Here is a 57671-nt window from a genome sequence, read left to right on the forward strand (position 1 = left end):
TAATATCGGGATTTGGTGTGCGGCCGGCTTTGTATTCTGCCAGAAAATACTCGAATACATTGTCCCAATACTCAGCCGCAAAATTGATGGTATGCAATTCAATGCCGAGTTTGTCAGCTACCTGCTGGGCATCTTGCAAATCTTCAGCGGCAGCACAGTATTCGTCATTGTCGTCTTCTTCCCAGTTTTTCATAAACAAGCCTTCCACCTGGAAGCCTTGCTCTTTCAACAGATAGGCGGAAACGGAAGAATCCACACCACCCGACATACCAACGATGACTTTGGTCTGCTCCGGTATGATTTCTTCGCCGTACTGTGTAATTGCCGTGGGATCAAAAACTGACATAGAAATTACTCATAGAAATTGCTGTCGTACCTTGTTTGTTTCGGGCTGCTTAAAATGGGGCGCGATTTTAACAAATTAAAGTGGGATATTCATTCCAATTCCATCTAAAACAGAAGAAAAGTTAGTGCTTTTTGGCAACTTTAAGGCAGACACTGAAGAACCGTACCGAATGCATTGCAGTGATTTTGCTGCTGGCCAGATGCAGATATTTCGGAATTGCGCCGACTCAGCATAGCTTTGTGCGGTTACAACAAGGGATCAATTTCTTTGATGATTCTCGCTGGATTCCCTGCAACAACAACGTTATCGGGGAAACTTTTAGTAACAACTGCACCGGATGCAATCACAACATTATCACCGATTTTAACTCCTGGGTTGACAACAGCCATCCCGCCAACCCAACAATTATCGCCAAAGGAAATGGGACTCGCGAACTCTTTGCCGCTATTGCGGGCATTTGGGGTCAAGGGATGAGAAGCCGTATAAATACCAACCTGAGGCGCGAGCATACAATTGTCACCAAAGGTTATCGGAGCGACATCCAGCAAGACACAGCCAAAATTGGCATAAAAGTTTTCGCCCACATGAATGTTCATCCCGTAATCACATTTGAAGTCTGATTCTATATATATTTGCTGTCCGGTACGACCAAACAACGATTTGATAATTTCTGCTCTTTCATCGGGTAAGGTTTGGCTGGTGCTATTCAATTTTTCCAGCTTCAGTCTGCACTGCCGACGAAGTTCAACCAGTTCGGGATCGCCCGGGGAGTACATTTCTCCTGAAATCATTTTTTGCTTTTCATTCATAGTTTCACCTTATTATTGCCAGAGAGGCTTCGACAACGATCTGCAAACAATGTTCAGCTAAATTTCCGCTATGCTGACCCTGGACGCTGAGAAACTTCCTGATATTCACCATTGGCAATGCCATCAATGGTCCAGTTGCCGACGCGATACCGGATCAGGCGCAGGGTGGGGTGACCTATGTGGGCTGTCATGCGACGCACCTGGCGGTTGCGGCCTTCCGTGATGGTGATACTAAGCCAGGTGGTGGGAATGGACTTGCGCTCGCGAATCGGGGGATTGCGAGGCCAAATTTGCGGCTCCTGGATTATTTTTACTTTTGCCGGTGCGGTTAAACCATCTTTTAGCTCTACACCGTCACACAAGGCCTGAATAGAGGTTTCTTCGGGAATGCCTTCAACCTGCGCCCAATAGGTTTTTGAGGTTTTGTGTTTTGGCGAAGCGAGCTTGTTTTGTAATTTCCCGTCGTTGGTAAGAACCAGTAGCCCTTCACTGTCACGGTCTAACCGGCCTGCCGCATATACATCGGGAATATCGATAAAGTCCTTTAGGGTTTGACGTTTTTCGGCGTCAGTAAATTGCGATAACACATCAAACGGTTTGTTGAACAGAATAACCCTGGTGTGGAGCGGCTTTTCCTTCCGGGGGGTAAACTTTGGGTTGCCATACGCTTTTTTCTTAAAAGGCATAAAATTCAATTTTTTTGTGGTTTTCTGCATAATTATACGGCTTACGCGGTTGTAATTACATAATTTAGCCGTATATCATCTTTCGCGAACTTTAAGTGTGTTGATCTTGAGTGTTTCAATGAGCGAAGATCAACGTATTTAATGGCAGAGCATAAAACCTGAGGTGAAGTTGGTCTTGTTTTAATTTTCATCTATTGTTTATGTTCTGGATTTTCCCTTTTCGTACCATTGTCAATTCGGCTACATAAGCGTTAGCTGAATTGCGTTCGACTAATTATCGGTTGGATTACCAACAGTATCGAGGTTTAACATGGCATCTAAGTCAAAGATTATCTATACCAAAACAGACGAGGCTCCGGCACTCGCGACATATTCTTTGCTTCCGATTATCAAATCATTTGCAAGTGCTGCAGATATTGATGTGGAGTTGAGTGACATTTCATTAGCGGGTCGAATTCTGGCTAACTTTCCTGATTTCCTGACCGACGAGCAAAGAGTTCCGGATGCGCTGGCTGAACTGGGTGATCTGACTCAGGAGCCAGATACCAATATTATTAAATTACCCAATATCAGTGCTTCTATCCCGCAATTACGCGCAGCTATCAAAGAATTGAATGCCAAGGGATATGCTGTACCAGAGTTTCCGGAAGATCCAAAAGATGACAAAGAAGCGGATATCAAAGCGCGTTACTCTAAAGTATTGGGCTCAGCAGTAAACCCGGTATTGCGTGAAGGTAATTCAGACCGCCGTGCTCCGAAAGCCGTTAAAAATTATGCCCGCAAGCATCCGCATTCCATGGGCGCATGGAGTCAGGCGTCGCGTTCACACGTAGCCCATATGCGTGGCGGCGATTTCTATTCCAGCGAAAAATCCACCACCATCGATAAAGAAGGTCATGTGCGTATTGAGTTCACCGATACTAAAGGTGAAGTAACTTTGCTTAAGCCTCGCATTGATTTGGAAGCGGGTGAAGTGATCGACGGCATGTTCATGAGCAAAAACGCGTTATGTGCCTTTTTCGAAGAGCAAATCGAAGACGCTCGTGCCACTGGCGTATTGTTCTCGCTGCACGTAAAAGCCACAATGATGAAGGTATCTCACCCCATCGTATTTGGTCACTGCGTTAAAGTGTTCTACAAAGACCTGTTTGAGAAACACGGTAAATTGTTTGAAGAATTGGGTGTTAACCCGAACAACGGTTTAGGCAGTGTATACGATAAGATTTCTACTTTACCTGAGTCGCAACGTTCCGAAATTCAGGCTGATATCAATGCCTGCTATCGCACCCGTCCACCGATGGCGATGGTTAACTCTGATAAAGGTATTTCTAACCTGCACGTACCCAGCGACGTTATCGTAGATGCCTCTATGCCAGCGATGATCCGTAACTCTGGTCAAATGTGGGGACCGGATGGACAGGCTGCTGATACCAAGGCGGTTATCCCGGAAAGTACTTACGCTACTATTTACCAGGAAGTCATTAACTTCTGTAAAACTCACGGCGCCTTTGACCCAACGACAATGGGGAGTGTACCCAACGTGGGCTTGATGGCTAAAAAAGCCGAAGAATACGGTTCCCACGATAAAACCTTCGAAATGTTTGCCGATGGTACCATGCGTATTATCGACCAGGACGATAATGTTCTGATTGAACATCAGGTGGAAGAAGGTGACATCTGGCGTATGTGTCAGACTAAAGATGGCCCTATCCGTGACTGGGTTAAACTGGCGGTAAACCGTGCCCGACAGTCTGAAACACCGGCTATTTTCTGGTTAGATGACGAGCGTGCACATGACTCGCAACTGATCACCAAAGTGACTGAATATTTAAAAGAGCACGATACCGACGGTTTGGATATTACCATTCGCTCCCCAGTTCGTGCGATTCGTTACAGCATGGAGCGGGCTATTCGCGGTCTGGATACCATTTCTGTAACAGGTAACGTGTTACGTGATTACCTGACTGACCTGTTCCCCATTCTGGAGCTGGGCACCAGCGCCAAGATGTTGTCAATTGTACCGCTAATGGCGGGCGGTGGTTTGTTCGAAACCGGCGCAGGTGGTTCAGCACCGAAGCATATTCAACAGTTCATTGAAGAAGGCCACTTGCGTTGGGATTCTTTAGGTGAATTCCTGGCTCTCGCGGTTTCTTTGGAAGATCTGGCGATTAAAAACGACAACAAGAAAGCTCAAATCCTGGCAAATGCCCTGGATTCGGCTACCGAGACCTTACTGAATAACGGTAAGTCACCTCTGCGTCGTGCCGGTGAACTGGACAACCGTGGCAGTCACTTCTATCTGGCAATGTACTGGGCTGATGCAGTGGCAGCACAAACTGAAGATGCCGAATTGGCAGGTAAGTTTGCTCCACTGGCTAAATTGCTGGCTGAGAATGAAGCGCAAATCGTTGCCGAAATCGATGCCACTCAGTCGAAAGAGACTGACATTGGTGGTTATTACATGATGGACGATGCAAAAACTGCAAAAGCAATGTGCCCCAGCGAAACGCTGAACAAAGCACTGGCCGCTTATCAATAAGCGTACGCCAGTAATAGCAAAAACCCGGCTACAGATGCCGGGTTTTTTTGTGAAAAAATATAAAGCTGAAACACGTTAAAAGCGCCGCTTGCTTTGAACAGAGGAAAGTGACCAGAACTTGTGATTTAAACAGTTTGTGTTTTCATCTGGCACAAAGCAAAAAAGCGAATGTCGGGATTCGCTTCTTTAAATCATGTTTTTGAAGCGATTTATCTTTCGGCTTCTAGCTCGAAAGTAATATTCTCAGCATGCAGGCCTTTAGGGCCATTCTCAACTTCGAAATTAACTTCCTGGCCGGCTTTCAGGGTGCGATAACCGTCCATTTGAATAGTGGAGTAGTGTGCAAAAATATCTTCGCCGCCACCATCTGGTACGATGAAACCGAAGCCTTTTGCATTATTGAACCATTTAACTTTACCAACAGCCATACTTCTGATCCTAAGTTTTCCTTGAACTGAACTTTTAATGCCCCCACTATCTCTTATGTGATGTGGGATTTCTTATTATTTGTAACAAACTGTAGATTTTTTGACCTAAGTGTGTCAAGCCCAAATTCACAATTTATTAATTTAATTTACCAAAGTTTAAACCTATTTGATTGTTAGAGTCTATTCTATAGTTATGAGTAAGTTCGACATTATAAATTCCGGTCAGGAAAAGCAGTTAGAAGCGGTCAAACAAAAAGTGCAACCGCCTTCCATGTTTAAGGTACTGCTCAACAATGATGATTACACGCCGATGGACTTCGTGGTGGAAGTTCTGATGCAGTTTTTTAACTTAGACGCTGAAAAAGCCAACCAAATTATGTTAACCGTCCATTATCGCGGAAAAGCGGTATGCGGTATCTATACCGCTGATGTTGCCGAGACGAAAGTTATGCAGGTGAATCAATATGCCCGCAAGCATCAGCATCCACTGCTGTGTTCTATGGAACAGGCATAGTCTGTAAAGGGGAAAGCATGTTAAACAAAGATTTAGAAAGAACCCTGAATGAAGCGTTTATTTTCGCCAGAGAGCATAAACATGAATTTATGACAGTGGAACACCTGTTACTGGCGCTATTAGATAACCCATCGGCAAAAGAGGCGCTAAAAGCCTGTGGTGCCGATATTGATGCCATTCGCGCAGAGTTAACCCAGTTTGTAAAAGAAACCACTCCGCTCATCCTTGATGAAGAAGGAGCCGATCGCGAAACTCAACCTACGCTGGGATTCCAGCGGGTATTGCAACGTGCGGTATTTCACGTGCAGTCTTCCGGCAAAGAAGAAGTCACCGGTGCCAATGTCCTGGTGGCTATCTTTAGTGAGCAGGAGTCACAGGCGGTTTATATACTGAAAAAAGCTGATGTGACCCGTCTGGATGTGGTCAACTTTATCTCGCACGGCATCAGTCGCAATGAAGACGACAGTTCAGGGGCGGATGCCGAAGAGGTGGAAGAGGGCAGTGAAGGCGAAGAAAATCAGTCTTTATTGTCAAAATATTCCAGCAATCTTAACGCGCTGGCGAAAGAGGGTAAAATCGACCCACTCATTGGACGTGATGATGAAGTGGAACGCACCATTCAGGTGTTGTGCCGTCGCAGAAAAAACAACCCCTTATTGGTGGGCGAAGCTGGCGTGGGTAAAACCGCCATTGCCGAAGGTCTGGCATTTCGTATTGTCGAGGAAAATGTGCCTGATGTGATTGCCTCAGCCACTATCTATTCACTGGATTTGGGCGGCCTGCTGGCAGGGACAAAATACCGTGGTGACTTTGAGAAACGTCTCAAGGGTATTCTGAAAGAGCTTCAGCAGGACCCTGACGCGATTTTGTTTATTGATGAGATACATACCATAATTGGCGCCGGAGCCGCCTCAGGCGGCGTTATGGACGCTTCAAACCTGTTAAAGCCTAAGCTATCCAGTGGTGAATTGCGCTGTGTTGGGTCCACAACGTATCAGGAATATCAGGGAATTTTTGAAAAGGACCGCGCTCTGGCACGTCGATTCCAGAAAATTGATATCACCGAACCGAGCGTATCCGACACCACTAAAATTTTAATGGGACTGAAATCCCGCTATGAAAAACACCATAGCATTCGCTATACCAACAAAGCTCTGCAGGCAGCTGCTGAGTTGTCGGCCAAATACATTAATGAGCGTCACTTGCCAGATAAAGCGATAGACGTGATTGATGAAGCGGGTGCAGGGCAAAGGTTGTTGCCTGCTTCGCGTCGTAAGAAAACCATTGGTGTGCCTGATATCGAACATATCATCGCTAAAATGGCGAGAATCCCGGAAAAGTCGGTGTCCGCATCGGATAAAGACGTACTGAAAAACCTGGGGCGCAACCTTAAAATGGTGGTGTTTGGCCAGGATGAAGCCATTGATACCCTGACCGACGCTATCCGCTTATCTCGCAGTGGCCTGGGTAATGAGAAAAAGCCCATAGGTTGTTTCTTATTTGCCGGACCTACCGGTGTCGGGAAAACTGAGGTAACGCAACAGCTGAGTAATGTCATGGGGGTTGAGTTGGTGCGCTTTGATATGTCTGAATATATGGAGCGTCATGCGGTCAGCCGTTTGATTGGTGCACCGCCCGGCTATGTGGGATTTGATCAAGGCGGCCTGTTAACCGATGCAGTAATTAAAAACCCTTATTCCGTGGTGTTGCTGGATGAAATCGAAAAGGCCCACAGCGATATCTATAACATCCTGTTGCAGGTCATGGATCACGGAACACTGACTGATAACAATGGTCGCAAAGTGGATTTCCGTAATGTGGTCTTAGTCATGACCACCAACGCCGGTGTTCAGGAAACTACCCGCAAATCCATCGGATTTAAACAGCAAGATCACAGCCACGATGCCATGTCTGAGATCAATCGCACTTTCTCTCCTGAATTTCGCAATCGACTGGATGCTACCGTGTGGTTTAACCATCTCAGCGAAGACGTTATTTTGCAGGTGGTGGACAAGTTCATCGTGGAATTACAGGCGCAACTGGATGGCAAAGGCGTGTCTATGGAAGTTACCGATGCTGCGCGTAAATGGTTAGCCGAAAAAGGCTACGACAAAGCAATGGGCGCCAGACCGATGGCCCGTGTCATGCAGGAAGAAGTGAAAAAACAACTGGCCAATGAACTGCTGTTTGGTGAACTGGTGGATGGCGGTGTCGCGAAAATTGGTGTGAAAGCCGATAAACTGTCCTTCACTTATGAAAACGTGAAGAAAAACAGTAAGGCAGAACATTAAGCCACGTGGCAAACAAACATTAAAAAAGGTGCATTAGCACCTTTTTTATTACCCGTGAGGGGTGTCACCAAATGGTTTTTCTTGCGCGTGGTCGTTCTGGCGCGGAAATGTTCTTGCGAACGGAAATTATCTGGCGCGGTAAATGATGCGGCCTTTGCTTAGATCATAAGGCGTCATCTCTACGGTGACTTTGTCACCTGTCAAAATACGGATATAGTTCTTACGCATTTTTCCAGAAATATGCGCAGTCACAACGTGACCATTTTCGAGTTCTACTCGGAACATAGTGTTTGGAAGGGTTTCCAGGATGGTACCTTCCATTTCAATACAATCTTCTTTCGCCATCTATAAAAATCTAACCTCAGATATCAATACTATAATGCAAATGCGGCGGGGATTTTGCCCAAATAGTGTTCGACTGTAAAGGGCTGAGTGCAAATTATTTCGTTATTAGTTGCCATCCGTCCTTGAAATGACGCTCATGGGGCAAGAATTTGGATTTATAGTTCATTTTTTGACACGCGTCGATTTGATAACCCAGGTAAACATAGCGTTTTTGCCATTCATAGGCTTTTTGGATTTGAGTCAGTATCGCCAGAGTACCCAGTGAACGATGCGCCAGGTCAGGGTCGAAATAGGTATAAAGTGCTGATAATGCATCATCCAGCTCATCAGTGACCGCCACCATTACTAATTTGCCTTCTTCCCGGAATTCGAAAAAAATAGGCTGTGACCAACTGCTGAACAGAAACTGATAATATTGCTCAGGATTTGCCGGATACATCGAACCATCGGTATGCCGGGTGTTGATATAGCGCTCATAGAGTGCGTAGTACTCTTCTTTGTGTTGCCGGCTAACCTGCGACTTGACCTGTCGGTTCCTGGCAAGCACGCGTTTTTGACTGCGGCTGGCTTGGAACTTTATGACCGGGATGCGTATCGACTGACAGGCTTCGCAGGCAGGGCAGTTAGGGCGGTAGATCTGTTCGCCACTGCGTCGAAAACCGTGCGCCAGCATCACTTCGTACTGTGATTTCAGGTCAGGGTCCTGATAGCTGGCAAACACCAACAACCGTTCCTTTTCTTCGGGCAAATAACTGCAATCAAAGGTGCCTGTTATGCCAAATTTCATCAGGTGACCGTGACTGTTTCTGAGGGTGAGAGTTCCAGCGCATTGCGCCATAATCCTTTGGGATAATCTCTGCCCAACTCTTGCTTAAGTTGTTTTAAAAAATCAATCCTGGAAATCGATACTGCACCCAGTGAACTCAGGTGTTCGGTTTGCATTTGGCAGTCAATAAAGCGGCAGCCAAAATGCTTCATGTATTGCACCAGGTGATACAGCGCCAGTTTTGAGGCGTTGCTGCGACGATGAAACATGGATTCTCCACAAAACACGTTGCCAATACCGATGCCGTACAAGCCACCAACGAGATCATCACCTTCCCATACTTCAATGGAGTGGGCGAATCCGGCGTTGTGCAGTCTGACGTAGGCTTGCTGCATGTCTTCTGTTATCCAGGTGCCTTTGTCGTCTCTTGGCGTTGCAGCACAGGCGGCAATCACGTCAGCAAAGGCCCTATCTTTTGTAACTTTATAGGGATGTTTTTTTAAAAATTTGCGAAAACTGCGGGATACCTGAAAATCCTCCAGATACAGAATACCTCTGGGATCTGGCGACCACCATAGCAATGGTTCGCCTTCACTAAACCAGGGGAAAATGCCATTTTCATAGGCTTGTAACAGTCTTTCAACAGACAAATCTCCACCGAAAGCCAATAGTCCATTGGGCTCTTCCAGGGCGAGCTCTGGGGGAGGAAATGTGACGGCATCATCCAATCGAAATAGCTGAATACTCATTCTCAGTTTGTACTCTGGTTACTACAGCGGAGCCGAATTACAGTGATCAATAATTAGATTTTATGCCACAAACGTTGTGGCCTCAAGAATTGTAGACCCAGTTATTCGATGAAATTTTATGAGTTTACAGCGCTGCCACGATCGTGCTGAATTTTTCTCCACACATTCGCTGTAGCTCTTTGTCATGCTGCAGGTTTGCTTTGTTATTTTGCAATATCAGGGTGTTTTCACTCACCAGCTTTTTAATGTGATCTGTATCACTGCGCAGGCAGGCAACTTTTAAGGCGTTCAGTACCGTGTTGTACCTGTAAGGATCTATTTTGTATGCCTGGGCAAGTGTTGCCTGGCTTTCTTCAAGTTGGCCTAATCTCAGTAATGCATAGCCCTTAAATTCCAGTGCTTCTACATTCTGAGGAGCGAGGCCCAATGCCTTGTCGTAACTTTCGATGGCCTTAGCGAAATTCTTTTCATATCGGTACAACACACCTTGTTGTATGTGTTGATTGATTTCATGTTTTATTTCATCCTTGGCGATAGATTGCAAAAAGAGTTGGCTGGTGGGGGACTCAACCATACCTTCCTGATTAAACATCAACCTGGCTTTATCTAAATCTCCGGCAACGTATTCTAAAATTGCTTTATTGTATTGCAGCTTACCTTTGGTGGGATACTCAAGGGGCACATTCTCAACCTGTTCGGCCTCAGCGTAGCGTATCCTGGATTGTTCGTAATCGCCTTTGGAGAATGCTATCCAACCGGCCGCATTTAAGGCGTCAATTCTTTGCGTTGGTGAAGCGCTTACCTGAATCGACTGCTCTATCAAACCGGTAGCGACATCAAAGTTATCATTGCTATAGGCCTGTTTAGCATTCTGGAAATAATAATTAAATGATTTCGTTGAGTTTGACGCTTCATCAGATGATTGCGCTGTCGCCAGACAACTCAGGGTTAGCAGTATAAGAGCCATTTTCATGATCAAAATGCCCCAAATTGTGAGTTAAATTTAGCCTTTTCAAGCACCAGGTCTTTTTTCAGACTACTGATCTCAAAGTTTTTCTGCTGAATGATACTTTGTTGCCTGACGACGGTTTTATTTTCAAATTGGACCAACGCGTTATTTTTTAAAAATACGAAGCCCCGCCCATCGTCGTCGAGATCGGCTTTGACATTGCTAACAAATACCGGTGTGTCATCGGCGTGATAAGGCCTGACAGAAATCGCTATTTTACTGGCCGGACTCATGTAAACGTACAACACACTGGGAATAAACAATAGCGTCGATATGACGATAAATGCGCCAGCCAAAAACAGTTGGGTTTTGACATAACTGGCTTTTTTGTCTGCTGCTAAGACCCTGGCCTCGTGAATTTTGTTTTGAGTTCGGGTGATAATTGAATAACACAGGAACAACCAGATGGCGGCAATGCCGGGGACGCCATACTGGAAAAATGCACTCAGAGAGTCCAGTGTCTCGGGGTTTAAGGTGATCATAGCAATGCCTCATCCAATGAAACTTTTATTCCATTAAGAATAGACTATTTAGGTAAGAAAATTCCAGAAAAAGTGAGATTTAATCGAAGGGGGACGAACAGAAAAGCGCGCCTGTTTGCACAGGCGCTGCGGAGGATAAAGATTAATCGTTTAGGGCGTCCAGATATTTTTCAGCATCAAGTGCCGCCATACATCCGGTACCCGCAGAGGTAATCGCCTGACGGTAAACATGGTCACACACATCACCTGCGGCAAAAACACCTGCGATGCTGGTTTGGGTGGCGTTTCCATTCAAACCACTGTTGATTTTCAGGTAGCCATTTTCCATGTTTAACTGACCCTCAAACAGGCTGGTATTAGGCTGATGCCCAATAGCAACGAATAGCCCCATAACATCCAGATCTTCGGTAGTGTCAGACTGAGTATCTTTGATACGCACACCTGTTACACCCATGTCATTACCTAACACTTCATCCAGTGTTTTGTTCAGGTGTAGGGTAACATTGCCATTTTCTGCCTTGTCCAGTAAGCGTTGTGTCAGGATCTTTTCTGCGCGGAACGTATCTCTGCGATGGATTACGTGCACTTCGGAGCAGATGTTAGACAAATATAGCGCTTCTTCCACGGCGGTATTGCCGCCACCGATCACTGCCACCTTTTGGTTTTTGTAGAAGAAACCGTCACAGGTAGCACAGGCCGAAACCCCTTTACCCATGAAGGCTTGCTCGCTTTCCATGCCCAGGTATTTTGCTGATGCGCCGGTGGCAATAATTAATGCGTCACAGGTGTATTCACCCACATCGCCTTTTAAGCGAAAGGGGCGTTGCTTCAGATCTGCTTCATTGATGTGATCGAAAATGATTTCGGTATCAAATTTTTCTGCATGTTGTTGCATTCTCACCATCAGATCCGGACCTTGCAGGCCTTCTGGATCGCCGGGCCAGTTTTCAACTTCTGTGGTGGTGGTTAATTGTCCGCCTTGCTGAATACCGGTAATTAATACCGGGTTTAAGTTGGCTCGGGCCGCATAAACCGCGGCGGTATAACCTGCTGGGCCTGAACCCAAAATCAATAATTTAACATGTCTGGCTTCTGACATCGTTATCTCCAAAGTGACTGTAATCTGTGCCGGCAGAGTAAGCTTGAAATGGCCGGCGAGGTGCTGGCGGCCTGAGTTCATCTCACTGCCCGGTCGGTTCTAATTCCGGCCTGTGTATTGTCCGGGTGCTTCTTAAAACATCAGAAGCACAAAATGTGTTGCCTGTCAGGACCTGACTTTCGCTTGTTTGGTTCCCAACTAATTTGTGACGATGTTGGGTTGAAACTTGTTAAATCAAGAGTGAGTTTTCATTTCAAAACTTTATCTGTACCCACGGAGTTTAAATCTTCCCTGATATTCCGCAATTGATAAAAATCGTTACAAGCAATCAATTATTGTGATTAATAATTTTTGGCAGCTTTTCCGATATAAAGGTAATATTAGAGAAGCCTGTTGAACTTTTTCGCACGAAATTCGTTCTATTATTTATATGCATTAAAGAAAAACAGGCTCTGGTTAAGGCGCCTGAACGATTTAATGTCGCAGGCGCGTAGTATCATCAACCGGCAAGAGGTAGTGTTCATGGCACATAGTTTCGGTACCATTTTGCGAGATGGTCAGGAATACATGAAAGTCTGGCCAAGACAGAAGCAACTATTTTCATTGTTTCCCGACGGCAAAGTCGTGCTTGCCACTGAGTTTGCCATTAAGGTTATGCCGCCAGCCGCCGTGATAGCGGCCGCTTCGCTGATCAATATTCATGGTGCTGAGTACGCTCCTCAGGCCATTGCAATTGCCGCTTTTTTCATGAGCTTGCCGTTGCAAGGTTTGATGTGGCTGGGTCATCGTTCAAAACAATCGTTGCCGCCTGCTATCAAAGGCTGGTATCAGGAAATACACACCAAAATGCGTCAACAAGGTTGCGAATTGCAATCCGCTAAGGCTCGTCCCCGCTACAAAGAGTTAGCACAACTACTCAAAACCGCCTTCGAGGAACTGGATAAAGTGTTCACCAGGCAGTTGTTTTGATGGGCGTAAGAACCGACCTGGGGCGCACTGCTCCAATTTTGTGCAAAATTAACTCGCTTGTCTGCCATTAACTCGACACTCCGTGTGTTAGGCATTACTCTTACCCTACTAATTTTGAATATATTCAATCATATCGATATTTGGATCGCATAATGAATAAGCATTTTATTACTGCCCAATCGTTGCTGGAAGACTCCTTCCGTCTGGCGGCAGAGGTGTATAAAGACGGTTTCAGGCCGCAATTTATCATAGGTATCTGGCGCGGTGGCACACCGGTTGGTATTGCTGTACAGGAGTTTTTTGACTACAAAAAAGTACACACGGATCACATTGCTGTAAGAACTTCATCTTACTATGGCATTAACCAGCAATCGAAAACCATTAAAGTGCATGGTCTGCAATATCTGGTAGAAAATGCCAATGCTGATGATGGTTTACTGATAGTTGATGATGTGTTTGATTCGGGGCGCAGTATTGCCGCGCTGATTGAGCAAACTAAAAAGTTGATGCGACTCAATACACCTAAAGATATCAGAATAGCAACCCCCTGGTACAAGCCAAGCAATAACAAAACCAATATCACTCCTGATTATTATGTGCATGAAACTGCTGAGTGGTTGGTATTTCCTCACGAGTTATCGGGTTTAACGAAAGATGAAATTCGCGAGGGTAAATCCGATATTGCCAATGTCCTGGATGTGATCCTGTAACACAAAGAGCACCCTGTAGTTCAAAGATTGCATTGTTCCCACAAAGCCGCTCAAAGAAGCGGCTTTGTTGTTTTTCAGGCAGAGTTTTGTAGATTTTTGATGAAAATGTGAAGCAAAGTGCAGTCAAAAGCTGCTAATTGTAGTTTGCCAGCCTGGTACATTGGCAGCACTGCTAAAAGGCCGTTATCATAACAAGGTTATTGTTCAGAGAATCCACATGGCTGTTCGACTTTTTCACTGGTTAGACGAATCCATCACCCGCAAAATAGGCGGGCTTTCTGCGGTATTACTGACCTTTATCCTGGCGTTGGTGTTGTATTCGATTGTGCAATTACGGGTAATTAGTCAGGAAATCCGGGAATTGGCTCACATTGATGTACCTATCTCTGAGATTGCTGCTGAAATCGAGGTGTTGCAGCTGGAACAGCACATTTTTATGGAACGCCTGCACTATGAGTTGAAGTTGGCGGGGAACAGCAGCGTCACCCTGCAACAGGCCATGCAACAAAAGTTCAAAGCCTTTTCGACGGCGTTAGAGCAACAAATTCAGCAACTTACCCAGGTGATCAAATCAGGGCTGGAGCAGGGCAAAATCGTCAAAAAGAAATCTGCACATCTGGCCATACTGGCAGCGTTTGATCAGTTCGAAGCTGCCCGGGAAGCTTTTCAGACTCATGCCAGTCAGGTGCTGTTCAATCAAACAGGAACACTGTCAGATCAGCAATGGGCACTACTGGAACAACAGGCACAATCACTGGATGACAAAGCCATTCAGGTCTTGCGGGAAGTGGAGGCGATTTCCCTTGATATTAGTGCTCAGGCTGAAGAGCATGAAACCCGGTTTTTTTACGTAAATAGTGGCCTGGGTATTAGTGCCTTTTTAATTGGCATCAATGTGACTCTGTTAATTATTGTCTCTTTCCGCCAGAGAATGCGCCATATTAATCATCAGATAGACCGATTGCACCAGTCTATTTCTGGTCAGAAAGGAACTATTGCCACATCAGAATTGAGTCCCAAGGGCAGGGATGAGCTGGCCAAACTGGCTAAAGATATTAATCGCCTGATGAGTCGTTATTCTGAAGCCGTCGTACATCGTGAGGGCATCGAGGAAGCGTTGATCCGCCAGGCTACAACAGACAAGTTAACCGGGGCCTACAATCGCCACAAATGGGAGCAGGCGGCGACCGCATTGTTGGCTAAAATGAACCCGGAGCAGGAATCCAGTATTATCCTGTTAGACATCGATAACTTTAAACACATTAACGACGAATTAGGGCACAATGTTGGTGACAAGGTGTTACAGCAGCTGGTCTGCGAAATTCATAGCCTGATCCGCCAGAGCGATATGGTTTTTCGACTTGGCGGAGAAGAATTCGTGTTGTTATTGCAAGCCTGTGACCTGCAAAAAAGTGTCGCAATCGCTGAAAAGATCCGCAGCATGCTGGATTCAGCCAAAGCCAGTGATATTCCTCATTTCACCGCCAGTTTTGGGGTGACTGAAATGCAGCCAGGTGATGACCTGGAAAGCCTGTTAGAAAGAGCGGATAAGGCTCTCTATCAGGCGAAATCGCAGGGTAAAAATCAGGTGTGTACGGTATAACTACTTGCCATCAATATAAAACTTATCATGGAAGGTATAGACCCAATGAGGTTTATAGATGATCAGCAGAGTCATGGTCATGCCGTTGAGTAAACCTTCCGGAAATAACAGTAGGGGGATCAGAATAAGGTAGTTGTCCTGAACGATATCCCAACTGTGAACGCCGGCCAAACTGTAATAGCCACCCAGTAAGCCCATTTTCAGCACCAGACTGGCAAGCCCGGCGAAAAAGCCACAGACGAAGACATAGATAAAAAAGTGCTTTGGCAAGCGATGGAAGGCCAGTGAGTAAATCGCGTAACTCAAGGTGAGCGGTGCGACCACAGACAATAATCCGTTCACACCGAGCATCGACCATTTTTCCAGGCCAACCAGCGTCAAACCCAACAGGGCCAGCGAGGAGCTGATAAGCGCCCAACGCAACCCCAGCAGCAATACGCAGGCGGTCAGCCATAAAAAATGAACGTTTAATCCGTCGTATATGCCAGTACGGAACCACCAAAGGGTAAACAGGCAGGCAGCACTGCCAAAAACAAAATGCTGCACTTTGCGTTCACTTATCAATCTGCTGATATTGACATTTTTAAGGGTAAATACCAGCAGTGCCAGCCAGGCGACCAGGGCAATGACTTGAATCAGGGTCATTATCACTAATGCCTTTGTTATTTATAGGTAGTCCAGATGGGAGCGTGATCAGAGGGTTTTTCGATGCCTCTGAGTTCATAATCAATTCCGGACTCAACCAGGTTGGGCTGCATGGATTTGGTGCCCAGTATGACATCAATACGCAGACCCCGGTTATCGTCAAATCCACGTGAGCGGTAGTCAAACCAGCTGAACTGGTCGTCTGTTTCCGGATTCAGCTCTCGGTAGCTGTCATGGAAGCCCCAGTCCATCAGGCGGCCCAACCACTCTCTTTCTTCCGGCAAAAAGCTGCATTTACCGGTTTTTAGCCAGCGTTTACGGTTTGGTTCGCCGATGCCGATATCCAGATCGGTAGGGGAGATATTAATGTCACCCATTACGATGATATTTTCTTCAGGAGTGTGGTGACTGCCCAAATAGTTCATCAGGTCGGCGTAGAACTTGCGTTTCGCCGGGTATTTGATTTCGTGGTCCTGACTTTCCCCCTGGGGAAAATAACCATTGAGCACCCGGACTTTTTCGCCGCGTTCATCTTCAATCGTTACCATAATCATGCGACGCTGTGCGTCTTCGTCGTCAGTTGGGAATCCGTATTGCACTTCCAGCGGTTGCTGTTTGCACATCATGGCGACACCATAATGACTTTTCTGGCCGTGATAGAAAACGTGATAACCCAGGGCTTCCACTTCCTCTTTCGGAAACATATCATTGTGTACTTTAATTTCCTGTAAACCGATAATGTCCGGTTGATGCTTTTCTACCAAAGCGGCAAGTTGATGGGGTCTGGCTCTGAGGCCATTGATATTAAAAGAAATGTACTTCATCAGATAATTTAGCAAAGATTCGATGAACCTATGCTAACAAACAAGGCCGAAGGTTGACAGGGAAAAGCCTGTTGATTCATCGGCAAATTGTGTAAGGATATAAATAAAATTTCGCAAATCATGAACCGCATCGAACAGGTCAACATGAAGCCACACTATTCATGTCCATTGTGTGGATCTGTCAGTACGGAGTTTTACTGGCAGGATAAACGCCGTCATTACTGGCACTGTCAGCACTGCCACCTGGTATTTGTTCTGCCTGAATTCTTTCTCAGTCCGGCATTGGAAAAGGCCGAATACGACAAACACGACAATACGCAACTGGATGAGGGCTATCGGCGTTTTTTAAACCGAACACTGGCACCGCTTGTAGATTATTACCAGAGCAAAAGCCGGCCATTAGCGGAATTGTCCGGCCTGGATTTTGGTTGTGGTGAAGGCGCTTTTTTAAGCCTGATGGCGCTAGAGCAAGGCTTAACCGTGGCGAACTACGACCTGTTCTATCATCATAATCCCGGCCTTTTACATCGCCAGTATGACTTTATTGTTATGACTGAGGTGCTGGAGCATATCGCCAGTCCCGCTGATTTGTTTGTGCAGTTACAACAAAGTCTCAAACCGCAGGGGGTGATAGCCATCATGACCAAACGTGTTTTGGACAAATCGGCGTTTGCCACCTGGCACTACAAAAACGATCCCACTCATATTTGTTTTTATTCCGAAGCAACATTTCAATGGCTGGCGCAACAGTTTGGTCTGGCTATGCAGTTGGTGGATAAGGATGTGGTGTTTCTTATTGCCAACAGCTGAGATATTCAGAATTGGCCTGTTCAGAATAGATACCTGGTTCGTCAAAAAGCTGTGTTAAGCTTTAGGCCTATAATAATTCAGAAAAACGACGCGATGCTACACCTGATCCAGTCAAATAAAATGGAATTACTGCTGGCCAGCCTATTGCAGAAATTGGCGCTGCAAACCTTTGAAGAACAAGGTTCGGATTCAGACCTGGTGGCCTTACTGCAACCTGATACCATCCTTGTGCAAAGCCCGGGGATGTCTCAATGGTTAAAGATAAATATCGCCAACACCCTCAATATTGCAGCCAATATTGAGTTTCCTTTGCCGTCCAGTTTTATCTGGCAATTATACCAGGCCAGTATCGAGGATTTACCGGATGAGTCGGCGTTTAACAAACAATTTTTAACCTGGAAAATCCTGCAACTGTTACCGCAATTACTGGCGCAACCCGAATTTGAAGATGTCAAAAATTACATCGGCGACAGCGCAGAAGCGGACTTAGCTGAACTGCCTAAGGCCTACCAATTAAGTGCGAAAATTGCCGATGTCTACGATCAATATTTGATGTATCGGCCCGAGTGGATTCAGGCCTGGGAGAGGGGAGAAAACCAACTTCCTGATGTCGATATTGGCGCTCAGGCATGGCAACCTGTGTTATGGCGGGCAATTAGTCAGTTTACACAGCAGGCGGGTGAGTCTCCCTGGCACAGAGCCAATATGCACGATGCCCTGCTGGAACAACTTAACAAAGCTACCGGGCAGGTTGATAAAGCGCTGTATGTATTCGGAATTTCATCGATGCCGGTACAGCAGTTGCAAATTTTACAGGCATTGAGTCAGAGCCGCGAAGTTTATATTTTTTGGTTTAATCCGTCAGAGCACTATTGGGCGGATGTGGTCGACAGCAAACAGTATCAGAAGCAGCAATTATCGTTGTTCGACGAGCCGGACGAGAAACAGCAAATACGACAACAGCAGGCGTTTGCGCTTTCTGATGTCGGGAATCCATTGCTGGCGTCCTGGGGTAAACCCGGACGAGATTTTCTTTCCCTGTTAACGGATTTAGAGCCGCTGCAGGAGGATCTTTTCCAGGCACCCGAACAATCGCATTTACTGGGTTGGGTGCAAAAAGAGGTCTTTCAGTTGAGTTTTCGGGGAAGCCGACAGCCGCTGTCAGTGGCGGATTTATTGAAGAATAACGGAAAACACGCCAAGCAAATTTTGCGGGTGGATGATCACTCCATTGAGATCCATGCTACCCATTCCCGGTTACGGGAATTAGAGGTGCTGAGGGATCAGATTTGTCACTGGTTTGATAACGGTGATGTGAGTGATTTAAGTGACATTATCGTTATGATGCCGGATGTGGCCGTGTATGCGCCGCTTATCGAGGCGGTGTTTTCCAGGCCACTGATCAGCAAGGAACTGGCACAACAAGGCGGTTTGCCCTTTGCAATTTCTGACCGTAGCCAGGCACAGGAAGATAGTCTGGTGGAGAGCTTTTTGCGGCTGATGTCTCTGGAAAACGCCAGAATGACACTCAGTGAAGTGTTTGAATTGTTCAAAGTACCGGAAATTGCTGCGCGTTATGGGATTGAACAGGACGACATACAGGCACTTCATCGCTGGTGCTATCAGGCTGGAGTCAGATGGGGTTGGTCCGGGTTGGAAAAGCAACACTGGGACTTGCCGGAAGAGCAACAAAATACCTGGGTTTTTGGTTTGCAACGCCTGTTGGCGGGTTATGCCCATCCGGGCGAAGAATCGCTGATGGGGGGCACGTTACCCTTCAATGAAGTGGAAGGGCAACTGACAGAATCACTGGGACTGCTACTGGCTTTTGTGGAAGACTTGCGTGCGTTGACAGCGTTTTGTCGATGTTCCCATGGGCTGGAGCGAAAAGTATCTGAGTCGCTGGCAGTACTGGATTGTTTTTACCAGGTTGAAGCCGACGATGAATATCGTTTGCAAAAACTCAAAGAGACGGTGGCAAAACTCAAAGGGCAGGGGCAGCATTATCAAGGCTTAGTCAGTCAACAGGTATTTGTGGAAATGCTGAAAGACGCACTGAATGAGTCCGGTGTGGGACAGCGCTTTTTAGCCGGTAAACTAAACTTCTGCACTCTGATGCCGATGCGCAGTATTCCTTTCCGGCACGTTTGCATCCTCGGCATGAATGAACCCGAGTACCCCAGACAAACCACACCGATCAGTTTTGATTTGGTCAGTCGTTCACAACCTCGCAAAGGCGACCGTTCCCGCCGTCTGGATGATCGCTACCTGTTTTTGGAAGCCATGTTATCAGCCCGAAATAAGTTTTACCTCAGTTATCAGGGGCGGGATGACAAGAGCAATGAAGTCAAAGAGCCGTCTATTTTAGTGTCGGAGTTATTGGCTTATTGCCAGCAAACAGCCTGTTTGGAAGCCGATATGGTGCGCAGTGTGGATGACGCTGAGAAGGCCATCAGGGCACATATTTTCAAAACACATCCATTGCAACCCTGGGATAAAAGCTATTTTTCAGCGAAGCAGCCGCAATCCTACGACAAGATCATGTTTGAGGTCGCCGATACGCTGCAACAACAGCCTGTGCCGGTAAGCTTCTGTCGCGCATCGCAACTGGACATCGCTGCGCTGACAAAGTGGCTTGAGGATTACCCTGAAATTCAGGCCCTGTTAGCGGCAAATCAACAGTCAGACTTGTCCGGTTTGATACAGTTTTATCGCAATCCGGTGCGGGCCTGGTTCAAAAGTTACTGGAAAACGCAGTTTCCGAGCTTGCAGGAAGGGCTACATGATGATGAGCCATTGTATCTGGATAATCTGGCCCGGTATCAGGCAACACAGCAATTGCTGCAAGGATCTTCTGAGTCTTCTGTGTTGCTGGCTCTTGAGCAGCAAGGGCAATTGCCCATCGGTAACCTGAAGTTATTGGAGCAAAGCGAACTCAGTGATCGGGCGCAATTACTCAAATCCAAATTAGAAGCTATCACGGGCAAGGCTGATACCCAACTGAACAGCCAATGGATTTTTACTCAGGTTGCGGTACTGGGGGTAAATGTTGAACTGCAGGGCGCGATACCGTTGGCGCCTAACAACGATATGATATTGTACCGGCCCGGCAAACTCAGCGCCACAGACCGGTTAAGCTGTTGGATGACCTGGTGTTTGTACTGTGCTGCCGCACAGCGCCAGAGTAAAGGTTGGTTTTTAGCTCTGGACAAATCCATATTTTTCGACCCTTTAACCATGGAAGAAGCAAGTCAGGAATTGCAAAAACTCATTACCATTATGCTCGTCGGGCAGGTGCGTTGTTTGCCTTTCTTTCCAAAAACCGCGCTGCAATGGGCTGACACGCACGATGAGGCGAAAACCCATTCCGCCTATATCGGCAGCCAGTTTTTACCCGGAGAAGCGGACGAACCTCACAATGCTCGTGTTTATCCGGCGTTGCAGGAATGTTGGCCGGAGTTTGCGCAACTGGCAGACGAACTGTTTCAACCCATTCTTGCCAGGGAGCAATGGCAATGAAAAAACTGGATATCACGACATTTCCATTAGATCAGAATGCACTGATTGAAGCCAGTGCCGGTACCGGTAAAACCTATACCATCAGCAATCTGTATTTGCGACTGATCCTGGGGCACCAATGTCAGCCACTGAACGTGGCTCAAATTCTCATTCTGACTTTTACCAATGCTGCGACAGCGGAACTCAAAGATCGTATTTTGGCCCGAATTCGTCAGGCCTGGCGAGATTTTGTTCTGGGACAAAGCCGTGATGAGTTTATCCAGACTTTAATTGATGTTTTACCGGACAGGGCGCTGGCACAGCAGCGGTTACTCATCGCGTCTCAGGAAATGGACCTGGCCAGCGTGTTTACTATTCATGGATTTTGCCAGCGAGTATTAAGTGAACATGCCTTTGAAAGTGGTGCAGCCTGGCAGGAAACACTGTCTCTGGATGACAGCGCCTTGCTGAAAAAGGCCAGTAGCGACTATTGGCGTATCCGCGTGGCCGGATTATCGGAAGCGACATTGCGCTGGTATCTAAAACAATGTCCGAAACCTGAAAATCTGATTCAACAGATGCGCCCGGTATTATTTCGGGATATCGGCGACGCAAACCCGGAAGCGCTCCACCAACAGTGGCACAAAGTACAACAGGGGTATGATGAGGCTTTACGGGAAACGAAAAGCTGGTGGCAGGAAAAACAAATTTCGCGGATGTTAGCAGAGGCAGACCTTAACGCGAGGTCGAAAATCAGTAAGGCTGCATTTTTAGAAGGGATGGCACTGTTCGCCGCCGGCGAAGCGGCTGTACCGGATTTAGGGAATGATGGTTGGTTAACTTTGTCACCTGACAAGGTTGAAAAAGCCCGCAAAAAGTCGTCTGCGGAAATTGATACAAGCGCCTTTTCGCGTTTTGAAAATTTGGCTGAACAGGAAGCCAGGGTCAGCAGTGCCCGGCAACAGTATTTCTTTTGGGATGCGCTGTTGTTTTTTCGCAATCATTTGCAAAAACAAAAGCAACAAAATGCCGAACTGAGTCCGGATGACCTGTTAACGCGGTTGCATTTAGCCCTGTCGTCGGAGTCCAGGCAAGCACAACAGCACCTGAAAACGCTCCTTCAGGATAAATATCCGGTGGCGTTAGTGGATGAGTTTCAGGATACCGATGAAACTCAGTTTGCTATTTTTAAGGCCTTGTATGCACCCGATGCAGCATCGCAGCATCGCGCGCTGATCATGATAGGTGATCCTAAACAGGCTATTTACAGTTTTCGTGGCGGCGATATTCATACTTACCTGTCGGCGAGACATTTTGTCCCTGAAATGTCCCGTTATACCTTGTCCACCAACTGGCGCTCTCAACCGCAACTGGTGGCCTCGGTGAATCAATTATTTGCCCAAAGTCAAAGCGGATTTATGCACGAAGATATGCCGTTTCATGCTGTTGAAGCCGGTAAACCGGCAAAACCAGTCGTGCTGGATGGTGCAATGGTACCGGCAATGCAACTGGCGGTTTTACCCGATAGTGTGGATAAAAAAGGCATACCTGTGGCCGTAAAATGGGGCCAGAGTTCTCACGATATGGCTCAGGTCTGCGCCAATCAGATAAGTACTTATCTGGCGAAAATGCAGATTGACGGTCAGGCAATTGCCGCCTCTGATATTTGTGTGCTGGTTAGGGACAGGTTTGAAGCGCAACTGATTCAACAGGCACTGCGCCAGCGGCAGATAGACAGCGTGTTTTTGCGCAAGGATACGGTGTTAAAAAGTCCGGTGGCCTACAGTTTGTTACTGCTGTTAAAAGCCATTGTAGGTTACAAGTCTGAAACCGCCATTAAAGCAGCATTGTTGGACGGTCTGTTTGCCTACGAACAGGATGAACTGATGGCATTGAATCAGAATGTCATGCAATGGCAATCGGTTCTGCAAACATTTAATCGCGCTTTTGAAATCTGGTCATGGCAAGGCGTAATGGCCGCGCTGGAATATGTATTTCAGGCGTTCGAACTATACAAGCGCATTATGGCACATAACCCGGAGCATCATCGCTGTGTAACGGATTTGCGACACCTTAATGAAATCCTGCAATTTCAAAGTGGTCGGGTAGAAGGTAAAACTCCGCTGATATTGTGGTTTGAAGAACGCATTGCCAATCCCGACTTGCTTGCAGCGGATGGTATTGAGGGCACGCAATGGCGCCTGGACACCGATCAAAACCTGGTGCAGGTGTGTACCATTCACGCTTCCAAAGGACTGCAATATCCGATAGTTATGTTGCCCTTTACCAGTCGTTTCAAAGACAGTGGTGGCGGCTTCTACCACGATGAAGAGCAAGGGCTTCAATACAATATTGAAAATGACGAAACATTGAAAACCCGACAACAACAGGAGCGTTTAGCTGAAGATATCCGATTGTTTTATGTTGCGGTAACCCGGGCTGAATTTCACTGCTGGTTAGGGGTATGGAACAATACTTTGTCAGCAAGAAGCGGTGCCTCCGGTTTTGCCTCTACGGCTATCGGACGTCTTTTGGATTTTGAGATTGACCAGGCGTCACTGGCCGCGCAAATTATTATACGTATTGAGCAGCGGTTGCAAGGTCAACCGGTAAACATTGACCTTGTGAGTAAGGCTCAACTGGAAGAGGTACATGCTTTTACACCCGTTGCGCCAGATACACAATCGTTATCTTGTAAACAGCTGCAAAAAGGCATTCAGCAAAACTGGTTGTTGACCAGCTACAGTGCGATATCCCGTACGAGACAACTGGAAGTGGCGTCCCTCGTTGTTGAGGAGGAGTTAAAGGCCGCCGATGAAGCAGTGATACAATCAGATGAGGTAGGTAGTCTTGGCGAACAGCAGGAGTCTGAACACCCGGTGTTGGCCCCGGAGCTGGCTATGCGCTTTCGCTTCACCAGAGGGGCGGCTGCCGGGTCGTTCTTGCATGAAGTGCTGGAGCACTGTGAATTTGATAAACCGGAGACTATCACCGCACAGTGTCATGCATATGCTGAAAAATACAGTGTGGCGGAATCGGATATCCCGGCCATTACAGACTGGTTGGTAGAGGCCCTACAAAGTCCTTTGTCGGGTGCCGAAGAGGCATTGCGCTTATGGGATCTGCCGCGGCGGCAACAGTTAGCTGAAATGGAGTTCTTTTTGCCTTTGAATCAGGTAAACGTTAAACAATTCAATACGTTAATTCAGTCATGGCAACCAGACCTGGCTGGTCATTATCATTTGAGTCAGCTGAATGGGATGCTAAAAGGTTATCTGGATCTGATTTATCTTCACCGGGGCCAGTTTTTTGTGGCTGACTACAAATCTAATTTTCTCGGCGAAACCCCTGAAGATTACCAACCTGAGCAACTGCATCAGGTAATGTTGCACCACGACTACTATTTGCAGGCCGTACTCTATTCAGTGGCGTTGCATCGTTATCTGAAAAATCGACTGAAGGATTATACTTATCAACGCCATATTGGCGGGGCGCAGTATTTGTTTCTCAGAGGGATGAGCCCGCATTATCCGGAATGTGGTGTCTTTACTGTTACACCTCCTGAATCTCTTATTTTGGCGTTGGATAGTTTATTTGAAGGAGTATCCGAACATGAATAATGTGGTGAAGCCTGGGCGTTACAGTCTCCGTCAGCATGACAATTCATCCCGGCAGGTATCCGCCCTTACGACGCCGTTAAATCGCTTGCTGGAACGGCAAAAAATCCGTGAAATTGATCGCAGCTTTGCAATTTATGTGGTGCAACAGATCTATGGCTCTGGGGAGTTACACACACCCAGTGACAACGCGATGTTGCTGGCGATGACCGCAGCTCTGCTCAGCGAACAATTAGGTCAGCAGCATGTGTGCCTGGATTTAACGTTGATTCAGCAACCTTTTTTACCGGATTTCATTTTCCCTGAAGCGCAAAAAATAAAGCAACTATTTACAGAGAGTGCTGTGCAGCAGTCAGGGCTATTTAAATTAGCGCAGAACCGCTTGTATTTCAGTCGATATTGGCAATACGAGCATCTGATAGCTGAGAAGTTGACGACACTCGCTGCAACACCCTACAGCGAACAGGCTGTCGCCGACTGCCTGCAGCAACTTTATTCATCAGTTACCGAAGATGAGGAGATTAACTGGCAGAAAACCGCGGTAGCGCTGGCTTGCTTGCGCGGCGTTGCGGTAATCGCGGGTGGTCCCGGCACCGGCAAAACCACGACAGTGGTACGCATACTGTGGTCTTTGTGTGAGCTAAGTCGACAGCAGGGCGGCAAGCAACCCATTATTAAAATGGTGGCACCAACAGGAAAAGCAGCTGCCCGCCTGACGGAATCCGTTTCCGGTGCAATCGCAAAACTGCCCAGTAATTCCACTAACATTCCATCAGAATGTAGCACCATTCATCGCTTACTGGGACCAATGCCTGGTTCAGTGTTTTTTCGACACAATAGTCAGCATCCCCTCAACGTGGATGTGTTAGTGGTGGATGAGGCATCAATGATTGATATGCCGTTACTGGCGAAAATGCTGGCCGCATTACCGCAACACTGCCGGTTGATTTTGCTGGGTGATAGTCATCAGTTGGCATCCGTGGAAGTGGGTTCGGTATTTTCTGATTTATGTAGCCTCAAAGCGGGGCGCAATTTTTATTCCCCTGACACGCTGCAGCAATTGAGTGCCGTGACCCGTCAGCCAGCTTTGCTTACTGCACAACAACAGGCTTCGGAAACCGTACATAGCCCCTTTATTAATAACATCGTATATCTACAAAAGAGTTGGCGATTTGGCGCGGATAGCGGTATCGGTGCATTGGCTAAAGCCATTAACAGCGGCGATACATCGCAAACAGTAAATGTACTTAGATCATCGCGTGATGATGTTGTCTGGCAATTTGCTGCCAATCACCAGGATTTTATTAGGGCTATTTTGCCTCACTTTGAAAGATTGCATGATGCCGTTGACGAAGGGGCTGTTGGTAAGGCTTTTGAGGTGCTCTCGCAATGGCAGGTGTTGGCAGTTCAGCGCAAAGGAAAATGGGGAGTGCAGACGCTGAATTCTCTGGTTTACAAGGCGTTGATGAAGGCCGAAAGAATTACTGCAGACGATGAATTTTATGCCGGCAGGCCAATTATGATCACCAGTAATGATTATCAGAATCGATTGTTTAACGGTGATATCGGTATCGTGATGCGGGGTGATAAACAACATGAGGATAACCTGTTGCGGGTATGGTTTGTGGATTCTGAACAGGGGTTTCGCAGCTTGTTACCCGCTCAGTTGCCCTCACATGAAACCTTATATGCGATGACGACCCACAAAAGCCAGGGATCGGAATTTGCGCATGTATTGATGTGTTTACCCGAGTCTGTGGCCGGTGAAAAAGGTCGGGTCAATCGGGAATTACTGTACACGGGGGTTACCCGTGCCCGGAGTAGCTTTATGCTGTTTTGCGATGAAACAGCGGTTGTACAGGCGGTGCAACAACGATGTCTGCGGGCATCCGGGCTGGCCTTTGTATTGGCAAATAAAGGTTAGTCGAAGGTGATCAGAAAACGCTTAGCAAGAGTTCGGTGCCTGGTTGTGCTGCTTTGTAGTGTAGTAGCGCCGTTTAACCCGGTTTTAGCAACAGTAAAACAAAGCCAGGAAATCCGACATTATGCAGTGAACCCGTTACCCGGACAAACACTGCAGGAAGCCATGCGAGCCAGTACTCCTATCCAGAAGCACAACCGCCACTGGTACGGTAAAACACAGTGGAACATTAATCCTCTGTATCGTTTTCGACATTTATCAGGCGGCTGTTATGTCAATGATCGCAGTGTCGAACTGGCCATTGTGATCACGCTGCCGCAACTTGAAGGACAGGCAGATGACACCGAATTGAGCGCAAAGTTTTCGCGGTTTTACGATGCTTTGCTGCAACATGAATTAGGGCATCAGGCTTTGGGAATTGACGCGGCCAATGCCATTGATGATTTCCTGTCACAGCCTAACATTTTTGCCGATTGCCAGGCATTGCAGGTGGCTGTCAATGAGCGAGTAAATGCCATTATCAACCAGTATCAGCAACTAAATAAACAATATGATGCAGAAACCCAACACGGCAAAACTCAGGGCGCAGTGATAACCGGTCGCCGGGAGCCGTGATCAATTGCTTAAAATAGCCGTTGACTTCAACGAGTCTCTTACCAGGGGTAACAGTCTTCGGCTAACGGGCACCTGCTGATTTGAGCTTAAAACTAAAAAGTGCTGCGGGCTTTCGCTGTGTTTTTCAGAAAACAATGATGTCACTTCATTCAGGTTCACCAGATAGGACCGGTGTACTCTTAAAAAGGTATCAGGTAGCAAGTTTTCCAGTTGTTTTAGCGAACCTGAAAACAGTTTTTCATGGTGATTTTTCAAATGCAGCTCCACATAGTCACCAGATGCTTTGCAGTAGGCGATATCTGGCGTATCAATGAGTTCAAGTTTGCCTGCCGAGGATAATTGCAATTTGGTGGGGGTGTTATATTGTGATTGCTGAGCCAATCGAAACTCCAGTTTGGCTACTTGCGCACTTTCCTTGTTTAATTGACTTTGTTGTTTTTTATAGTCACTGGCTTGCTGAATAAAAATTACCAGCAGCACCACAGCGATAATCACAAAATGAGTAAACTCGTGAAAACTACTGGCACTAAAGAAAATGACAATCGCAATACTCAGGTGGATGAACAGACTTTGCCTTAACTCCGGGGAATTTTGTGTACGCAGGTAACAGGCAATTTGTACCAGGTTAAACAGTACCGGAAGCAATATTCCCAAGGTGACTTTAGCATCGAAGCTCGGCACTAAAATGATTGCCAGCAAGCTGAGACAACTGCCGGGATAAATCCAGTGTATTGCTCTTTTTCGGGCAGTTCTCATGGAGTTATAAGACAGTAACATGACGCCAAACCAATATGAGCATACAGTAATGGTGATAAGCCGAATATCTTGCCAGGGATACGGGTATTCAATCAATCCACGTGACAATTCTGCACTTAACTGCAACATCGCAAGCGAACACATAATGACGAACATTGGGTATTGAAAGCGGATCTTTGTCGGCGCTGTGTTGCGCCCAAAACACAACACTAAAAAATAGACTAAACCCACCGAAAAAGCCCCCAGTAACACCAGGCCAGCAATTAAATAAGGTTGGATCTGATCAATTGATTTACCCCATGTGCCAATCCCGATTATATGCACGGGATAATCCAGTGAGATAATGCTATGTTGCCCGGAAAGCAGCATAACCAGGCTGTTTTCTGACCTGGTTAACAGTGACGCCGGGATAGGAAAAGCGGTATCCATTGCGCCCGGAGTTTCAGCTTTGGTGTCTGCCGGTTGACCGTTGTGCCCCAGCAATGTTCCATTCAAATAAACTGAACTGGCTGCTTTAGCAGACACAAACAATCCCAGCGGCTGAGTAAATTGGGCAGCAGACTGGCCCAGATCAAACTTAATCTGGACCCAGAATATCGTCTTTTGTGGATCGATATGACGCAGTTGCGTCGTCTGGCAATGCGTTGCATTGAAATCCGGCGGGCTATCCGGTTGACCAGACCGGGGGCAAACGGTAACCGGACTGTTATAAGGCAGCGTAAAAAACGCACTTGCGTGAACATGGTTGCTGTTTAACCCACTCAGCGTGAAAACAAATAACCAAATCATTAACTGTCTGTCGTTCATTTAAATCGAGTCCGAATACCGTTCGTAGAATTATTCCTACCGTTGGCTTAGCCAGCCCTGTTTTATGCGGGGTATCAGCGAATTCTGCTGGCCAATAACTGGCTTAAAGGAGCTAATACAGAAAATTTAAAGGAGTCATGATATGCGAAAAAATAACCTTATTATAGTCGTCTTGATGTTAATTTTGTTTTCTGTCCAGGCTCATTCAGGACCGATAAAAAATGAAACGGCGATTGAATTTAAATCCAATTCTGGCCAGAGCAGTCCCGCTTATGAAGGTTTTTTTAGGGTGCCTGAAAATCGAAATAATCCTGACAGTCGTCAGATTAGCGTTAACTATGTGCGTTTTCCTGCAACCGGTAAGACCAAAGGGCATCCCATTGTATATCTGGCCGGAGGACCCGGTGGCTCGGGCATTGCCACTGCAAAATGGCGGAGGTATCCGCTGTTTATGGCATTGCGAGAATTCGGGGATGTCATCGCATTGGATCAGCGCGGCACGGGCCAGTCAGAGCAAGCAGAAACCTGTTCTTCTGGGCAACAAATCGCCTTAACTGAGCGAGTGTCTGATGAGGAAATTCAGCACCGTTATCAAAAAGCCGCTTTGGAATGCCTGTCTTACTGGAAGCAACAGGGTATAGATGTCTATGGCTACACTACAGAGCAAAATGCATGGGATATTGATCAATTGCGAGTACATTTAGGCGCTGAAAAAGTAGTCTTATGGGGGATTTCCTATGGTAGCCACCTCGCATTCAGTGCGATGAAACTATTCCCTGAGACGATAGAAAAAGTCATGATTGCCAGTGCTGAGGGTCTGAATCAAACAGTTAAATCGCCGGCCCTGACAGACGATTATTTTTCCAGAATTCAGACGGTGATAAATCAGCAACCCCTTGGGACTGATATCTCCGATTTGCCTGCTTTGATGCGAAGAGTGCATCAAAAACTGGAACGGCAACCATTACCCCTGACCATTCCACAACCCGATGGTTCCGTGATACCCATGCTATTGCAACGTTATCATATGCAGATGCTTGCCAGCAGAATGATTGCTGATCCGGGCCGTTACCTGACTTTTTTGATTCATATTTATCATCACCTGGACAAAGGCAACGCCGATTTGTTGTTACAGGTCTTGCAGCGGGGCATATTCGACGCAGAGCCCATTAGTTTCACCCTAATGCCACTGGCGATGGACATTGCCTCAGGCGTCAGTGCAGAAAAACTGCAGGAAATAAACGCTCAGGGCAAAAGCGCATTATTAGGGCAATTCCTAAATTTCCCGATGCCAGCATTAAATAAACTGGACTCACAACTGGATTTGGGGGAGGAATTTCGCCGCAAGCCTGTTGCCGATATTCCCACCTTATTGTTTACCGGAACCCTGGATGGCCGAACTTACCCTGACGGGCAGAGCGACGCAGTGAGTGGTCTTCGCAACGTCACTCAGATAAAGGTGATCAATGCCGGACATAATCTGTTTACCAGTTCACCAGATGTCCTGAATCGTATGAAGGAATTTTTGCTGGGCAAACCTGTATCCCGGCAAGCCATTCAGTTACCTTTGCCTGTCTTTGCCTTGGAAAGGTAAATAAATTCTTACAAATCAATGAGAAGGAGGTCTGTATTGAGGCCAGGTACAGACTACTCTTTCTTTTCCGGGGAGGGTATTCTCGACCTGTAATCACACATAAATCAACGGAATCAGGTTGAAAAAATAAAATCCGGTTTCTAAAGGGAGTTGTCATGAGGTTTAATTTTTACACAGTTTTGATTTTTTTAACGCTGGCCTGTAATAGCTTCTTTGTCGTTGCGAATGACGCTGATGACTTCCTCGCGGCACTAAAGAACCATTACCATTCCACTACGTCTATGGAGGCATTTTCATTGACGCATAGCTATATGGGACGCATTGATCCCTATCAGTCCTGGGACTTTGCTGCACCAGGTCGCTATCAGGCGTTCAAAATCACTGAAATCGACTTTAAAAATCAACACTACTATCAAAATGTTGTACATCACAATACGGGAGGGCTGTATTTTGATGAAGTTCACTTTCAAAACGACAGTGAGAGCCTGCGTTATGAGCGAAATGGCATCCCATTAGGGAAACGGGCTGTTGAACAGAGTATGGATAGCTTTGCCAGATACAAGAACCTGACCTTAATGAACCTTGATTTTTTTGCGGTTCGACCTTTGTTGGCGCTGAGTAATGCTGACCATATTGAATATCAATCAGATGAAATTAGCGGGCATACCACTGTAGTCCAACGCAATTCAAACAATGTCGTTATGGAGTACGTTTTTAACAGCAACCCGTTACGCCTGCTTTCTGTCACCAACAAAACCAGGAATCGCGTTTATTTATACGATGATTACCGAACCAATCAAGGCCATTATTTTGCGCATTCTGTGGTCAAGCATTACAACGGAGATCAGGCGCCGAGCTTTATCAGCAGAATAGAAAGTTTTCAGGTAATGAAAAAGATTGATGCTGAAAAGTTGCGTTTACCTGCTGGATATACCCGGTTTTTAAAAGAACCGGACCGGGCGTTACACTTAACCCAACTGGCACAAGACTTATACCTGATAGCCGACGGTACGGCGAGAGAAAATACGCTAGTTAACGTCACCGGCGACAGTATCATGGCGTTTGGCGTACCAATGCGCGGTGAGCAGGCGCGACAAACCATTGCGTTAATCAAGGAGCACTTTCCCCACCATGACATCGCTGGTGTTTATGTTACTCACCCGTATAACGAACATATTTCAGGCCTGTTGCCCTATGCTGAAATGGGCATCAAAATCTTTGCTGACAACTATACCATTGCGGCAATCAAAGCCTACCCGTGCTTTGCCAGAGAGATTGATACCTTTAAATTTGAATCCGTGATACACGGTCAGGTAATGGATAATGTCAGGTTTTATGTTCTGGAGAATGCGCGCTCCAGGCGCCAGGGGTTTGCTTATTTTGAACAAAGTGGCATTATTTTTCAGTCTGATTTTCTTGAAATCGCGAACGACAATACGATTCCTGACATTCTTCCCGGTTACAGCAAACAATTTATCGAGTTTGTCAGAAGTGAGGGCTTAAATGTGACGCGTTTAGTCAACAATCACAGAAACAATGATATTTCTGTAGAAACCATGAACCGCGCTTATCTGGCTAATTCAATGTGATGTTTGTGGCGCCGATTGTCGCCCAAATGGCGAGTGCACCTCGATGTAAACCCTATGCTGTGATGGTGAGGATTTACAAGGGGTTTAAACCAGCGAAAAAGCGTTGTAGTCTATCTTAGCCGAAACAATAAGAATAAATACATGCAACCCAGTATAAAAGAATCTCTGAAAAGTGGCGGAGAGCCCGAAAGTCAGCTGAATCTGCTATTAGACTACTTTAGGGACAACCCCGGTCTGATGTTGTCAGTAAGCTATTTGATGCTGACCTTATGCGGCATTTTTTACAGCGTAACCTTCTACAACGAATTTGGTATCAGCGTCCTCAAATTTGCCGATGTGGCTGACCTGATGGTAGTCGGGATCAGTGAGCCTGCAGCATTGGTCATGTTTAGTGGTGGGCTGGTGGTGGCCTGGGCGTTTGATTTGGTGTTGATATATTGCTACCCCATCCGACAAAAATGGCTCAAAGCCCCTCACAGTCTGAAACGCAGTATTATTCTGTTCTTTAATTATGTGCCAAAGTCGAGACAGGGCTTGTTGTTGGGGTTTGTGGTGATGTTTATGGTTTATGCACACCTGTTTGTTTCCCTGTACGCACAGTGGCGAAGCGGCGACATCAAAGCGTCCAAAGACGACTATGTCAACGTAAAGGCAGAGCAAATTAGTGCAAGTGATAAATTAAAACTATTGGGCTCAACCACCAACTATCTGTTTGTGTTTGATGTTGCCGCCAATCAATCGCTCATCATTCCTGTTGAAGCGGTAACGGTGATTTTACCTGCACCACCTGTACCTGAAATAAAAGCCAGCCTTGAAAAACAAACCAGCGACACGGCTGAAAAATAAGGCCGTGGTCAGGCTCAACCGGCCCGGTGAGCGTTGATAGTGTATGTCGGGTATAAATAACTCTGTCGGGTATTTATTTTTCTCGGATTTGTGTCATTCTTGTCGTCATAACTTTGTAGATACTGGTTTGTTCAGATGCGATTATTTGTGATCTTGTGTGCTCATTTTTTACTGCTTGCCTGTGCCAGTCATCGTGCAGACAACACAGCTGTGAATCCGACCGAAAAAACCAACACGAATGTTTGTGTTGGAGAGGTGACGGCTCCTGCCGTATTTGCCCCCATGTTATCCGAAATTGAAAATCCTGAGTTGGTAAAGCGCGCGCTGGGTGAGGATGATCTTGGTGGTTTGTGCCAGGCCAGGGCCTATCAGGTTAATCAGTCATTTGACGTTTACCGCGCCTGGAATAGTCAGAACCCGTTCAGCCAGTATGGCCATTGGTGGTCTTTTTCTATTCCTTCCGGAAAAATATCTGAGTATCGTACTCAGTATGCTATTTGTCCTAAATTTTCACCTTTAGACATGTTAGTGCGTTGTGCGTTACAGGAAGGCAGTGTCGTGGTGCTGGGAACCGGACAAAGTGCCGCTTGTAATGCTCACTTAACTTATCCCGTTTCCTCAACGGTGCAAATTTATATTCCGAACGCCAGTGAGGTAACCCAGTCCTGTCAGTCTTTTTATGGCGTATTTAGCTGGCAAAATGTCGATAAAAACCCAAAAACCAAAGCTGTAGTTGAAACACCATCCGAGGCCGATAACAGTTACTAAACTATGTGCCAAAGGGAATAGATAACAGCTCTGTGGATTCTGCTGTGACTTTTAACAGGCTGCCTTGTTCGTACCAGTCCCCTAAAACAATGCGCTTTGCCGGTGTTCCGCTGGTCGTTGAAATGTGATGAATGGCGGGTCTGTGGGTATGGCCATGAATCATGTGTGAAACATTAAAGCGCGCTAAATAGCTAAGCACTTCTTCCGGGGTAACATCCATGATGTCCTGAGTGAGTTGTTGCTGATTTTGTTTGCTGGTTTCCCGGCCTTTTCTGGCGATATTTCTGCGGGTTTTCAGCGGTAACGCTAACACCAGGCGGGGCCACCACCAGCCGCGCGCTTTGCGGCGAAACTTCTGATAGGCCAGATCTTTAGTGCATAACTCATCACCATGCAAAATTAAGGTTGCAGTGCCGTACAGGTCGATAACCTGCTGCTGGGGCAACAGTATCATACCGCTTTGTTCTGCATATTTTTTGCCCAGCAGGAAATCGCGATTGCCATGAATGAAATACACAGGCACGCCGCTGTCTTTGAGTGTCAGTAAGGCGTTAGCAATTGAGCGGGTGAAGGCGTTAGATTCATCGTCACCTATCCACACTTCAAACAAGTCACCCAAAATGTACAGGGCATCGGTGTTACCCGTATCGATTTGCTGCAGAAACTGCAGAAAACAATGGGTTATATCGGGTCTGGTTTCACTGAGGTGCAGGTCGGCAATAAAGAGTGTTTGATTCACGTTGGTATTCTGATTGTAGTGATACCGTTGCCGTTACATATTTCGTGGCAACGGTATTAATAGGGACAGGTTTGCTGCCCCAATGATTGAAGATTACTCAGCAACCGCTTTTTCAATGATAACGTCTTCAACAGGTACATCCTGATGATAACCGTTGTTACCGGTTTCAACGTTTTTAATTTTTTCAACTACGTCCATGCCTTCGACAACTTCGCCAAATACACAGTAGCCCCAGCCGTCACGGCTTTCGCTGCGGAAGTTAAGGAAGTCATTATCAGCCACATTGATAAAAAACTGTGCTGTCGCTGAATGGGGGTCCATAGTACGGGCCATGGCAATACTGCCTTTTTTGTTACTTAAGCCATTGTTCGCTTCATTTTCGATGGGATCTTTCGTGGTTTTTTCGCCCATGCCTGGTTCCATGCCACCACCCTGGATCATGAAGTTATTGATAACGCGATGGAAAATAGTGTTGTTATAGAAGCCATCATTTACATAAGACAAAAAGTTAGCGACTGTGTTGGGGGCTTTGTCTGCGTCCAGTTGAATCTTAATGACGCCGAAATTGGTGTGTAATGAAACCATATTTATTCCTGTTTATCACTGTTTGGTGTTTAGTCGCACAAGATGGAGACTAAAGCTGCAAAACTCAAGTTTAACAAACATTGTAATTCTTTGGGGATTTTCCTGAATTAAGTTGGAGCCAATGGTGGGCAGTGTTAAACTGCGCCACGCATAAATTAGGATTAAGGAACCCGCATTTCATGTTGCAAATATACAATACACTGACCCAAAAGAAAGAAGCCTTTAAACCGCTACAAGCAGGTAAAGTAGGCATGTACGTCTGCGGAATCACAGTGTATGACCTTTGTCACATGGGACACGCCCGCACCTATTTAAGTTTTGATTTGATGGTGCGTTATCTGCGCCACAAAGGGTATGAAGTTAACTATGTGCGTAACATTACCGACGTAGACGATAAAATTATCAAACGCGCCAATGAGCGTGGCGAAGATCTTGCGCAATTCACTGAGCAAACCATTGCGGAAATGCACAAAGATTTTGACAGTATTGGCCTGTTACCTGCGGATATAGAGCCGCGAGTGACCACTCATATGGATGAGATCATCGCGGTGATTCAGCGTTTGGTGGATAAAGGCCATGCCTATCAGGCTGACAACGGCGATGTCTTGTTTGAAGTGGGCACCTACAAAGAATATGGCAAGTTAGGTAAACAGGATCTGGAACAGCTGAACGCCGGTGCCCGGGTGGAAGTAGAAAGCTCAAAGCGCGCACCGCTGGATTTTGTGTTGTGGAAGATGGCTAAACCCGGAGAGCCGGGATGGGAATCTCCATGGGGAACCGGGCGACCAGGTTGGCACATTGAATGTTCTGCGATGAATCACAAACATTTGGGAGAGCACTTCGATATTCACGGCGGCGGCTCGGATTTGATATTCCCACATCATGAAAATGAGGTTGCTCAGTCTTGCTGTGCGTTTGATACACCTTACGTTAATACCTGGGTACATACCGGAATGGTGCAGGTAAATCAGGAAAAAATGTCTAAATCATTGGGCAACTTTTTTACATTGCGAGACGTGTTACAGCAATACGATGCTGAAACGTTGCGCTATTTCCTGATGTCGGCACATTATCGTTCACAGCTGAATTATTCAGAAGACAATATCAGGCAGGCTAAAGCCGGGTTAGAGCGTTTGTATACGGCATTACGCGGTGTCGAAATAACCGACACTACCGAGTGTGTGCAGAGTTACCTGGCAAAGTTCGATGCTGCTATGGATGACGACTTTAATACTCCTGAGGCTTTTGCGGTGTTGTTTGAACTGGCAAAAGATATTAATCGCGCACAAAGCGATACGGTAAAACAAAGTCTGGCGGCAACCCTGAAATTCCTTGGAAATGTGATGGGCTTTTTACAATTGTCACCTGAAATTTATTTGCAGGGTGGGGCTGGTAATGATGATGAGGCGGCAATGATTGAAGCACTTATCAAAAAGCGCAATGATGCCAGAGCAGCCAAAGACTGGGCGCAAGCTGATGCCGCCAGAGACGAGCTAAACGCGTTAAATGTGGTATTGGAAGATGGGCCTGGTGGTACTACCTGGCGCAGAGGATAGCACCTGAAAACAGCGCTCTGTTAAGCTAATACAAGAAAGCCGCGATATTGTTATCGCGGCTTTTTTCTATCCAAAAAAACGTCATCCTTGACGAGTTATCCAGGGGATGATTTTCCCTTACTGTACATCCCAGCTCAGCGTCACACCTGAGAAGGTGCGGTAGGCGCGGATGCTGATATGCCAGGTGTCTTGTCCTGGGTTTGTAAATGTACAGGTTTCGTTGTTACCTGATTCATAAGGACGGCAATCATAATTGCTGGTAGTTGGCTGTGCCCCTTTTCTTATGTACAGGTCAGCGTCACCAGTGCCACCAGAAATGCTGAAGTCAGCTGTGCTCATACCCGCTGGCATGTCAAAGGTGTAATGCAACCAGTTGTTACGAGAAGCAGACAGATCAGTCAACTCACCAGAGCTACCCTGACCACCGGAACCACCGCCACTGTTGTCAGTGAAACTACCGGTTAGTGAAGCGCCGCTGTAAGTTGAGTAGGCGTGAACCTTCACGTAGTAAGTACCCGTTTGTACGTTGCTGATGGTACAGCTTTCAGAGTTACCTGAGTTCCATGAACGGCAATCGTAACTAGACGTGCCTGGCTCAGAACCAAAGCTGACATACAAGTCGGCATCACCGCTACCACCAGACATAGTGAACTCTAAATCAGTGGCACCTGCCGGTACATCCAGAGTGAATACCTGCTCATCGTTCGTAGAACCAGAAAGACCAGTTACTGCAACTCCGTTAGTCAGTTCAGTTTCACCTGAACCACCACCTGAGCCGCCGCCAGAGCCAGTACAGTTTGCCGCCATATAGTCAGAAGCCGCTTTAGTCTGAACCAGACCCCATCCGGTGCGATTGTCCCGACCTGAAGAATCCAGATCCAGGGCAGTTTGCTTCAAAGCATTACGAACTTCGGTTGCACTACAGGTAGGATTGTTGCTCCATGCCAGTGCCGCTACCCCTGCAACATGTGGTGTTGCCATAGACGTACCGTTGTAATACGCATAATCCGTGTTGCCACGAACTTCCAGGGTTGCGTTGCTGCCAACGTTAGCCAGTAAGCTTTGACCTAATGCGCGGTTTACCGACACTGTTGGCATGTCGACTGCACTGTTACCATCAACCAGGAAAGGATTTTGTAAGCCCGGGCGAGCCGAGTTACTGTATACGATAACACCTTCAGCACCAGCGTTGGCACAGGCTTCGGCGGGATCGATTTCCGGATAGTTAGAGCCAGATTGGTTCTCATAACGCTCGGCAATACAGATTTTGCCTGACATATTGCCACAACTATAGTTACCGGCGCTCATGCTACAACTGGCCAGTTCGCCAGATACAGTGCCATTTACGTTTGTAATAACGTAGTTACCACCTTGTTGTACATAACGCGATTGCGGCAGGACGCGGTCATCACCGGTGGTCGAACCGTTATAAGTGATAAAGCCCTGACGGCCATCACCCACGCCCACAGTAGATAAAATTGCCTCACCCGGACCTGACAGTTCTACCTGAGAGGTGTACTGAGAAAACTCAGCGTGCAGACCAGATTCGTCAACGGCAGCAACAGAGACAACCGCATCGTACGATGCAGGGTAGGAATGAGTCGAGTCGCCATCGTTACCGGCAGCAGCAATTAACAACATACCGTCATTTTCAAAAGCCTGCATGGCATTGCTTTCTGAAGTGGTAGAGCTTGGGCCACCCAGTGACATGTTAACCACCTGAGCACCAGCCGTTTGACAATCGTCAATGGCATCAACCAGGTCACTACTGTAAGCCCAGCCAGACGCGGTGAATACTTTGATTATGTGCAGATTGACATTGGTGTTAGGTAACACACCGACAACGCCTTCATTATTATTAACTGCGGCAATGGTTCCGGCAACGTGAGTACCGTGCGAGCCACCTGGTGTTGACCATTGACCAGTACCACTGTCGTTAGTACCAGAGGCATTATTAGCTGCAAGATCCGGATTAGTGATATCGTAACCTGAATCAATAATACAAACTGTCGTGTTACTTGCGCTTGCGTCGCTTACCTGGTCGGCCTGTACGTTAGCAATACCCCAGGGAGAGTTTTCAGCCATTGGCCAACGTTTAGGGTTCTTCTCCGCTCTTGAGGCATAAGCTGAGCTGGCTAATTTTGAAGTGATAAAATCAACATCATTAACATGCAATTCAGCAGGCAGCTTTAAAACGACACTGTCCTGTCCGTGACTTTTTACAAAAGAGAGTGGGGTTCCTGCTCTGAAAGCAAAATCCATCATAATTTTCTGACCGCGATCAGCAAGGCTGGTCTCACCGGTACGGTTGGTTTCCTTACTCATAGTATTGCTGGTTTCGCCAGCCATCTTTAACGCAGTAACGTCATTTGAGCTACGAAGCTTAACGACGATTTGGTCAGTAGTATCAGCGTACTTTTGTCTTTTTTGTTCTGCACGCCATTGCGCAAAACCGGTGGGTTTTGCGTTTTGGTCATGGGCTGATGCTTTTTGCTCTGCAACTGTCATTGGTGCTGCATGAGCTGTTGCGCCAAGAGTGGCGGCGCAAAGCAAAGCAACCGTAGTTTTATTGAATTTCATTATTGTTGTTTCCTTAAACACTTGTTGTTTTTTGTACGAAAATAACACCCCGAATCTTTTTAGATTTTTCTGACTGATCAGACCTGATGTCCGGGTAAATTAATTTCGAACAAAGTTTTTATCACTGTGAAAATGCACTGTAAATAGAATGAAGGAATGGGAAGAATAAACACCTAAATATTTCTGTTGTTTTTCTGAATTAAGTGGGAGACGTTGTGTTTGTTGGTCTGCAGGATTTTTAAAAGATTAAAAAAAGTAAGCTTATGTAAATAAAAGATTACAAAATTAGTCATAATGTAATCAAATGTAATTCAAATTATTTGGAAACGACACTAAAAAATAACATTATCAGGTAGATTTTTGTCCGGATATTTTTGTCGGAGCTATTTATATCTGCGGCCTGCGAGTGTCTTTGATTACGCTTTGTGCAATTTAATGGTGGGTTTACAGGATTTGGCTTGAATTGCTACCGGGAGGTTTATTTCCGCAGGAACTGGATTTATGTAATAAAGCTACAGAATAGTTGTTTTTTACAAAAGTATCTGCATTGGCGTTCGGGTTGGTGATGTTGGTTTAGTGCCACTTAGATTGCACTAACGAGCATTTTTTTGTACAAGACTTCGCGTTGAACAGTCATTAAACCTGGGATCTGTTAAAAGCCATATTGAAGCTTTAACATAAACAGCACAATGGCAGAAAAGCAGACCGAGATAGGGAACCCTATTTTGACAAAATCTCTGAACCGATATTCGCCGGCACTAAAAACCAGCAAGTTGGTTTGGTAGCCCCAGGGTGAGATAAAGCTGGCACTGGCGGCAAAGGCCACTGCCAGAGCAAAGGGCATGATGGGTAAATTCATTGCCGCACTGATCCCCCAGGCAAATGGAAACATCAGGGCTGCAGCCGCATTGTTAGTGACTAGTTCGGTTAATAACAGGGTACACAGATACACAGTAACCAGCACGGCAAATGGTGATGCATTCAGCAACAGTGGTTGCAGTGCCTCTGTGAACAAATCTATCGTGCCGGTACTTTCTAGGGCACTGGAAAGAGACAGAGCACTGACGATAACGATTATCAAATTGGTGGGTAAGCTGCGTTTTAGTTCATTGCTGGTGACTACCTTAGTTAGCACCAAGGTTACCAGTAAAAAAATAAGGGTGAGTTCTAACGCTAATATATTAAAGGCGGCCAATGCGACAGAGAGTAAAAATCCTCCGACAGCGAGAATATCTTGCCAGCCATCCAGCTTCTTTTCTACCTTCAATTCGTTGAGTAAAAAGAAGTTATTGTTCAGATTGGGGCGGGTTTTAAAGTCTGCTCCTGTGGCTAACAGTAGAAAATCACCGGCTTTGAGTTTGATTTCCCCCAGCTTACCACTGAGCCTTTCACCGTCTCGTCGAACACCCATTACCGCGGCGTCAAACATAGAGCGGAAACCCACAGATTTAAGCGTTTTTCCTATTATTGGTGCGCGGTTAGTAATAATAACCTCTGTGAGATTTTCTCTTAACAGGCCGTTACTGTCTGCAAAAAAACTCAATCCGGGCAAGTGATCAAGACTGTCAACACGTTCAATATTGCCCGAAAATATTAATTTGTCACCGGCCTGAATCATGGTTTCCGGATGCACCGGACTGATTAACTGCCGTTTTCGTACAATTTCCACTAAAAATAGTTCGGGCAGGTTTCTGAGGTGATTGTCCTCGATGGTTTTCCCCACCAGTGGCGAATCTTCCTCAACTTTTGCCTCAATGATGTAGTTTTTAAACTCATTTGCTCTGGGCTCAAGCTCAGGCAAGAGCTTTTGGAGCAGGAAAATGAGCACACAACAGGTTAATCCGGCGGTTAATCCATACAGTGTAAAGTCCCAGAACTGAAATCCTGGTTGCCCATGTTCAATTAAAAAGCTGTCTACGATCAGATTCGTCGAAGTGCCTATCAGCGTAACTGTGCCACCTAAAATAGCCGCATAAGACAAGGGAATGAGCAAGCGGGAAGGGGCGATATGCTGGTTGTGAATCAATGGGCCGGTCAGGGTTGCAACCACGGCAGTATTGTTGAGAATGGCTGAGCTAAAAAAGGATATTACGATGACTTTTATAGTTGAAAGACGCTTGTTTGCTGTGATGAGCTTGCGCGCCAGCGTTTTCATAACCCGGGATTTATCTACGCCAATACTGACCAATAGTAAAAGCACCAGAATAACCAGTCCTTTGTTACTCAGGTTACCCAGTACATTACTCATAGATAATGTCCCTGTGATTAACAGGGACATTGTCGCCAGGGTAAAAATAAGGCTGGGACTTCGACTCGAAAATACCAGTCCCAAAATGGTACTCAGGAATATGCCAAGTACCAGTATTTGATTTAACTCCATATCACCTTATTTTTTGAGTTGCGAGATATCAATTGCCTGCCAATGAGGGAAATGTTTGCGCACTAAAGCATTAAACTCAAGCTCAAATTCGGAAAAGTCCTGCGAATCGGCGCTTTTTTGAGATTCATTGGCTTTAATTATCATCCCGGATCCCACTGTGGCGTTTGAGATACGATCAATAACAATAAAGGCACCGGTGGCGCGATTTAGGGTATAAGGGTCTGCAGCCACTGATTCGGTTAATTTGAGTTGTACTTCGGCAATTTCATTTAACTCCAGGTGTACAGCGTCACTCTTTTCCAGGGTATTAACATCAATTTTGTGTTCAATGGATGAAATACTACCCGTTACTTTTTTCGTTGCAAACTTAATCGCATACTGCTTGTTAGGCATTAAGGCTTCTTCAGCCATCCACACCAGATGCGCTGTGTAGGTGTCAGAATTCAGCGGTTGATTGTCGGATTTGACGATCATGTCTCCGCGGGAAATATCAATTTCGTCTTCTAACGTCAGGGTGACGGCTTGCGGCGTGTGAGCATATTGTAAATCGCCATCAAACGTTACAACGGATTTCACCTTCGATGTTTTACCGGATGGCAGTGCCGTAATCTGGTCGCCAATCTTAATTTCACCGGATACGATAGTACCTGCAAATCCTCTGAAATTAAGGTTTGGACGCGTTACATACTGTACCGGAAAGCGGAAGTCTTCTTTGTTTTTATTGCGGTCAATTTCGATAGTTTCGAGGATTTGCATCAATGGCGCACCCTGATACCAACTCAGATGTTCGGAAGGGTTAACGACATTGTCGCCATTGAGGGCCGAAATAGGCACAAAGTTGACGTCTTCAAAGGCCAGATCTTTCGAGAAGGCCTTAAAATCAGAACGGATCTTTTCGAACACGTCTTGTCTGTAATCCATCAAATCCATCTTGTTGATGGCAACCACAATATTTTTGATGCCCAGTAGCGAAACCAGGAAAGAGTGACGTTTAGTCTGAACCTGAACGCCGTGTCTGGCATCTACCAAAATGATAGCCAGATCACAGGTGGAAGCGCCTGTTACCATGTTGCGGGTATATTGTTCGTGCCCGGGCGTATCCGCAATGATGAATTTGCGCTTATCCGTAGAAAAATAACGGTAGGCAACATCAATGGTAATACCTTGCTCTCGTTCCGATTGCAGACCATCTACCAGTAATGCAAGGTCAACCTTTTCACCGGTTGTTCCCACTTTTTTACTGTCTTTAACAACGGCGGCAAGTTGATCCTCATAGATCATTTTGGAGTCGTGCAGCAGGCGACCAATTAAAGTGCTCTTACCATCATCGACGCTACCGCAGGTTAAAAATCGAAGCAGGTCTTTTTGCTCATGTTGTTCAAGATACGCTAATACATCTTTTTGAAGTAATTCGTTTTCGTTATGCATCGTTTATGCACTCACTAAAAAATAGGGGTTTAAAACAGATTCTTTTTGGTTGTAGAGCAACTCGTCTCCGGAGTCTTGCCAGATGCCAGCATCATTTTGCTGCATCAGAGTTACCTTACCACCGGCCGCATTCACGACCGCATGTGCTGCGGCAGTATCCCACTCAGAGGTTGGGCCAAGGCGAGGGTACAGGTGTGCTTTACCTTCGGCCACCAAACATAATTTCAATGAACTCCCCATTGCGACCAGTTCGCTGTCTTTGCCCAGCGCTTCCAGAAACCCTGCAATTTCGGGGCTTTGGTGAGAACGGCTACCAACCACTTTGAGTTGTTGCGCCTGTGTTGAATTAGCCGGTTGCAACGCATTTCGGCTCTTGTCGCTGTGCTCTTTAAAACAGCTACCACCAATAACGCCGGCATAAATCTCGTTAATGGCAGGGGCGTTAACTACACCAAGCACCGGACTTCCCTGGTGTATCAGGGCAATGTTCACGGTGAATTCACCATTCTTTTTAATAAACTCTTTTGTGCCGTCTAACGGATCTACCAGCCAATAAGTTTGCCAGGTTTGTCTTTCCTGCCAACTGATATCCGCTGATTCTTCGGACAGTATGGGGTAGTCTGAAATGTCAGCCAGACGCTGCACAATAATCTTATGAGCAGCCAAATCCGCCTCAGTCAACGGGCTTTCATCGGATTTTTCGTAGATAGAGAAGTCTTTCTGATAAATTTCCATAATGGCGTCACCCGCTGAACGGGTGATATCAATCACGGGCTCCAGGAGTGTGTCTAATTGTTCAGAAATACTCACTTAAATAAATCCTTTTTGCAGTAATTGTTGGTATAAGTCTTCGGTCACGGCTTCTGCAGTTTGGTCGCTAACTTTCAGGTGAATCTCCGGAGAAAGCGGTGCTTCGTAAGGGCTATCCAATCCGGTAAAGTGTTTGATATCACCGGCACGGGCTTTTTTATAGAGTCCCTTGGGATCGCGTTGTTCACAGATCTCAAGTGGCACATCTACGAATACTTCTACAAATTCCTGTGTGTCCAGTAATTCCCGGCAGAAAGCGCGATCAGCTTTGAAAGGTGAGATAAAGGCGGTAAGTACAATTTGCCCGGCGTCTACAAATAACTTCACCACTTCACTGATACGGCGAATATTCTCCACCCGGTCTTTGTCTGAAAAACCCAGGTCACCACATAAACCATGACGAATATTGTCACCGTCCAGTAGATAGGTGTGTTTTCCTTCAGCCTGTAACTTTTGTTCCAGCAACCCGGCTAACGTGGATTTGCCTGAACCACTTAACCCGGTAAACCAAATGGCCAAGGGCTTTTGCTTATTCTGTTTTGCTCTGCTGTTTTTATCAACTTTGTGCTCGTGCCACACGATATCGCGACTCATCAGAAATAACCCTCCATTTTTTTCTTCTCCATTGAACCGGCAGAATCATGGTCGATAACCCGGCCTTGTCTTTCCGACGTTTTGGTCAACAGCATTTCCTGAATAACTTCCGGTAATGTGCTGGCAGTCGATTCGACTGCGCCGGTAAGGGGGTAACAACCCAGGGTACGGAATCGCACCGAAAGCATTTGAGGTTCTTCACCCTCAAGTAACGGCATACGTTCATCGTCTACCATAATTTTAACGCCGTCTCGTTCCACAACCGGTCTGGGTTTGGCCAGATACAAACTGGGGATATCAATATTTTCCATGTAGATGTATTGCCAGATATCCAGCTCGGTCCAGTTTGACATGGGGAATACCCGAATGCTTTCGCCCTTGTTTATCTGAGCGTTGTAAATGTTCCACAGCTCCGGACGCTGGTTTTTCGGGTCCCAACGGTGATTTTTGTCACGGAAGGAAAAAACCCTTTCTTTGGCGCGAGATTTTTCTTCATCCCGGCGAGCACCCCCAAATGCGGCATCAAACTGGTACTTGTCCAGGGCCTGCTTTAACGCCTGCGTTTTCATGATGTCAGTGTATTTGGCACTGCCATGGGTGAAGGGCGTTACTTTGTTGTCTGCCCCTTCAGGGTTGGTATAACTGATCAGTTCGAAACCATACTTTTCAGCCATTCTGTCCCGAAATTCGATCATTTCCTTAAATTTCCACGTGGTATTAACGTGCATCAAAGGAAAGGGGATTTTTCCGGGGGCAAAGGCTTTACGGGCCAAATGCAATAGTACCGAGGAGTCTTTGCCGACCGAATAGAGCATGACAGGGTTTTCAAACTCTGCGGCTACTTCACGGAAAATATGAATACTCTCAGCCTCAAGTTGTCTGAGGTGAGTTAAAGAAGGAATTTGTGATGACATATTGAGCCTAAAAAATTCTAGCTTATAACTAATATATTAAAGAATTATATGCTTAGAACTTTAACACAATATGACAGGTTAAAATATGATTTTTTGGACTAATTCAATCCCAAAAATAATAAGATACACATTCTGAGCTACTTCGAAAACTCAGCTCTTTCTGTTGCCCAGGTTTGCGCTTCCACAAAACTGTTGGCTGTGCGATCTGAATCGGCATTGATCTTCATGGAAATAAAGTAGGCTTCTTCCCATTCTGCTTTCTCATAGCGACGAACCAGATTGATATAGTCAGCCATCAGTCCTTCGCCTTTAATCAGTGCCGTTTTTATCGATTCGGCTAACGGAAGCTTCTCTAAAAGTTCTTCAATGCTGGTGTCCAGCATCGCATCTAAAAGCGACAGCAGTCCCACCAAAAAGGCGGATGACTTATCCACTTTTTGTCCTGGTAGGGCGGCAATGGACTCGCAAAACCGTGCCCGGGTGAGAGACATCACCGTCAGTTCATGCGGCTTGTCAGTTTTAAATTGTGCGGTAAACATCAGGGAAACAAAGCGACGTAATTCTTGCAGACCGATGGCCACAATAGCCTGTTTAATGTTGCTGACTTCCTGCTGGGTACGGTTAAACAAGGAAGATTGCGCGTACTTGAGCAGCTTAAATGACATGTTGACGTCAATTTCGAAAGCACGCGTAATTTTATTAATGTTTGGCTCTTCTTCGGCCATTTCTGACATGAGTTGCGCCAGTGCTAACTGAGAAGGTTGCAGCGAGTAACCTTTCAATACTTCAGGTTTACTGAAAAAGTACCCCTGGAAATAGGAAAACCCTAAGTCGACCGCTGTCTGATAATCTTCGTGGGTTTCTACTTTTTCCGCCAACAACTTAATTTGCGGGTATTCTTCAATCGCCGTTATGACTTCTTTGATTTCATCAACCGTCATGGCTTGCCAGTCAATTTTTATAATATCGGTATAGGGATAAAAGTGTTTCCAGACGGGCTCATGGACATAATCGTCCAGTGCCACTATGTAGCCCTGTTCTTTGATCTCTTTAACGGCAGCCAGCAGTTTCTTACCGGGTCTGACGGTTTCCAGCACTTCTACAACCACTTGATCATTGGGCAAGAGCAGTGGGTAACGGTCGATTAGCGTATCGTGGGTGAAGTTGATAAAGGCCAGCTTATTTTGGGTTAAGGTATCCAGTCCCAAATTGGTTTGCAGGCCATCAATCATTTTTGAGGTGGCCTCATTTTCACATACGTCTGGAAATACATTTTTCAGACTTTCCCTGAACAAGAGTTCATAGGCATATACAGATTTATTTATATCCAAGATGGGCTGGCGTGCTGCATAAAATGCCATGCTTTTGGTCCTTTATCCGGCTGTCATACGCTAACCCTGCAACAGGGGAATTTAATGGTCGCCACGGTTGCAGGTGATTTCATTGTAGTGATAACTTGAGTCGAGTCAATTTCCATCTACAGGATATTAAAGGTTTTTTTGCATACTCATAAAATCTTGTTGCATGGACTCTGAAGAATCCTGACTGTATAAACTCACCAGCCATATAGACAAGGTCGCCACGATAAAGCCCGGGACAATCTCATACAGGTAGGCGCTCATTGTTGCTCCTTCCGGTCCAACCGGCGCATAAATCCAGAAGAGAACCGTGATGGCACCGGTTAGCATGCCGGTTATTGCGCCAGCTCTGGTGGTTTTTTTCCAGAATAAGCTAAACAATACTAAAGGCCCAAATGCAGCACCGAAGCCGGCCCAGGCATTGGAAACTAACGACAAGATAGAGCTATCTCTGTCATGAGCGATAAATATCGCCAACGCAGCCACCAGGAAAATACTGATACGGCTCACCAAAAGTACCTGTTTTTGTGGCGCGTCTTTGTTGATAAATTCATGGTACAGATCCGTTGCCAGCGAGCTGGATGTTACCAGCAGTTGCGAGGAGACCGTACTCATAATGGCTGCCAAAATTGCCGCCAATAAAAAGCCGGAAATGAACGGGTGAAACAAGGTGTTGGATAAAACGATAAAGATAGTTTCCGGATCGGAAAGTGGTAACTGGGTTTTATGTACGTAGGCCAGACCGGTTAGGCCAACTGCCAGCGCACCAATTAACGTGACTAACATCCAGCTCATGCCGATTTTGCGGGCGACTTTGAGATCTTTTACACTGGAAATGGCCATAAATCGCACGATGATATGGGGTTGGCCAAAATAGCCCAGTCCCCAGGCCATGCTGGACAAAATCGCCAGCAGGGAAACCCCGTTGATTAAGTTAAAAGCTTCACTATTTGCGGTTTGAATTAACTGGCTGGTTTCTGTACTGCCGCCCAGTTCAAAGATGGCCACAACAGGCACCATGATCAGAGCGACAAACATGATACAGCCCTGTACAAAGTCGGTCATACTTACCGCCAGGTAGCCGCCAAACAGGGTATAGATCACCACGATACCGGCTGTGATATATAGTCCTAACTCATAGGGCAGTTCAAAAGCGCTTTCAAATAATTTACCGCCACCAACGACACCTGAGGTAGTGTAAATGGCAAAAAAGGTAATAATAACCATGGCGGAGACAATGCGCAGAATCCGTGAATTATCTTCAAATCGACGCTCGAGAAAGTCCGGTATGGTAAGGGAGTTGGTCACCTCAGTGTAGGTACGCAGTCTCGGCGCAACAAAGGTGTAATTGCACCAGGCACCAATTAACAGACCAATGGCAATCCAGCTACTGGATAAGCCACTCAGATACATGGCACCGGGCAAGCCCATCAACATCCAGCCACTCATATCCGAGGCACCCGCAGACAATGCCGTAACCGCCGGGCCTACTTTACGGCCGCCCAGTAAAAAACCAGAAACAGAGGCATCATTAGTTTTAAAAGCGAAGAGTCCAATGGCCAGCATGGCGCAGAAATATAGGGCGAGGGCGAGTAGTAGATAAGGGTCCATTCAATTGTCCGATTATTCTTTTTATTGTTACATCATGACACTGAACGCAGGTAAAAATCCAGTTCAGAGGCAATTTTGTTTCGGTGCTTATCGCAATATACAAAAAATCCGCCTTAAGCGGATTTTTTAATATGAAGCTGCTCGGTGAGGTCAGGCCGAAAACTGCATGGATTGTCGAATTCGGGTTTCCAGTTCCGGGTTGAGCTTGCCTTTCTCACCAATGATAGTGATATCTGCTTCCTGCATTTTCCAACTTCTGCCTTCGTAGGCATCGTCCTGAAACTGACTGTCTATCTCATTTTTTAAATCTCTAGGGGTTACAAACAAGGTAATATCCCCGGATTCGGTGTGCATGACCAGATGTAAACTTTTCTGGCTTTCAAAAAAGCAGAAATTGGCATACGTCACCTGACCAATTGCATTGAGCATTTCACCGCCAAAAGTCGCCAACTTGGTGTTAACTTCTTCCAGTGAAACTTCTCTGGATACCCGTTGGGTATAGGCTCGCTCATGGTACATATGCGCAAGTGCCAGGTCGGCGCCGGAACGGATATCCGGGTTTTGATTAAACAGGGTAAAGCTCAGACCCACAGCAAAAGCGATACTGGCAGCCAGTGCCAATTGCACTATGTGGTTTCGCTTGCTGCTCAGTGCAACAACCTTATTCTGTTTCGTTTCCGGCTGTTCCTCTGCTGTTGGAGTTTCTGCAGCATCGCTTTGTGGAATGTGCAACAGTTTGTCCATCAAACCTTCAGGGACAGCTACTTCACTGGTTTCTTTTATCGCTTTATCCAGTTCCAACATAGCAATCTGAAACTCTTTCAGGTTTTCATCAGCGTTTATTGCCGCCGTTATTTCCGCGTCACTAGTGGCTGGATCAGCCATGATGGATTGACGAATTTTGTCATTGTCTGTATTCAAAGACATCTCTTACTTCTCACCTTTTTCCAGCGCTTCTTTCAATTGATTGCGAGCCCTGAATAATCTTGTCATTACTGTGTTTTTGTTTAAGCTGAGTTCCTGTGCGATTTCTTCACCATTGTACCCAAAGATCACCTGCAGCATTAAAGGCTCCCGGTATTCCTCGCTTAAATTTTCCATCAATTTGTGCAGTTCACCGTGTTCTATTTGGGTTTCATGCATTGGGCCATCATCTGCCAAAGAAACATCGTCCATATCCACCAAATCGAATTGCTTACGCTCGAAGCGTCTCGCATTTTCGCGGCGCAGTATGGTTATCAACCAGGCTTTTGCAGCCTTATCGTCTTTTAATGAGTCCAGTGATTTCCAGGCTCTTAAAAAGGTTTCCTGAACAACATCCTCGGCAATGGCTTTGTCTTTGATCAACCAGTAAGCGTAACGGTACACATCTGCGTGCATGTCGCGAACCAGCTGTTCATATTTTTGTTGCTTTTCCTGCGTATTCATTGTGACCGTTTAAATTTTGTTTTGATTTCGTGAATACTTCACAATTTTTATAATTTCGTTAGAAGTTGTAAAACATTGCTTACAACGCCCGATAAAGCCCGGCCAACGTGTTACCGGGACAGAGATAAATAAAGCACCGATAGTACGCTGTTTTAAGCTAATAGCGCAAAAATAGTTTCTGTTGTTACTGTCATATCGATATCACCCGGTAAAACCCAGTTAACGGGTGGGATACAGAGAGGCTAATTGTTGCTTTTCTTTCGTGCGGTATTGTCGCTGTTGTTTTTCCACCTTCTGTGCTTCCGACAACAGCGCTTTCAATACTTGCTTTTCCGAGGTCTGACCCGACTGTCCGAAATAATGCTTAAAAAAGTTATCAATAGCGACTTTTAACTGGCGGTTGTCCAGTCGCTCAAGGTGGGTATATACCGACACATTGTTTAAACCGGATAGACTAGCTAACCAGCCCGGCAATAGGCCATTCACCTTATTGACGTCGACTTTATTGCGCATCAATTCTTTTTGCAGTTCTTGCCAGTAGGGTTTTTGTACACGTAATGGGGTGCTTTCTGTTTTAACGGATGTGACTCTCTGCCGTGCAGATAGCCACCATATCAGTAACGTCAGCAGCCACAACACTAACAGCGCCCAACTACTGACAGACCACCAGGCGTTGCTCATGGGTATGGCGGCCAGGGGCGATTCGGTTACTGTTGCGGGTGGAGTTACCGGATTGACTTTCGGACTGTCAGGGAGTGCCTGAGGTGCACTGGCGGGGGCAAGTACCTCAATGCTTCGCGCGGGTAAGCGGGCCACTTCGGTTTCTTTAGTGACCACATTAAACCATTTCAGGGTAACTTCCGGGATTATCATTGTGCCTTCTTCGTTAGGGATGAGGGCCACTGTTTCCGTTCGTTGCGCCACAATTGTCCCGTTGCGTTGTACACGTGCGGTTTCTGCTTGATCCGGATACGCCTTCATCGACGGTGGGTAAAGTGTGTCCAGTTCAGGCAGTTGGGTTTCGGTAACGCCTACCGCTGTCAGTGTAATGGTTCGGGTCACCGGCGTTCCCACCCGAAACTCATTGTCAGAGGTTTGCCACTCTTCGGTGAGCTGCACGAATTCAGACGGTAGCCAGTGTTCATTGTACCCTTCCGGGATTGGTAACACTTCAACGTCTACATCTTTAGCAATGCGCTGTACATTGCGGGTGCGATTAAAAAAGCCGAAGGATTGACGATTGTTGTCGATGACTTCACCGTCAAATAACGGACCGCGAATAGTATACTCGCCACTGCTATTGGGAATGATTGAAAAGGTACGCTCAATAATTCGATAGCGCTTGCCATTAATAATGTCGGTAAATTCTCGATCTTTACCTACCTGCTCGATATCTGCCCCGGGTAATTCGGGTTGGCTCAAACTGCCACTTTGTAAATCAACGGCCAGATGCAGGCGGGTAGTGTATTTGATTTGCTGCTGCACAAACACCGAGGCTTTCTCCACTTCGGCGGTGATATAAATGTCTCTGTTTTGCGCCTGAGTTGCATTAGACACAGGCACTACCTGAACCTGAATCGGTGCTGTGGTAAGTCCTGCCACCCGCAGAGCCGGAATGGTAAATTGTCCGGCCTGTCTTGGCATTAACGTGGTCGTCCATACGGTCGAGCGCGTGGTATCGAAGTTGATCATTTGTGTCTGACGGCTAACGCTGGTACGTCCTACGACAAAGTCCTGTAAAAGCGGTGAACTGTCAAATTCGTCGCCGGGTACATCATCATTTACTGTCACCGTTAATCGGAACGATTCTTCTACCATAACCGGATTTTTATCTACAGTGGCGGAGGCTTCCGTTGGCGCGGCTAAAGCCGTATTAGCCCAAAAGATAACCAGGCAAAGTATGCATAATATGGGATTGGAAATGTTAACTCGCATGATCTACCAATTTTTTTGTTGTGAGTTGGGAAGTCGTTGTCGTTGCCGACGCTTTTGCTCAAGCAACATTTTGCGCTTTAGCAAAAATGCCGGATCATCAGGAACCTTGCGCAACCAGTTTTCAATTTTCTGTAATTGTTCTTTCTGTTCATCAGTTAATTCAGGTTGTTCTTGTAACTGAGCTTGTTGTTCCTGCATCTCCTGTTCGGAACCAGATTGTTCCTGCTGAGATTGCTGTTGCTCTTCTGTTTGCTGCTGTTCAGTTTGTTGTTGCTCAGCCGCCTCCTGATTGGGATCGCTTTGTTGCTGTTCTGAAGTCTCTTGCGCTTCAGCGTCTTCGGATTGTTGCGACTCGCTTTGTTGTTCCTGCTGTTGCTCTTGTTGCTGCGATTCGCCATTTTGACCATCTTGCTGGTTCTGTTGCTGAGGATCTTGCTGTTGCTCATTCTGTTCAGTGTTTTCGGAGTTTTGATTCTGTTGCTCTTGTTGTTGCATCAAATCTTCGAGATATTTTTTGTTTTCTGCGGCGTTAGGGTATTCCGGAGCCAACTCCAAAACTCTTTCAAAGGCGGCTATGGCTTGTGGATATTGCTGCAATTGCGCCAGACTGTTGCCCAAAGCAAAATTGCCATCAGGGGTATCCAGCGCTGAATAGACTTCGGCTGCAGCCTCATAGTTTCCGCCATTAAAATGCGACAAGCCTTTCCACATTGGATCATTAAATTGTTCAGCTGCCTCGGCAAACTGTTCCTGTTGAAAGCTTTTGGCGCCTTGTTGATTTGGTGTTTGCCACAGATCCTGCCACCAGTCTGCATGCACTGGTTTATGAGCGTCTGTCAGCAGTGTTAGCAGTAACAAGGGCAATACACCCCGTCGAAAGCTGTATGCCGCCATTGGCAGAAGTATTAACAGTAACCAGGGGCCAAATTCTCGCCATTGGTCACCGAAACTATTTTGCTGTTCACTCTCTTTTGACTCCTGTGGCTCAAACAAAGCTTCGGTTAAATATTTGATATCGGCATCGTCAGGTCGACTCATCACAAACCGACCACCAGTGCTTTGTGCCAGGGTGGAAAGCGCCGATTTTCTCAACCGGGGAATAACTACCGCACCTGCGGCATCCTTCAGGAAGTTGCCATTGAGATCCTTGATAGGGGCGCCTTCTTCGGTACCAATTGCCAGAATGTTGATGGTGTGGTCGTAGTCTGACAATAAATTGCGGATTGGCGCGACTTCAGAAAGATCGACACCATCCGTGAGCCAATAGATTTCGCCACTTTGATAGCCCGCATTTTTGAGAAGTTCGAAGGTTGTTTCCAGCGCGAAAAGGGCATCGCTTCCTTGTGATGGCATGATTTCTGGCGACAAACTGGGGATTAACGCTTGCAGGTTTTGAATGTCAGAAGTCAGTGGGCTGATGACAAAAGCCTCTCCGGCATAGGCCACCAGACCGGTTTCGCCTTCTTCCAGCAAACTGACCAAGTCCATGGCTTTGTAGCGGGTACGGGCCAAACGATTTGGTTTGATGTCTTCAGCGCGCATCGACATCGACATGTCCAGCATGACGACTTTGCCTTTGCTGACCTGATACACAGGTTGTGGCAGGCGTTCCCATGTCGGACCGGCCAACGCTAAACAGGCGATCATCCAGCCACAAAACAACAGTCCCCAGGGCGGGGTAACGCCTTTCGTCGCTTCACCGCTTATCAGGTTGTTATACAAATGATTTGCTAGCACGCCTTGCCAACCACTCTGCGAGCGGGCCTGTTTACGCAATGACAATACAAGCACCGCAAGGGGCAGCAAGGCCAGTAACCACAGAGGTCTGAGAAAATGAAAGTTGTCAATGATGTCAAGGTAATTCATCGCGTTGCTACCCCTCGAGAAAGACCACCAATGAAAACGAAAATACGCTTAACCAATGGAATCAGCGCCATTAGCGCGCTGATAATCAATGCCAGTGCCAGGGGGTAATAAAACAAAGCCTTTAACGGACGCATTTGTCGGGTTTCTCGGGCAATCGGTTCCAGCTCATCTAAGGTGCTGTAGATCTGTTCCAGTTCTTGAACGTCGCGGGCTCTGAAATATTGCCCACCAGTGGCTTGCGCCAGATCGGTCAACATACCTTCGTCCAGTTCCGCCGATGGATTTATGCGGCGGTTACCAAATAAGCCCCGCGTTATCATTTGGTCGGCACCGACACCAATCGTATATATGGTAATGTCTTCAGCCACGGCCAGTTCCTTGGCTTGCATTGGGTCCAGGTTGCCTGCCGTATTTTGTCCGTCTGTGAGCAAAATGAGGACCCGGTTAGATTCTTCTTTTTTGCGGAATCGTTTAACGGCCAGGCCTACGGCATCACCGATAGCCGTTCTTTCACCCACCAGTTTTATCAGGGATTCACTGAGTAGCGTTTTAACAGTTTCCCGGTCGTAGGTGAGCGGCGCCTGTATATATGCGGTGTCGCCGAACAGGATAAGACCAATGCGATCACCCACCCGTCGCTCAATAAAATCATCCATCACATATTTAATCATCTGCAGCCGGTTAACGGTTCGGCCGTTAATGGCCATGTCTTCCATTTCCATACTGCCGGATAAATCCACTGCCAGCATTAAATCCCGGCCTTCTGACGGAATACTGATGGGATCGCCTAACCACTGAGGGCGCGCAGCGGCCGTAACCAGGGCTATCCAGGCCAGGCTCGCCAGAATAATATAAACTTTACTGCGCGAAGCCGGCTTTTCGATGCTTTGCATCCCCTGAGTGAGCTGCGGTACCATCAATGCGGCTTGTTGTTGCGCCTTCTTACCGGGCAAAAGTCGCGCCAGTAACGGCAGGGGTAAAAGTGCAAAGGCCCAAATCCAAAGAAATTCAATCATGACTGGCTCCTTCTGCAACTATAAGCTGTTTTTTACCGGGAGGTAATGCCAGTTTAATGTAATCTATCGCTAAGCCCACCAGTTGCGTTGTGTCCTCACTGCCTGTACTGGCCTGTTCCCCGGACGTTCTGCGGTATAAACCGCTATTCAGGGCCTGAAATAAAACCTGAAATTTTGCCGTCTTTGCAGGTTTTAATTGTGCCGCTAAGAAGGCGGTCCATTGCTGACTGTGCAAACTTTCCACCTGGCCTCTGGGAAAGTAACTCATAAACACTCGTTTTAAGATCTGATTACAGTACTGTAAGTTGTTTTGTTGCGCCAATGGCAAGGCTTTCAGCGCCTTTATCGCCTGCTTTTTGGCTTTTTGTTGTTTGACTCGTTTAACGCACCAGACAACCCCCAATGTCAGTAAGATCAGACACAGGGCTAACAGTGCCCACCATCCCCACGCCAGCGGCCACAAACCAACGTCTGCACCCTGTGGGTTTTGGCTAAAAGATTCGGGTAATGAAACTGGCATACCTTGCATAATTTGATGTTACCTCAGGCTATTTTTTGCAAAGGATTCAGTTGTGTTTCCAGGGGAACCCCGGCGTTAATATCAATCACACGAACGTGGGATTGCTGCAGTTCTTTGTAGATATTATTCATCAATTGAGCATGTATTTTTTGATAGTCCATGGCCTGGCTTTGCTCACCGAGCGTAATGTTCTGACGTGTTTTACCATCGGTAACCGCCACGGTTTGCGCTACTCTGACTGCGGGAAGCTGATGTTCAAATGGGTCGCTGATGCGATAGGCCATCACTTCGCAGTGCCGTGATAATTGTGACAGATGGCGCTGCGCAGCATTGTCCAGATGTAAAAAATCACTGAGAATAAAAACAGCGGAGCCGGGGCGAGCCAGACGTCTGATGCGGGCACAGGCATCACTGAAGGTTTGTGCCGGATTATCTGAAATGGCATTTTGGTGCAGGTTTTTGATACCGCTAAGTAACGACAACACCGCTTTTTGTCGAGTCATGGGTTTAAATTCGCGATGTTCAGATTCATTGAACACCAGACCACCGATACGATCTCCGCGCTTTGAGGCTCCCCAGGCGATCAGAGAAGCTAAATGTGCCGCAGCCACGGATTTAAACAATAGCTGGGTACCAAAATGCATAGAATGAGAAAAATCCACCAGAATAAATACCGGACGCTCTTTTTCTTCCCTGAATAATTTGGTGTGAGTTTTTCCGGTACGCGCCGTTACCCGCCAGTCAATGGCCCGGATATCATCACCGGGTTGATAATGCCTGGCTTCATCGAACTCCATACCCCGACCTTTCATTTTAGTAAGATAGGTACCGGCGAGGCGGGCCTGCACCGTTTTATGGGGGTTTAAATTTAATAAACTGGTTTTACTGCGATAATAGAGCAGCTCCGCCATATCGACATTGACGCCGTCGGCGTGATGAACCCGCAACCAGGCATTTACATCAAACTGTGCCATCCGATTGTCTCCTATGGCACAGGAACCAATTCAATAATCAGGTCCAGAACCTGATCAGCCGTTATACCCTCAGCTTCCGCTTCATAGGACAGCAAAATGCGATGACGCAAGGTATTGTGTACCACAGCCTGAATATCATCGGGGCCGACATAGTCTCTGCCGCTTAGCCAGGCGTGCGCGCGGGCACATTTATCAAGCGCAATCGTGGCCCGTGGGCTGGCGCCAAATTCTAACCAACGCACCAGTCTGTCATCATACTTGTGACCCTGTCGTGTTGCGATAATGATTTCCACCAAATAACGCTCAAGATTTTCATCCAGATGCAAAGACAGTACTTCTTCTCTGGCCTTAAAAATTTGTTCCTGAGTAAGTGGCGTTGGCGGTGTTACTTTTTGCTTTAACGATTCTGAACGGGTCAGTCGCAAAATTTCCAACTCGGTTTCTGCGCCCGTGTAATCTACATTCAGGTGCATTAAAAAGCGGTCAAGCTGGGCTTCCGGAAGCGGGTAGGTGCCTTCCTGTTCAATCGGGTTTTGGGTAGCCATAACCAGGAATAACGAAGACAGCGGATAGGTTTTATTGCCCACTGTAATTTGCTGTTCAGCCATTGCTTCCAGCAGCGCTGACTGCACTTTTGCGGGGGCCCTGTTGATCTCGTCGGCTAACACCAGGTTGTGGAACAGTGGCCCTTTCTGGAATACAAACTCACCGGTTTCTGGTCGGTAAATGTCGGTGCCCGTTAAATCGGCAGGTAACAGGTCCGGGGTAAACTGCACACGGTGAAAGTCACCTTCAATGCCTTTTGCCAACGCGTTTACCGCTCTGGTTTTTGCCAGGCCCGGCGGACCCTCAACCAGTAAATGTCCATCGGCCAATAAGGCAATCAGGATATTTTTAGTGAATTCCGGTTGCCCAATTACCTGGGAGTCTAAATAGGTTTTTAACGTTCTGAACTGTTCGGCTGCCATAGTTTTCTTAATTTTTTACTATTTTGAATGAGGTAGCGGAAATTCCGCAGATTTAATCTATTCTCAATGGGCTGGCAATGCTACTTCGAATATTGCCTGCCAGTGTGCATTGATACCAAAAATAAGAGCGTGCAGTCTATATAAGGTTCCATCTGTGAAAAACAATGTTACAAACAGAGCGACTTATGTAGAAAGTTTGAACAAGCTGCTGATCCGGGGCGGATATTACAGAATTTGCCACTTTAGATTGTAATTTCTAATCAAAAAGTTAAAATCACAAAAAATTAACAGGTCTGACCACTCAGAGGTGTAACATGTCCAAACAGCAATCTGTCACCACCAGAGACGGTGAACGCATTGCCATCGTCGCAGGTTTAAGAACCCCTTTCGCAAAAATGGCGACGTATTTTCACGGTATTCCGGCACTGGATTTAGGCAAAATGGTTGTCAATGAAATGTTGGTGCGCAATGACATCAAACCAGAATGGGTTGATCAAGTTGTGTATGGCCAGGTAGTCCAGATGCCAGAGGCGCCCAATATCGCCCGGGAAATCGTTCTCGGTACCGGGATGAATGTCAGCACGGATGCCTACAGTGTGTCGCGTGCCTGTGCCACCAGTTTCCAGGCGACAGTCAATGTTGCCGAGTCCATGATGGCCGGTATTGTCGATGTGGGCATTGCCGGTGGTGCGGACTCTACGTCGGTATCGCCAATTGGAGTTTCTAAAAAGTTAGCGCGCGCCCTGGTGGATGCACAAAAAGCAAAAACCCTGG

Annotated in this window: 48 protein-coding genes (2 of these 48 cut by a window edge); 17 read left to right on the top strand and 31 right to left on the bottom strand. The window is 46.5% G+C overall.

Features of this window, described 5'->3' with window-relative positions:
* From mnmA to AC0J20_RS02085, 3 genes are all read right to left on the bottom strand, one after another.
* Positions 1 to 346 carry the start of a tRNA 2-thiouridine(34) synthase MnmA gene (gene mnmA, locus AC0J20_RS02075; RefSeq protein ID WP_473020425.1) on the bottom strand. 806 nt of this gene lie to the left of the window's left edge, so only the first 346 of its 1152 coding nucleotides appear in the window; its start codon is at positions 344 to 346; the stop codon falls past the left edge of the window.
* Between the two features lie 245 nt (positions 347 to 591).
* Complete coding sequence (locus AC0J20_RS02080; RefSeq protein ID WP_229527795.1) at positions 592 to 1155, bottom strand: sugar O-acetyltransferase; 564 nt, start codon at positions 1153 to 1155, stop codon at positions 592 to 594.
* Positions 1156 to 1223: 68 nt separating this feature from the next.
* The gene (locus AC0J20_RS02085) at positions 1224 to 1871 is read right to left on the bottom strand and encodes a pseudouridine synthase (RefSeq protein WP_473020426.1); all 648 of its coding nucleotides are present in this window, start codon (positions 1869 to 1871) and stop codon (positions 1224 to 1226) included.
* Positions 1872 to 2151: 280 nt separating this feature from the next.
* On the opposite strand from AC0J20_RS02085, the gene AC0J20_RS02090 reads away from it, so the two are divergent.
* Positions 2152 to 4380: an NADP-dependent isocitrate dehydrogenase gene (locus tag AC0J20_RS02090; protein WP_473020427.1), complete on the top strand. Its 2229-nt coding sequence runs from the start codon at positions 2152 to 2154 to the stop codon at positions 4378 to 4380.
* 209 nt (positions 4381 to 4589) lie between these two features.
* On the opposite strand, the gene cspD is transcribed toward AC0J20_RS02090, so the two are convergent.
* Positions 4590 to 4808 carry a cold shock domain-containing protein CspD gene (gene cspD / locus AC0J20_RS02095; RefSeq protein ID WP_229527792.1) on the bottom strand — a complete coding sequence of 73 codons (219 nt, stop codon included), beginning with the start codon at positions 4806 to 4808 and terminating at the stop codon, positions 4590 to 4592.
* A gap of 193 nt (positions 4809 to 5001) precedes the next feature.
* Here cspD and clpS point away from each other — a divergent pair, with 193 nt between their 5' ends.
* Entirely contained in the window at positions 5002 to 5322 is a 321-nt protein-coding gene (gene clpS, locus AC0J20_RS02100) for an ATP-dependent Clp protease adapter ClpS (RefSeq protein ID WP_229527791.1), read from the top strand.
* A gap of 17 nt (positions 5323 to 5339) precedes the next feature.
* Positions 5340 to 7613 carry an ATP-dependent Clp protease ATP-binding subunit ClpA gene (clpA, locus tag AC0J20_RS02105; protein ID WP_229527790.1) on the top strand — a complete coding sequence of 758 codons (2274 nt, stop codon included), beginning with the start codon at positions 5340 to 5342 and terminating at the stop codon, positions 7611 to 7613.
* Positions 7614 to 7739: 126 nt separating this feature from the next.
* On the opposite strand, the gene infA is transcribed toward clpA, so the two are convergent.
* The 6 genes from infA to trxB all read right to left on the bottom strand — a co-directional run bounded on the left by infA (position 7740) and on the right by trxB (position 12063).
* On the bottom strand, positions 7740 to 7958 hold the full coding sequence (gene infA, locus AC0J20_RS02110; RefSeq protein WP_229527789.1) for a translation initiation factor IF-1: 219 nt from the start codon (positions 7956 to 7958) through the stop codon (positions 7740 to 7742).
* A gap of 94 nt (positions 7959 to 8052) precedes the next feature.
* Positions 8053 to 8745, bottom strand: a complete 693-nt coding sequence (locus AC0J20_RS02115) for an arginyltransferase (RefSeq protein WP_473020428.1) — start codon at positions 8743 to 8745, stop codon at positions 8053 to 8055.
* Entirely contained in the window at positions 8745 to 9473 is a 729-nt protein-coding gene (gene aat, locus AC0J20_RS02120) for a leucyl/phenylalanyl-tRNA--protein transferase (protein WP_473020429.1), read from the bottom strand. Before aat ends, AC0J20_RS02115 begins: the two co-directional genes overlap by 1 nt.
* Before the next feature lie 124 nt (positions 9474 to 9597).
* On the bottom strand, positions 9598 to 10446 hold the full coding sequence (locus AC0J20_RS02125) for a tetratricopeptide repeat protein (RefSeq protein WP_473020430.1): 849 nt from the start codon (positions 10444 to 10446) through the stop codon (positions 9598 to 9600).
* A 2-nt stretch (positions 10447 to 10448) separates the two neighbouring features.
* Positions 10449 to 10964, bottom strand: coding sequence for a hypothetical protein (locus AC0J20_RS02130; protein WP_229527785.1), 516 nt, complete (start codon positions 10962 to 10964; stop codon positions 10449 to 10451).
* A gap of 142 nt (positions 10965 to 11106) precedes the next feature.
* Positions 11107 to 12063: a thioredoxin-disulfide reductase gene (gene trxB / locus AC0J20_RS02135; protein ID WP_229527784.1), complete on the bottom strand. Its 957-nt coding sequence runs from the start codon at positions 12061 to 12063 to the stop codon at positions 11107 to 11109.
* 522 nt (positions 12064 to 12585) lie between these two features.
* On the opposite strand from trxB, the gene yfbV reads away from it, so the two are divergent.
* From yfbV to AC0J20_RS02150, 3 genes are all read left to right on the top strand, one after another.
* Complete coding sequence (yfbV, locus tag AC0J20_RS02140) at positions 12586 to 13032, top strand: terminus macrodomain insulation protein YfbV (protein WP_229527783.1); 447 nt, start codon at positions 12586 to 12588, stop codon at positions 13030 to 13032.
* 152 nt (positions 13033 to 13184) lie between these two features.
* On the top strand, positions 13185 to 13742 hold the full coding sequence (locus AC0J20_RS02145; protein ID WP_229527782.1) for a phosphoribosyltransferase: 558 nt from the start codon (positions 13185 to 13187) through the stop codon (positions 13740 to 13742).
* A 217-nt stretch (positions 13743 to 13959) separates the two neighbouring features.
* On the top strand, positions 13960 to 15345 hold the full coding sequence (locus AC0J20_RS02150) for a GGDEF domain-containing protein (protein ID WP_473020431.1): 1386 nt from the start codon (positions 13960 to 13962) through the stop codon (positions 15343 to 15345).
* On the opposite strand, the gene AC0J20_RS02155 is transcribed toward AC0J20_RS02150, so the two are convergent.
* Positions 15346 to 15990 (bottom strand): energy-coupling factor ABC transporter permease, encoded by a 645-nt coding sequence (locus AC0J20_RS02155; RefSeq protein ID WP_229527780.1) that lies wholly within the window; start codon positions 15988 to 15990, stop codon positions 15346 to 15348.
* Positions 15991 to 16007: 17 nt separating this feature from the next.
* On the bottom strand, positions 16008 to 16814 hold the full coding sequence (gene xthA / locus AC0J20_RS02160; protein ID WP_473020432.1) for an exodeoxyribonuclease III: 807 nt from the start codon (positions 16812 to 16814) through the stop codon (positions 16008 to 16010).
* Positions 16815 to 16934: 120 nt separating this feature from the next.
* On the opposite strand from xthA, the gene AC0J20_RS02165 reads away from it, so the two are divergent.
* The 5 genes from AC0J20_RS02165 to AC0J20_RS02185 all read left to right on the top strand — a co-directional run bounded on the left by AC0J20_RS02165 (position 16935) and on the right by AC0J20_RS02185 (position 27275).
* Positions 16935 to 17624: a methyltransferase domain-containing protein gene (locus AC0J20_RS02165; protein WP_473020433.1), complete on the top strand. Its 690-nt coding sequence runs from the start codon at positions 16935 to 16937 to the stop codon at positions 17622 to 17624.
* A 93-nt stretch (positions 17625 to 17717) separates the two neighbouring features.
* A complete protein-coding gene (gene recC, locus AC0J20_RS02170) occupies positions 17718 to 21143 on the top strand; it encodes an exodeoxyribonuclease V subunit gamma (protein ID WP_473020434.1) in 3426 nt (1141 codons plus the stop codon).
* Complete coding sequence (recB, locus tag AC0J20_RS02175) at positions 21140 to 24742, top strand: exodeoxyribonuclease V subunit beta (protein WP_473020435.1); 3603 nt, start codon at positions 21140 to 21142, stop codon at positions 24740 to 24742. Before recC ends, recB begins: the two co-directional genes overlap by 4 nt.
* Positions 24735 to 26663 (top strand): exodeoxyribonuclease V subunit alpha, encoded by a 1929-nt coding sequence (gene recD, locus AC0J20_RS02180; protein WP_473020436.1) that lies wholly within the window; start codon positions 24735 to 24737, stop codon positions 26661 to 26663. The genes recB and recD overlap by 8 nt, the downstream gene beginning before the upstream one ends.
* A gap of 45 nt (positions 26664 to 26708) precedes the next feature.
* Positions 26709 to 27275 (top strand): DUF922 domain-containing protein, encoded by a 567-nt coding sequence (locus tag AC0J20_RS02185; RefSeq protein ID WP_473020437.1) that lies wholly within the window; start codon positions 26709 to 26711, stop codon positions 27273 to 27275.
* Here the strand turns inward: AC0J20_RS02185 and AC0J20_RS02190 are convergent, their stop codons facing one another.
* Positions 27276 to 28838 (bottom strand): LytR/AlgR family response regulator transcription factor, encoded by a 1563-nt coding sequence (locus tag AC0J20_RS02190; RefSeq protein WP_473020438.1) that lies wholly within the window; start codon positions 28836 to 28838, stop codon positions 27276 to 27278.
* A 142-nt stretch (positions 28839 to 28980) separates the two neighbouring features.
* On the opposite strand from AC0J20_RS02190, the gene AC0J20_RS02195 reads away from it, so the two are divergent.
* The 4 genes from AC0J20_RS02195 to AC0J20_RS02210 all read left to right on the top strand — a co-directional run bounded on the left by AC0J20_RS02195 (position 28981) and on the right by AC0J20_RS02210 (position 33635).
* Entirely contained in the window at positions 28981 to 30432 is a 1452-nt protein-coding gene (locus tag AC0J20_RS02195) for an alpha/beta fold hydrolase (RefSeq protein ID WP_473020439.1), read from the top strand.
* Positions 30433 to 30587: 155 nt separating this feature from the next.
* Positions 30588 to 32021: an MBL fold metallo-hydrolase gene (locus AC0J20_RS02200; protein ID WP_473020440.1), complete on the top strand. Its 1434-nt coding sequence runs from the start codon at positions 30588 to 30590 to the stop codon at positions 32019 to 32021.
* Positions 32022 to 32162: 141 nt separating this feature from the next.
* Positions 32163 to 32867, top strand: a complete 705-nt coding sequence (locus AC0J20_RS02205) for a hypothetical protein (protein ID WP_229527771.1) — start codon at positions 32163 to 32165, stop codon at positions 32865 to 32867.
* Positions 32868 to 33002: 135 nt separating this feature from the next.
* Entirely contained in the window at positions 33003 to 33635 is a 633-nt protein-coding gene (locus AC0J20_RS02210) for a hypothetical protein (protein ID WP_473020441.1), read from the top strand.
* A 1-nt stretch (position 33636) separates the two neighbouring features.
* Here the strand turns inward: AC0J20_RS02210 and lpxH are convergent, their stop codons facing one another.
* Positions 33637 to 34374, bottom strand: a complete 738-nt coding sequence (gene lpxH, locus AC0J20_RS02215; protein ID WP_473020442.1) for a UDP-2,3-diacylglucosamine diphosphatase — start codon at positions 34372 to 34374, stop codon at positions 33637 to 33639.
* A 93-nt stretch (positions 34375 to 34467) separates the two neighbouring features.
* Complete coding sequence (locus AC0J20_RS02220) at positions 34468 to 34959, bottom strand: peptidylprolyl isomerase (RefSeq protein ID WP_473020443.1); 492 nt, start codon at positions 34957 to 34959, stop codon at positions 34468 to 34470.
* Between the two features lie 179 nt (positions 34960 to 35138).
* Between AC0J20_RS02220 and cysS the strand changes: the two genes are divergently transcribed.
* Positions 35139 to 36515 carry a cysteine--tRNA ligase gene (gene cysS / locus AC0J20_RS02225; protein WP_473020444.1) on the top strand — a complete coding sequence of 459 codons (1377 nt, stop codon included), beginning with the start codon at positions 35139 to 35141 and terminating at the stop codon, positions 36513 to 36515.
* 117 nt (positions 36516 to 36632) lie between these two features.
* Here cysS and AC0J20_RS02230 read toward each other — a convergent pair whose 3' ends face one another.
* From AC0J20_RS02230 to AC0J20_RS02305, 16 genes are all read right to left on the bottom strand, one after another.
* Positions 36633 to 39095, bottom strand: a complete 2463-nt coding sequence (locus AC0J20_RS02230) for a S8 family serine peptidase (RefSeq protein WP_473020445.1) — start codon at positions 39093 to 39095, stop codon at positions 36633 to 36635.
* Between the two features lie 652 nt (positions 39096 to 39747).
* Positions 39748 to 41475 carry an SLC13 family permease gene (locus tag AC0J20_RS02235; RefSeq protein WP_229527766.1) on the bottom strand — a complete coding sequence of 576 codons (1728 nt, stop codon included), beginning with the start codon at positions 41473 to 41475 and terminating at the stop codon, positions 39748 to 39750.
* A gap of 6 nt (positions 41476 to 41481) precedes the next feature.
* Complete coding sequence (cysN, locus tag AC0J20_RS02240) at positions 41482 to 42903, bottom strand: sulfate adenylyltransferase subunit CysN (protein WP_473020446.1); 1422 nt, start codon at positions 42901 to 42903, stop codon at positions 41482 to 41484.
* A gap of 3 nt (positions 42904 to 42906) precedes the next feature.
* A complete protein-coding gene (gene cysQ / locus AC0J20_RS02245; protein WP_473020528.1) occupies positions 42907 to 43707 on the bottom strand; it encodes a 3'(2'),5'-bisphosphate nucleotidase CysQ in 801 nt (266 codons plus the stop codon).
* A gap of 6 nt (positions 43708 to 43713) precedes the next feature.
* Positions 43714 to 44307, bottom strand: a complete 594-nt coding sequence (gene cysC / locus AC0J20_RS02250; protein WP_473020447.1) for an adenylyl-sulfate kinase — start codon at positions 44305 to 44307, stop codon at positions 43714 to 43716.
* Positions 44307 to 45221, bottom strand: a complete 915-nt coding sequence (cysD, locus tag AC0J20_RS02255; RefSeq protein ID WP_229527763.1) for a sulfate adenylyltransferase subunit CysD — start codon at positions 45219 to 45221, stop codon at positions 44307 to 44309. The genes cysC and cysD overlap by 1 nt, the downstream gene beginning before the upstream one ends.
* Before the next feature lie 137 nt (positions 45222 to 45358).
* Positions 45359 to 46582: an EAL and HDOD domain-containing protein gene (locus AC0J20_RS02260; RefSeq protein WP_229527762.1), complete on the bottom strand. Its 1224-nt coding sequence runs from the start codon at positions 46580 to 46582 to the stop codon at positions 45359 to 45361.
* A gap of 126 nt (positions 46583 to 46708) precedes the next feature.
* On the bottom strand, positions 46709 to 48190 hold the full coding sequence (gene putP / locus AC0J20_RS02265; RefSeq protein ID WP_473020448.1) for a sodium/proline symporter PutP: 1482 nt from the start codon (positions 48188 to 48190) through the stop codon (positions 46709 to 46711).
* Positions 48191 to 48340: 150 nt separating this feature from the next.
* Positions 48341 to 49111: a DUF3379 family protein gene (locus AC0J20_RS02270; RefSeq protein ID WP_473020449.1), complete on the bottom strand. Its 771-nt coding sequence runs from the start codon at positions 49109 to 49111 to the stop codon at positions 48341 to 48343.
* A 9-nt stretch (positions 49112 to 49120) separates the two neighbouring features.
* Positions 49121 to 49618: a sigma-70 family RNA polymerase sigma factor gene (locus AC0J20_RS02275; protein ID WP_229527759.1), complete on the bottom strand. Its 498-nt coding sequence runs from the start codon at positions 49616 to 49618 to the stop codon at positions 49121 to 49123.
* A gap of 219 nt (positions 49619 to 49837) precedes the next feature.
* Complete coding sequence (locus tag AC0J20_RS02280) at positions 49838 to 51553, bottom strand: BatD family protein (RefSeq protein WP_473020450.1); 1716 nt, start codon at positions 51551 to 51553, stop codon at positions 49838 to 49840.
* A 3-nt stretch (positions 51554 to 51556) separates the two neighbouring features.
* Positions 51557 to 53419 (bottom strand): vWA domain-containing protein, encoded by a 1863-nt coding sequence (locus AC0J20_RS02285; protein WP_473020451.1) that lies wholly within the window; start codon positions 53417 to 53419, stop codon positions 51557 to 51559.
* Positions 53416 to 54435, bottom strand: a complete 1020-nt coding sequence (locus AC0J20_RS02290) for a vWA domain-containing protein (RefSeq protein ID WP_473020452.1) — start codon at positions 54433 to 54435, stop codon at positions 53416 to 53418. Before AC0J20_RS02290 ends, AC0J20_RS02285 begins: the two co-directional genes overlap by 4 nt.
* Positions 54428 to 54964 carry a DUF4381 domain-containing protein gene (locus AC0J20_RS02295; RefSeq protein ID WP_473020453.1) on the bottom strand — a complete coding sequence of 179 codons (537 nt, stop codon included), beginning with the start codon at positions 54962 to 54964 and terminating at the stop codon, positions 54428 to 54430. The genes AC0J20_RS02290 and AC0J20_RS02295 overlap by 8 nt, the downstream gene beginning before the upstream one ends.
* 14 nt (positions 54965 to 54978) lie before the next feature.
* On the bottom strand, positions 54979 to 55929 hold the full coding sequence (locus tag AC0J20_RS02300; protein WP_229527754.1) for a DUF58 domain-containing protein: 951 nt from the start codon (positions 55927 to 55929) through the stop codon (positions 54979 to 54981).
* Between the two features lie 11 nt (positions 55930 to 55940).
* Positions 55941 to 56897, bottom strand: a complete 957-nt coding sequence (locus AC0J20_RS02305) for an AAA family ATPase (protein WP_473020454.1) — start codon at positions 56895 to 56897, stop codon at positions 55941 to 55943.
* Between the two features lie 314 nt (positions 56898 to 57211).
* On the opposite strand from AC0J20_RS02305, the gene fadI reads away from it, so the two are divergent.
* A protein-coding gene (gene fadI, locus AC0J20_RS02310) for an acetyl-CoA C-acyltransferase FadI (protein WP_473020455.1) crosses the window boundary here: on the top strand, positions 57212 to 57671 show its 5' end (the start). Its footprint extends 851 nt past the window's final position; 460 of the gene's 1311 nt are visible here — the first part of the coding sequence; its start codon is at positions 57212 to 57214; its stop codon lies beyond the right edge, outside the window.

This window comes from Planctobacterium sp. R6 (genome assembly GCF_055755215.1).

What these genes read in the sequence shown, in the direction of transcription:
- AC0J20_RS02080 (WP_229527795.1), bottom strand. Translation starts at nt 1,155, where the DNA reads ATGAATGAAAAGCAAAAAATGATTTCAGGAGAAATGTACTCCCCGGGC.
- AC0J20_RS02085 (WP_473020426.1), bottom strand. Translation starts at nt 1,871, where the DNA reads ATGCAGAAAACCACAAAAAAATTGAATTTTATGCCTTTTAAGAAAAAA.
- AC0J20_RS02090 (WP_473020427.1), top strand. Translation starts at nt 2,152, where the DNA reads ATGGCATCTAAGTCAAAGATTATCTATACCAAAACAGACGAGGCTCCG.
- cspD (WP_229527792.1), bottom strand. Translation starts at nt 4,808, where the DNA reads ATGGCTGTTGGTAAAGTTAAATGGTTCAATAATGCAAAAGGCTTCGGT.
- clpS (WP_229527791.1), top strand. Translation starts at nt 5,002, where the DNA reads ATGAGTAAGTTCGACATTATAAATTCCGGTCAGGAAAAGCAGTTAGAA.
- clpA (WP_229527790.1), top strand. Translation starts at nt 5,340, where the DNA reads ATGTTAAACAAAGATTTAGAAAGAACCCTGAATGAAGCGTTTATTTTC.
- infA (WP_229527789.1), bottom strand. Translation starts at nt 7,958, where the DNA reads ATGGCGAAAGAAGATTGTATTGAAATGGAAGGTACCATCCTGGAAACC.
- AC0J20_RS02115 (WP_473020428.1), bottom strand. Translation starts at nt 8,745, where the DNA reads ATGAAATTTGGCATAACAGGCACCTTTGATTGCAGTTATTTGCCCGAA.
- aat (WP_473020429.1), bottom strand. Translation starts at nt 9,473, where the DNA reads ATGAGTATTCAGCTATTTCGATTGGATGATGCCGTCACATTTCCTCCC.
- AC0J20_RS02125 (WP_473020430.1), bottom strand. Translation starts at nt 10,446, where the DNA reads ATGAAAATGGCTCTTATACTGCTAACCCTGAGTTGTCTGGCGACAGCG.
- AC0J20_RS02130 (WP_229527785.1), bottom strand. Translation starts at nt 10,964, where the DNA reads ATGATCACCTTAAACCCCGAGACACTGGACTCTCTGAGTGCATTTTTC.
- trxB (WP_229527784.1), bottom strand. Translation starts at nt 12,063, where the DNA reads ATGTCAGAAGCCAGACATGTTAAATTATTGATTTTGGGTTCAGGCCCA.
- yfbV (WP_229527783.1), top strand. Translation starts at nt 12,586, where the DNA reads ATGGCACATAGTTTCGGTACCATTTTGCGAGATGGTCAGGAATACATG.
- AC0J20_RS02145 (WP_229527782.1), top strand. Translation starts at nt 13,185, where the DNA reads ATGAATAAGCATTTTATTACTGCCCAATCGTTGCTGGAAGACTCCTTC.
- AC0J20_RS02150 (WP_473020431.1), top strand. Translation starts at nt 13,960, where the DNA reads ATGGCTGTTCGACTTTTTCACTGGTTAGACGAATCCATCACCCGCAAA.
- AC0J20_RS02155 (WP_229527780.1), bottom strand. Translation starts at nt 15,990, where the DNA reads ATGACCCTGATTCAAGTCATTGCCCTGGTCGCCTGGCTGGCACTGCTG.
- xthA (WP_473020432.1), bottom strand. Translation starts at nt 16,814, where the DNA reads ATGAAGTACATTTCTTTTAATATCAATGGCCTCAGAGCCAGACCCCAT.
- AC0J20_RS02165 (WP_473020433.1), top strand. Translation starts at nt 16,935, where the DNA reads ATGAACCGCATCGAACAGGTCAACATGAAGCCACACTATTCATGTCCA.
- recC (WP_473020434.1), top strand. Translation starts at nt 17,718, where the DNA reads ATGCTACACCTGATCCAGTCAAATAAAATGGAATTACTGCTGGCCAGC.
- recB (WP_473020435.1), top strand. Translation starts at nt 21,140, where the DNA reads ATGAAAAAACTGGATATCACGACATTTCCATTAGATCAGAATGCACTG.
- recD (WP_473020436.1), top strand. Translation starts at nt 24,735, where the DNA reads ATGAATAATGTGGTGAAGCCTGGGCGTTACAGTCTCCGTCAGCATGAC.
- AC0J20_RS02190 (WP_473020438.1), bottom strand. Translation starts at nt 28,838, where the DNA reads ATGAACGACAGACAGTTAATGATTTGGTTATTTGTTTTCACGCTGAGT.
- AC0J20_RS02195 (WP_473020439.1), top strand. Translation starts at nt 28,981, where the DNA reads ATGCGAAAAAATAACCTTATTATAGTCGTCTTGATGTTAATTTTGTTT.
- AC0J20_RS02200 (WP_473020440.1), top strand. Translation starts at nt 30,588, where the DNA reads ATGAGGTTTAATTTTTACACAGTTTTGATTTTTTTAACGCTGGCCTGT.
- AC0J20_RS02205 (WP_229527771.1), top strand. Translation starts at nt 32,163, where the DNA reads ATGCAACCCAGTATAAAAGAATCTCTGAAAAGTGGCGGAGAGCCCGAA.
- AC0J20_RS02210 (WP_473020441.1), top strand. Translation starts at nt 33,003, where the DNA reads ATGCGATTATTTGTGATCTTGTGTGCTCATTTTTTACTGCTTGCCTGT.
- AC0J20_RS02220 (WP_473020443.1), bottom strand. Translation starts at nt 34,959, where the DNA reads ATGGTTTCATTACACACCAATTTCGGCGTCATTAAGATTCAACTGGAC.
- cysS (WP_473020444.1), top strand. Translation starts at nt 35,139, where the DNA reads ATGTTGCAAATATACAATACACTGACCCAAAAGAAAGAAGCCTTTAAA.
- AC0J20_RS02230 (WP_473020445.1), bottom strand. Translation starts at nt 39,095, where the DNA reads ATGAAATTCAATAAAACTACGGTTGCTTTGCTTTGCGCCGCCACTCTT.
- AC0J20_RS02235 (WP_229527766.1), bottom strand. Translation starts at nt 41,475, where the DNA reads ATGGAGTTAAATCAAATACTGGTACTTGGCATATTCCTGAGTACCATT.
- cysN (WP_473020446.1), bottom strand. Translation starts at nt 42,903, where the DNA reads ATGCATAACGAAAACGAATTACTTCAAAAAGATGTATTAGCGTATCTT.
- cysC (WP_473020447.1), bottom strand. Translation starts at nt 44,307, where the DNA reads ATGAGTCGCGATATCGTGTGGCACGAGCACAAAGTTGATAAAAACAGC.
- cysD (WP_229527763.1), bottom strand. Translation starts at nt 45,221, where the DNA reads ATGTCATCACAAATTCCTTCTTTAACTCACCTCAGACAACTTGAGGCT.
- AC0J20_RS02260 (WP_229527762.1), bottom strand. Translation starts at nt 46,582, where the DNA reads ATGGCATTTTATGCAGCACGCCAGCCCATCTTGGATATAAATAAATCT.
- putP (WP_473020448.1), bottom strand. Translation starts at nt 48,190, where the DNA reads ATGGACCCTTATCTACTACTCGCCCTCGCCCTATATTTCTGCGCCATG.
- AC0J20_RS02275 (WP_229527759.1), bottom strand. Translation starts at nt 49,618, where the DNA reads ATGAATACGCAGGAAAAGCAACAAAAATATGAACAGCTGGTTCGCGAC.
- AC0J20_RS02280 (WP_473020450.1), bottom strand. Translation starts at nt 51,553, where the DNA reads ATGCGAGTTAACATTTCCAATCCCATATTATGCATACTTTGCCTGGTT.
- AC0J20_RS02285 (WP_473020451.1), bottom strand. Translation starts at nt 53,419, where the DNA reads ATGAATTACCTTGACATCATTGACAACTTTCATTTTCTCAGACCTCTG.
- AC0J20_RS02290 (WP_473020452.1), bottom strand. Translation starts at nt 54,435, where the DNA reads ATGATTGAATTTCTTTGGATTTGGGCCTTTGCACTTTTACCCCTGCCG.
- AC0J20_RS02295 (WP_473020453.1), bottom strand. Translation starts at nt 54,964, where the DNA reads ATGCAAGGTATGCCAGTTTCATTACCCGAATCTTTTAGCCAAAACCCA.
- AC0J20_RS02300 (WP_229527754.1), bottom strand. Translation starts at nt 55,929, where the DNA reads ATGGCACAGTTTGATGTAAATGCCTGGTTGCGGGTTCATCACGCCGAC.
- AC0J20_RS02305 (WP_473020454.1), bottom strand. Translation starts at nt 56,897, where the DNA reads ATGGCAGCCGAACAGTTCAGAACGTTAAAAACCTATTTAGACTCCCAG.